Origin of the sequence: Pseudomonas synxantha (assembly GCF_900105675.1) — a bacterium.
Classification (GTDB): Bacteria; Pseudomonadota; Gammaproteobacteria; order Pseudomonadales; family Pseudomonadaceae; genus Aquipseudomonas; species Aquipseudomonas synxantha.
Map to the genome: position 1 here is coordinate 4,617,025 of NZ_LT629786.1, position 57,671 is coordinate 4,674,695.

Consider the following 57,671-nt stretch of genomic DNA (forward strand, 5'->3'; position numbering starts at 1 on the left):
GCCCGACACACCCGGGCAGCGTGCGGCAAATCGCCCCTGCACCGCCTGCAGATGTGAATTGGCAAGCCTTTCTCCCCGTAGGAAGAGTCTCTGCAGGCCACCACAAAAACCTGCACCTGTCTAGGACAAGCGTTTGCCGCAGAAATGCCGTACCCGGCGCAACACGCCGAAATGCTTGATTTGAGTAGGCACGGCCTTTGCTGTTAAATAGACGCCGTGTGGCTGCCGTTTATTTCTGCGGCACGCCACATAGGCTGATACCCGCGTACGTGCTCAACGCCTCCCATTGTTCAGAAGCGAACCGTGCCAGTCAGCTCTTCCTTGTGATCCGTCTTAACGTGAGTTAATCAAAATGTTGAAAATCGTCCACCTGCTAACGGGCGTTGCAGCTTTGCTGCTGTCCTTTATCCCGAGCCTGCAGCCTGAAAGCCTGCCCTACCTGCAACAACATGACGCTCTGTACCTGGCCTTGTTCGGCCTGCTTAACCTGACGCTCGCACCGGTAATCCCTTACTGGAACAAAGGCACGCGTCATCAACTGCAAAACCTGGTCAGTGCGCTGCTGGTGCTGACTGTTGTCGTACAAACCCTCACCCTCCTGGCGCCCATGCCTGAAGTCGGTGGCCATCCGGCTATCCTGCTCAGCCTGGTGATTGCTCTGGTCGCCATTGTTCTTCACCTGGCCATCAGCTTCTACCGTTCGTCCCCAGCGGCCGCGTCGCAAAACTACGACATGACCAACCGGGATACCGGGACCGTCAAGTGGTTCAACACCTCCAAAGGCTTCGGCTTCATTTCCCGCGATTCGGGCGACGATATCTTCGTCCACTTCCGGGCTATCCGTGGCGAAGGCCACCGCGTCCTGGTCGAAGGCCAGCGCGTGGAGTTCTCGGTGATGAACCGTGACAAGGGCCTGCAAGCTGAAGATGTCATCGCTGCCCTGCCGCGTCGCTGATCCCAGCCCTCGCAGCAAAAAAAACCGCGATCCAGCGTTGCCTGGATCGCGGTTTTTTATTGCCTGCCAGTTCAATAGTGCGGCGGCGGCGCTTCTTCTTCGGACGACTCGAACTGCCCGCCCATTTCTTCCTGGCGCTTGAGCAGGGCCGTCATCTGCAATTGCAGGCGCTCGACCGCACGCTGCTGGGTGACCAGGATGTCATTGAGGGTCTCGATGGTGTCGTCCTGGAAGGCCAGGCGGCTTTCCAGGTCGGTGACGCGATCTTGCAGGTCCATGGTTCAGTCCTGGGTAAAGATGAATTCGGCGGGCAATAGCTCACGCAAAAGAGCGCGCATCGCCGACACTTGCTCGTGGTTATAAGGCTGGGCGGGATGTTTGCCCCACACCGGAGCCGGCCAGGCGGCGTCATCGCGTTTACGCACGATCACGTGCACATGCAACTGGTTGACCACGTTGCCCAGCGCGCCGATGTTCATCTTATCGGCGGCCAGCCCTTCATTGAGCAGCTGCGCCAGGGCCGTCGTCTCTTGCCACAAGGTTTGTTGATCTGCGACATCCAGTTGAAACACTTCGCTGATATTGTCGATGCGCGGTACCAGGATAAACCAGGGGTAGTTCGAGTCATTGGACAGCAGCAGGCGACACAGCGGGAAGTCCCCAATGGCCAAGGTATCTTGTTGCAGGCGTTGATCTAGGGCGAACACGTGGACACTCCGTTCGGCAGGTCAGTTTCAGGCGCCCAGCATACCTTCGAATGCCCACGTGTTCACGACGAATGGGCACAAGCCTTGAGGCAATCGGATAAAAACTACGCACCTTTTCGAGGCAGGCGCACAGTCGAACACGCTACCTCGGGCCTCGGCGGCACGCACCAAAATGACTCGCTTGTGCCTCAAAGGGATCCGCCAAGTACCCACTGACGGGGTGGACCGGTAACGTTTTACCCCGACGAACACCTTTGTGAGTGACCGCACGGGTGTAACACCCCGGCGCCAAGCTCGAACCATAGAGTGTAAAGGCCCCGTGTTTATGCGGTTTTTACACTCTCTTCACGCTTTTCACGAAAAAATGACATTCGGCTACCATTTTGAGCACGCTTGTTGCATTCAACCTCATATCGTCGGCAACGGCACCCGTTTGGAAGCAGGTGTTTCGCGATAAAAACCAGCGGCGGTTCAATGCGCATCAAGGAAGCCTTCAAAGTTTGAAAGATGTAGGAAAAGAGCATTGAAGTTGTCAGCCCGGTTACATTCGGGCTGTGAATTTGCGACATGGATCTAGCGATTTACGACAGCCTCGTAAAGAAGCTGAAAGGAAAGATGGGTAAGTATCGTCATTAGAGTCTGCGTGATATAACTTTGCGCCGACACAAATAAAGAAAGAGCCGCCCAGATAAAAATACAGGTGGGACGGCAGTACTCTTCCTAAAACCAAAGGAGCAAATCACGATGCGCGTGATGAAGTGGAGCATGATCGCCCTGGCTGTTTCAGCAGGCACCTCGCAGTTCGCAATGGCGTCCGCCCAGGACGATTCCAAGGGCTTTGTTGAAGACAGTACGTTCACTATCAATACTCGCGCCCTGTACTTCAGCCGCGACTTCCGTAACAACCCGTCGGGCCCGGGTTCGAAGAGCCGTGCAGAAGAAACCGGCCTGGGCTTCAATGCCCTGTACGAATCGGGCTTCACCCAAGGCACCATTGGTGTCGGTGTCGACGTGATCGGCCTGATGGGCCTCAAGCTCGACAGCGGCAAGGGTCGAGCTGGCACGGGTCTGTTCCCCACCGGTTCCGACGGTCGTTCGCAGGACGATTACTCCAAGGGCGGCGGCGCGGTTAAGTTCCGCATCTCCAATACTGTGTTGAAAGTCGGTGACCAGTACACCACCGCGCCAGTGTTCGCTTCCGACGACAGCCGTCTGTTGCCGGAGCTGCCACAGGGTATCTCGATCACCAGCAACGAGATCAAGGGCCTCAAGCTTGAGGGCGGCCACTTCACCTCCAGCGTCGCGCAGGCACAGACCTACCATGACAGCCTGGGCCTGACGAAAACCGACTTTGTCGGCGGCGTCTACGCGTTCACTCCGGAATTCACCGGTAGCCTGTACTACGCGAAAACCGAAGATTACTTCCGCAAGTACTACAGCAACCTGAACTGGACCCACGCGTTGAGCGATGATCAGTCCTTCGCGCTGGACTTCAACATCTACGACACCAAGAGCGATGGCGCAGGCCTGCAACGCGCAGAGAAGGATGGCGTGACCAAGCTCGACAACCGCGCGTTCAGCTTGCAGGGTGCGTACACCATCGGCGCTCACACCTTCACCCTGGCAGCCCAGAAGGTTACCGGTGACGGCGACTACGGTTACGGCGTAGACGGCGGCGGCACGGTATTCCTGGCCAACTCCATCGCCCGTTCCGACTTCAACGCCGAAGGCGAGAAGTCCTACCAGGCGCGCTACGACATCAACATGGCGACCTTCGGCATTCCTGGCCTGAGCTTCATGACTCGCTACGTCACCGGTAGCGGCGCCAACACTGGCACGACCAGCAACGGCAAAGAGTGGGAACGCGACATCGAAGCCAAGTACGTGATTCAGAGCGGCCCGGCTAAAGACCTCAGCCTGCGTCTGCGTCAAGCGACTTACCGCTCCGGTGATGGCGTTTACTACGGTTCGCCTTCTATCGACGAGCTGCGCCTGATCGCGAACTACCCGCTGAACATCTTGTAATCGTCTGTTTAATTACAATGATGGCTTAAGGCTTCGGCCTTAAACAGAAAAGCCGCTCCATGTTTAAACAAGGAGCGGCTTTTTTATTGCAGTTTTATTTCAATCAAAAAAAACAACTAGCAAGCTAAGTAACTAGTTTGCCAAAGCTGACCTATCGGGCAAGTTCGACAGATTCACGCCAAGTTATTTCGCCACACTTTCCTGCATCACACGAATAACCCGCTGCGGAAACGGAATATCAATCCCCGCTGCTTTCAAACGATCACGCGCCAGTTCATTAAACATGAACATCACGTCCCAATAATCCGGGGTACTGGTCCAGCAGCGCAGGGAAACCGTAATGGAGCTGTCGCCCAAGGTCGAAACCACCGCCACCGGTGCAGGATCAGCCAGCACCCGTGGGTCTTTGGCCAGTTCCAGCAGCACTTCGCGAGCTTTTTGCAGGTCTGCCTCGTAATCCACACCGACGTCAAACACTACCTTGCGGGTTGGCTGGCGGTTGGTGTTGGTGATGATGCCGTTGGACAGGATGCCGTTGGGCAGGATCACCGTCTTGTTGTCGCCGGTACGCAGCACGGTGTGGAAAATCTGGATGCTGTCGACGGTGCCGGAGGTGCCTTGGGCTTCGATCCAGTCGCCAATGCGGAACGGGCGGAACAGCAGGATCAGCACGCCACCGGCGAAGTTGGCCAGGCTGCCTTGCAATGCCAGGCCGATGGCCAGGGTCGCGGCGCCGATAGCGGCGACGAACGAGGTGGTTTCCACACCGATCATCGAGGCCACGCTGACCACCAGCATGACCTTGAGCACGATGTTCGCCAGGCTGGTAATGAAGTGCTGCAGCGCAAGGTCAGCATTGCGTACCGCGAGCAAGCGGCCCACGCGATGGGTCAGTTTGTTGATCAGCCACCAGCCGATGGCCAGGGTCAGCATGGCCAGCAATACACGGCTGCCATATTCCATGATCATCGGGATCCAGGACTGGGAGGTCTTGATCAAATGATCCACTTCTGCGTTTAAATCCATGTAGCTTCTCCTGTCTTTGCGGATATGCGGCTTGATTGACTGCCTGAAAACGCAATTGAGCCCCGTAGGGCTCAATTGTAGGCGCTGAGTCTGGGGCGTGGGACGTCAAAAACCCCCACAGGTTCCCCAAAGTGCCATCAGTCGCGGAAGTTATTGAACTGCAGCGGCATGTCGAAGGTCTTGGCGCGCAGGGCCGCGATGGCCTCTTGCAGGTCGTCGCGCTTCTTGCCGGTGACACGCACCTGCTCGCCCTGGATGGCGGCCTGGACTTTCAGCTTGGCATCCTTGATATGCGCGACGATCTTCTTCGCCAGCTCCTTGTCGATGCCTTCCTTGAGCACGGCGTCCTGCTTCATCAGCTTGCCGGAGGCGTAGGCGTCCTTGACTTCAAGGCACTGCACGTCGATCTTGCGCTTGACCAGGGCCAGCTTGAGGATCTCGATCATCGCTTCCAGCTGGAAATCGGCTTCAGCGGTCAGGTTGACGGTCAGTTCCTTTTCCTTGAATTCGAAGCTGCCCTTGCCTTTCAAGTCATAGCGACGGTCCAGTTCCTTGACGGCGTTCTCGACGGCGTTGGTGACTTCGTGTTTGTCCAGTTCAGATACCACGTCGAACGAAGGCATGTGATTTCTCCAATATAAGGGGCGGGCTCAGTAAAGATGGAGCGCGCCCGAGCTAAAATGCCGAGGCATTATAGCGGTTCTTTCGCCCCGTTCACTGTGAGCGACCCTACGGAGCACAAACTGATGTCGACCCCCTGGCATATTCTCGGCGCTGGCAGCCTGGGCACCCTATGGGCCACGCGGCTGGCGCGTGCCGGCGTACCGGTCAGGCTGATCCTGCGTAATGAGGCGCGCCTGGCCAGCTATCGCGCCGGCCAGGGCCTGACCCTGGTTGAGCACGGTGTGGAACACACCTATGCGGTGATTGGCGAAACAGCCGAAAGCCCGGAGCCGATTCATCGGCTGCTGGTGGCATGCAAAGCCTACGACGCCCAACGCGCTATCGCCCAATTGCAACCTCGACTGGCACCGGATGCCGAACTGATCCTGCTGCAGAACGGTCTCGGCAGCCAGGACGCCGTGGCTGCACAAGTGCCGTCGGCCCGCTGCATCTACGCGTCCAGCACCGAAGGCGCATTTCGCGATGGCGATTGGCGGGTAGTGTTTGCCGGCCATGGCTACACCTGGCTGGGCGACGCAAACCATCCCACCCCACCGCTATGGTTGGACGACCTGCAAGCTGCGAGCATTCCTCACGAATGGGCCACCGATATCCTCACGCGGCTTTGGCGCAAGCTGGCGCTCAATTGCGCCATCAACCCGTTGACCGTGCTTTACCAATGCCGCAACGGCGGCTTGCAAGACCATCAGTGTGAGGTCGCCACGCTCTGCGCCGAACTGGCCGAACTGCTGGAGTGCTGCGGCCAGCCTGCGGCGGCACAGGACCTGCACAACGAAGTGGAGCGTGTGATCCACGCCACCGCCGCCAATTACTCGTCCATGTACCAGGATGTCGCCAACGCCCGGCGTACCGAGATCAGCTACCTGCTGGGCTACGCTTGCCAGGCCGCGGCCCGCCACCGGTTGGCATTGCCGCATCTGCAACAGCTGCAAGCGCGCCTGGTGAAGCATTTGCTCGCACGCGGATTGGCCAGCGACTGAGGCACGCGCTACCCTGCCTACCTGTCTATCACCTTGGAAAACCCTGATGCCACTGCGCCAGCGTCTTGAAAATCTACCGGTAGGGCAGAAACTGCTGGTGGCCCTGCTGGTGCTATTGACCACGGTGTTGCTGGTGGCCAACCTCACATTTATCAGCGCTGCCTACTGGATCTCCCAGGAAAGCATGGCGCCCCAGGCATTGCAGGCCATTGGTCGACTGGTGTCCAACCCATCGCTCGCCGCCGAGGCGCTCGAATCCCCGGCCAAGGCCGAGGCGCTGCTCAATGAACTGACCAGCTACTCACCACTGCGCGCCGCCGCTCTCTACGACGGTGAAGGCAACCGTCTGGCGCAGATGCAGCACGGCGACCGCCTGCACCTGCCGGACAACTATCGGCATATCGAGGCCTGGCGCCTGACCGAGTTTCGCAGCAACCAGGTCATCACCCTGCCCCGCGGCACCCAGCCTTCCGGGCATTTACTGCTGGTGGCCAGCAGTGAGCTGCCGGTGGCCTTCTATACCGGCACGCTGACCGCGAGCCTGGGCATCCTGATTTTCAGTGTGCTGTTGTGGCTGGTCATCGCCCGGCAAATCAAACGTCTGATCACGCGGCCCATCCATGAACTGGAAGAACTGTCGCGGCAGGTCACCCGTGAAGAGAACTACGCCCTGCGCGCCGGGCGTGGCAACCATGACGAGATCGGCAGCCTGGCCGAAGCCTTCAACACCATGTTGTCGCGTATCGAAGCCCGCGAGCAGCAGCTCAAGCGTGCGCGTGACGATTCCCAGGCTGCTTACGACCAGGCCCAGGGGCTGGCCGAAGAGACCCGGCATACCAACCGCAAGCTGGAACTGGAAGTCCAGGTGCGCAGCAAGATCGAGAAAAAGCTCACGGGCTTCCAGAACTACCTCAACAGCATTATCGACTCGATGCCCTCGGCGCTGATCGCCCTGGATGAACAGCTCTATGTCACCCAGTGGAACCAGGAAGCCACCGCCCTTTCCGGCACGCGCCTGGACGAAGCCCTGAACCAGCCGATCTTCCTTGCCTTCCAGCCGCTCAAACCATACCTGCCGCAAATCAAGGCCACGGTGGAGCAACACACAGTTGAACGGATCGAGCGGGTCACCTGGATCAAGGACGATGAACCCAAGCATTACGCCCTGACGTTCTACCCGTTGATGGGTGGTGCCGGGCGTGGCGTGGTGATCCGAATCGACGACATCACCCAACGCCTGTCCCTGGAAGAAATGATGGTGCAGTCGGAAAAAATGCTCTCGGTGGGCGGCCTGGCCGCCGGCATGGCCCACGAAATCAACAACCCACTGGGCGCGATCCTGCATAACGTGCAGAACATCCGTCGCCGCCTGTCTCCGGAGCTGCCCAAGAACCTGGAGTACGCCGAGCAGGTGGGCATCGAGCTGGACACGGTCAATCGTTACCTGCAAGGCCGCGAAGTCCCGCAGTTGCTCGACGGTATTCAGCAGGCCGGGGCGCGGGCGGCGAAAATCGTTACCCATATGCTCAGTTTCAGCCGCCGCAGTAACCGCCAGATGGCCCCCTGCGACTTGCCGGCCTTGATCGACCAGGCCGTGGAAATCGCCGGCAACGATTTCGACCTGACCATCGGCTTCGACTTCAAGGGCCAGGCGATCATCCGTCAGTTCGACCCGCAATTGGGCCCTGTGCCCGGCACCGCCAACGAGCTGGAACAAGTGCTGCTCAACCTGCTGAAGAACGCCGCCCAAGCCATTCACCTGCGCGAAGACGACAGCGAGCCGGGGCGTATTATCCTGCGCACCCGCCTCAACCCGCCGTGGGCAGAAATACAGGTGGAAGACAACGGCATCGGCATGAGCGAAAACGTGCGCAAGCGCACCTTCGAACCGTTCTTCACCACCAAGGAAATCGGCCAGGGCACCGGGCTTGGGCTGTCGGTGTCGTATTTCATCATCACCAACAACCACAAGGGCCAGATGGAAGTGCATTCCACCCCAGGCCAAGGCACCTGCTTTACCTTGCGCCTGCCCCTGGCCGGCAGCCAATTGTCCCCTACAGAACTCACCCAACTGGAGCACTGACCATGGGCTTTCGCCTGTCGAAAATCTACACCCGTACCGGCGACAAGGGCGAAACCGGCCTCGGTGACGGCCGCCGCGTGCCCAAGGACCACCCGCGCGTGGAAGCGATCGGCGAGGTGGATACGCTGAACAGCCAGTTGGGCCTGTTGCTGGCCAACCTGGAAGAACAAAGCGGCAAGCACCCGGCGTTAAATGATGTGATTGAAGTGCTCACGCCGTGCCAGCATCGTCTGTTCGATCTGGGCGGCGAGCTGGCGATGCCGGTGTACAAGGCACTGAACGCGGCGGAAGTGGATCGGCTGGAAGCGGCGATTGATCGCTGGAACGAAGAAGTGGGGCCGCTGGAGAACTTCATCCTGCCCGGTGGTTCGGCGCTGATCGCCCAAGCCCATGTGTGTCGCAGCCTGGCGCGCAGTGCTGAGCGGCGGTGTCAGCACCTGAATGCGTTGGAGCCGCTGGAGGGGGTCGGGTTGGCGTATATCAATCGATTGTCTGACTTGCTGTTTGTGGCGGCCAGGGTGATTGCCCGGCGCCAAGGTGTTGCCGAAGTGTTATGGCAGGCCGCTGCCAAGCCACACTGAGATCTATCGGGTGACTGGCAAGGCCCTATCGGGGGCAAGCCCCCTCCCACACTTGAATGTATTTACAATTCAAAATGTGGGAAGGGGCTTGCCCCCGATTAGGCCCGTCAGGGCACCATCAAACCTCAGGCCAGAACGCCCGAATCCCAGCCACCCCTTGCGCCCCGGCTTCCCACGCCTGCTCCCGCTGCGCAGGCCCAACCCCGCCCAGCAGGAATACCGGCTTGCTGAACCCGGTGATCAACTGCGCCGCCTGCTCCCAACCCAACGGCTGCGCATCCGGATGGGTCTGGGTCGGCTGCACCGGCGACAGGGTGACAAAGTCCACGTCCATCATCTCTGCCAGCGCCAGCTCTTCAGCATTGTGGCAAGAAGCCGCCAACCAACGGTCCTTCGGCAGCGGGCGGCCCTTGCTCGCGTATTTGCGCAATTGCGCCGAGGTCATGTGCCAGCCAGCAGCAGGGAAATCCCCCAGCCACTCGAAGGGCCCCTTGAGCATCAATTGCGCCTTGCCGGCACACAGGCCAACCGCATCCACCGCCAGATCACGGTATTTAGGGTCGTAGCCGTTGGGCGCACGCAGTTGAACCAGCTTGATACCCCCTGCAATGGCCTTCTGGATGCCGCGCAACAGCGTGGGGGTTTCCAGCTCGCCCGGGGTGATCAGGTACTCGGCGGGCAAGCGCGCAGCGGCAACAATCGGCGCATTTGCCGCCGGGAACGCATAGTTGACCAAGTCCCGTTGCGTCACCCATTCCAACGGCTGCCCTTCGGCACCATGGGGTTCGCCGGTAAAGGCCGAGACTTCCCAGACGTCCAGCAATACCTGCTTGTCCGGGTAATCATGCCGCACCTTGATCAACGGCCGCGCCGTAGTGACCTGGATACCCAGCTCTTCCTGCAGTTCTCGTGACAAGGCCGTGGCGACCGACTCATCGGCCTCCACCTTGCCGCCGGGAAACTCCCAGAGCCCGCCCTGATGCTGGGTGTCGGCACGGCGCGCCAGCAGGATCCTGCCATCGACACCGCGGATCACCGCTGCTGCTACATGCACTCGTTTCACCACCAGTTTCCTCTTGGTATCAGGTACGGTATTCCGCATTGATCTTCACGTACTCGTGGGACAGGTCGGTGGTCCAGATGGTTTCGCTGCACGCGCCGCGCCCCAATTCGATGCGGATGGTGATTTCTTCCTGCTGCATCACCGCCGAGCCCTGGGCTTCGGTGTAGGTTTCGGCGCGAGCACCGCGGCTGGCGATGCACACGTCGCCGAGGAACACGTCGATCTTGCTCACGTCCAGGTCCGGCACGCCGGCACGACCGACAGCCGCCAGGATACGGCCCCAGTTCGGATCCGAGGCAAACAGCGCGGTCTTGATCAGCGGCGAGTGCGCCACGGTGTAGCCCACGTCCAGGCATTCCTGATGGTTGCCGCCGCCATTGACTTCAACCGTCACGAACTTGGTCGCGCCCTCGCCGTCGCGCACGATGGCCTGGGCCACGTCCATGCACACTTCAAACACCGCCTGCTTCAACGCCGCGAACAGCGGGCCGCTGGCTTGCGTGATGGGTGGCAGGTCGGCCTGACCGGTAGCAATCAGCATGCAGCAGTCGTTGGTCGAGGTGTCGCCATCAATGGTGATGCGGTTGAACGACTTGTTGGCCGCGTCCAGGATCAGGCTCTGCAGCACGTCGCGGGAGACTTTGGCATCGGTGGCGATATAGCCGAGCATGGTGGCCATGTTCGGGCGGATCATGCCCGCGCCCTTGCTGATGCCGGTCACAGTGACCGTCACGCCGTCGTGCACAAACTGACGGCTTGCGCCTTTTGGCAAGGTGTCGGTGGTCATGATGCCAGTGGCCGCAGCCGCCCAGTTATCTACAGACAGGTCATCCAGCGCGGCTTGCAGGGCGCCTTCGATTTTTTCCACAGGCAGCGGTTCACCGATCACGCCGGTTGAGTACGGCAGCACTTGGCTGGCGTCCACGCCGGTCAGTTGGGCCAGCTTGGCGCAGGTGCGCGCCGCGGCCACCAGGCCAGGCTCGCCGGTGCCGGCGTTGGCATTGCCGGTGTTGGTGAGCAGGTAACGGATCGTGCCGGCCACGCGCTGCTTGGCCAGGATCACCGGCGCGGCGCAGAAGGCATTGAGGGTGAACACACCGGCGACGGTCGAGCCTTCGGCACAGCGCATCACTACCACATCCTTGCGCCCCGGGCGCTTGATGCCGGCCGAGGCGATACCGAGCTCAAAACCGGCAACCGGGTGCAATGTGGGCAAAGGACCAAGACCAACAGCCATGAATGCGCTCCTCAAAAATAGGTGATGTCTGTGCCGTCGCGATCGACGGTGGGAATTAATGGCAAAACGCCGCGACGGCTAGTGCCGGTCGCGGCGCGGGGTGTTGCAGCGTCAGGGGAAAATCTTAGTTGATTTCGCCATGGCAGTGTTTGAACTTCTTGCCCGAACCGCACCAGCACAGTTCGTTGCGGCCCAGCTTCTGATCGTTGCGCACCGGGGTTTGCGCAAGGGCCACATCGACCTCTTCGCCCAATGCCTCAGGCGCTTCCAGGCCCGGTGCTTCGTCATGCTGGAACTGCATGCGTGCAGCCAGTGCCTCGGCTTCCTGGCGCAGGCGTGCCTCTTCCTCGACCGGGTCTTCGCGACGCACCTGAACGTGGGACAGCACGCGGATCGAATCGCGCTTGATCGAATCCAGCAGCTCGGAGAACAAGGTGAACGACTCGCGCTTGTACTCCTGCTTCGGGTTCTTCTGGGCATAGCCACGCAGGTGGATGCCGTGACGCAGGTGGTCCATGGTCGACAGGTGGTCTTTCCACAGGTCGTCCAGCACGCGCAGTACGATTTGCTTCTCGAAGGTGCGCAGTGCTTCGGCACTCGCCTGCTCTTCTTTTTCGTTGTACGCGGCCAGCAGCTCGGCCATCAGTTTTTCGCGCAGGGTTTCTTCGTACAGGTGATCGTCTTCGTCCAGCCATTGCTGGACCGGCAGATCAACCCCGAAGTCGCTCTTCAGCGCGGCTTCCAGGCCGGCGACATCCCACTGCTCAGGCAGGGACTGTGGCGGGATGTGGGCGCTGACGGTGGCGTTGAGCACGTCCTGACGGAAATCGGCGATGGTCTCGCCAATATTGTCGGCGGCCAGCAACGTGTTACGCATGTGATAGATCACTTTACGCTGTTCGTTGTTGACGTCATCGAACTCGAGCAATTGCTTACGAATGTCGAAGTTACGGCCTTCGACCTTGCGCTGGGCCTTCTCGATGGCGTTGGTCACCATGCGGTGCTCGATCGCTTCACCGGACTGCATGCCCAGGGCCTTCATGAAATTCTTCACGCGGTCCGAGGCGAAGATGCGCATCAGGCTGTCTTCCAGCGACAGGTAGAAACGGCTGGAACCGGCGTCACCCTGGCGACCGGCACGGCCACGCAGCTGGTTGTCGATACGACGCGATTCGTGGCGCTCGGACGCGATTACCTGCAAGCCACCGGATTCGAGCACGGCCTGGTGGCGTTTCTGCCAGTCAGCCTTGATCTGGGCGATCTGCTCTGGGGTCGGGTTATCGAGGGAGGCCACTTCCACTTCCCAGTTACCGCCCAACAGGATGTCGGTACCACGACCGGCCATGTTGGTGGCGATGGTCAGCGCGCCTGGGCGACCGGCCTGAGCGATGATCTCGGCTTCTTTCTCGTGGAACTTGGCGTTAAGGACCTTGTGCTCGATACCTTCCTTGTTCAGCAGGTTGGACACGTGCTCGGACGTCTCGATGGTGGCGGTGCCCACCAGGATCGGACGGCCCTTGGCCATGCCATCCTTGATGTCATTGATGATTGCCGCGTATTTCTCTTCGGCGGTCAGGAACACGAGGTCGTTGTAGTCTTTACGGGCCAGCGGCTTGTTCGGCGGGATGACCACCACCGACAGACCGTAGATCTGATGGAATTCGAACGCTTCGGTGTCGGCCGTACCGGTCATGCCGGACAGTTTGTTGTACAGACGGAAGTAGTTCTGGAAAGTAGTGGACGCCAACGTCTGGCTTTCAGCCTGGATGTTGAGGTGTTCCTTGGCTTCGATGGCCTGGTGCAGGCCTTCGGACAGGCGACGCCCCGGCATGGTACGGCCGGTGTGTTCGTCGACCAGCACGACCTGGCCGTCCTGGACGATGTATTCGACGTTGCGATGGAACAGCTTGTGGGCGCGCAGGCCGGCATACACGTGGGTCAACAGGCCCAGGTTGTGCGCCGAGTACAGGCTTTCACCTTCGGCCAGCTCGCCGATCTGGGTCAGCATCTCTTCGACGAACTGGTGACCGGCTTCGTTGAGTTCGACCTGGCGGGTCTTCTCGTCGATGGTGAAGTGGCCTTCTTTGGTCACCACACCTTCGACTTCCTCGATGTGCTGCTCCAGGCGCGGGATCAACTTGTTGATCTCGGTGTACAGGCGCGAGCTGTCTTCGGCCTGGCCGGAGATGATCAGCGGGGTACGGGCTTCGTCGATGAGGATGGAGTCGACTTCGTCGATCACGGCAAAGTTGAGTTCGCGCTGGAATTTTTCTTCCATGCTGAACGCCATGTTGTCGCGCAGGTAGTCGAAACCGAATTCGTTGTTGGTGCCGTAGGTAATGTCGGCGGCATAGGCGGCGCGCTTCTCTTCCGGCGGCTGGAACGGCGTTACCACGCCGACGGTCAGGCCGAGGAATTCATACAGCGGGCGCATCCAGTTGGCGTCCCGGCGAGCCAGGTAGTCGTTCACCGTCACAACGTGCACGCCCTTGCCGGACAGCGCGTTGAGGTAGACACCCAGGGTGGCTACCAGGGTCTTGCCTTCACCGGTACGCATTTCGGCAATCATGCCTTCATGCAAGGTCATGCCGCCAATCAACTGCACGTCGAAGTGGCGCATGCCCATCACACGCTTGCCGGCTTCACGGGCGACCGCGAAGGCTTCGGGGAGCAGCTTGTCGAGGGTTTCACCTTTGGCTATGCGGGCCTTGAACTCTTCGGTCTTGGCGCGCAATTGCTCGTCCGACAGGGCAACCATCTGCTCTTCGAAGGCATTGACCAGCTGCACCGTCTTGAGCATGCGTTTGACTTCGCGCTCATTCTTGCTTCCAAAAAGTTTCTTTAACAAAGGCGCAAACATATCGGCAGGTTCTTCCACACATAGGGATGGAGGGCGCACCGTCAGTGGCCCGAGCAGCCCTCACGGCCGCATGCGAACGCGCATTCTACCCTGAATCGTGGGTGAGGAAAGTGGCGTTATTCCCCGATGCTGGCATGGGCCTGTGAGAGGGCTTGTTTAAAATAAGGGCTTTTGCTGGAACTTCAACCCATGAAGTGAAGAAGTTACCTATTGATTTCATGGGAAAAGCCCGGCAGATGCATGGCTTCGGGCCGTACCGGCGCTTTCTGTTAAGATGAGCGCTCTGTTACTTAAGGTGTCCAGACATGGCATTTCGCCCTCTTACAGCCCGCGCTCCCGGCGTGTTGCTCCGCGAAGCCAAGCCGTTGAAAGCCATCTTCGGCCAGGCGCAACGCTTGGGTCATTTGCAACGCCTGCTTGAAAGCCAACTGCAACCAGCCGCCCGTGAACACTGCCACGTGGCGTCCTGGCGAGAAGGCAACCTGCTGTTAATTGTGACCGACGGCCATTGGGCGACCCGTTTGCGCTACCAGCAAAAACGCTTGCAGCGGCAATTGATGGTATTCGATGAATTCGCCGGTTTGACGCGCATACAATTCAAGGTACAGCCGCCCGCCGTGCCGCAGCGCACGGTGGGACACACGCTGGACCTGTCGGTAAATGCGGCCGAAACCCTGCAGGCAACGGCCGAAGGGATCAGCGACCCGGGCCTGCGCGCAGCCCTGGAACGGCTGGCCGCCCACGCCCGGCCCAAGCCCTGAATCGCTATTTGCGTTTGCTGCCGCCCAACAGCGAGCCCAGCAAGCCACGCACCAACTGGCGCCCCATCTGATTGGCGGCCTGCTGCATCGCTGACTTCAACGCCTTGCCGGCGGTGGTGCCGAGGAATGCACCGGCCTTGTCGGTAAAGCTCGGTTCTTCGGTCGATGCAGTCTCGCCAGTAGGCCCAAGTTCCTTGCGCGCCATCAGCACCTCATAGGCCGACTCACGATCAACCGGCTTGTCATAGCGCCCCAGCAGCGGTGAACTGGCGACCAAGGCCGCACGTTCGGCTTCGCTGAGCGGCCCGATCCGCGATTGCGGGGGGGCAACCAACACACGCTGGACGACTTCTGGCGTGCCTTTTTCCTGCAAGGTGCCCACCAACGCCTCACCGGTGCCCAACTCTGTCAGCACCGACAAGCTATCGAACGCCGGGCTGGGCCGAAAACCATCCGCCACCGCCCGCAGGGATTTCTGTTCTTTTGCGGTAAAGGCGCGCAAGCCGTGCTGGATACGCAGGCCCAGCTGCGCCAGCACCGTATCAGGCAGGTCGCCCGGCGATTGGGTGACAAAGTACACGCCGACACCTTTGGAGCGGATCAAGCGCACCACTTGCTCCAGGCGCTCCTGCAAGGCTCTAGGCGTATCGGCGAACAACAAATGGGCCTCGTCGAAAAACAGCGCCAACAGCGGCTTTTCGGCATCGCCGCGCTCCGGCAACTGTTCGAACAACTCCGCCAGCAGCCACAACAGGAAGGTCGCGTACACCTTGGGCGCTTCATGCACCAGGCGGCTGGCGTCCAACAGGTGGATGCGCCCACGGCCATCGCTGGCGGGCTGCAGAATATCTTCGAGTTGCAGGGCCGGCTCGCCAAACAGGGCTTCAGCGCCTTGCTGCTCCAATACCGCCAGGCGCCGCAACAGCGCCTGGCTGGAACCCGTGGTCATCAACGCCGCGTCTTCGCCCAGCAGTTCCGGGTGGTAACGCAGGTGGTTAAGGAGCGCCTTGAGGTCCTTGAGGTCCAGCAGCAACAGGCCTTCGCGGTCCGCCACCTTGAAGGCCGCGTAGAGCGCCGATTGCTGGCTGTCGGTGAGTTCCAGCAGGCTGCCAAGCAATAACGGGCCCATTTCGCTGATGGTGGTACGCAGCGGATGACCGGACTGGCCATGGATATCCCACAGGGTAACGGGGTACGCCTGGGCCTTGTAGCCAAGGAATGGCATGCCGGCAATCCGCTCGGCGACTTTGCCCTGCGGATTGGCAGCGGCGCCCAGGCCGCAAAGGTCGCCCTTGATGTCGGCGGCGAACACCGTCACACCCGCATCACTGAAGGCTTCGGCCAGGCGCTGCAAGGTGACGGTCTTGCCGGTGCCCGTGGCGCCGGCGATCAACCCATGACGGTTGGCCAGGCGCATGGACTGGGCGATGGGCTGGCCGTCTGGGCCGGCACCGATAAGCAGTTGTGTGGAGTCAGGCATTTCGTCACCTATGGTTAATCTTTAGTGCCGCAAGGTCGATATAGACAGATGTAAGCCCGACAAAGACTAAAAAATGGTCAGATAATTCCGATATGGACCAACGGAGCTATCACCAGAAATACCACACCTTTTTTGACGCTGCCATTTTGCGCCTCCCGTCCAGGACGCGCCTCGGATATTAAGACCTTAGCGGACCCTACAAGCCATGAATAAAAATCTGCGCTTCAGCCACAAAATCCTGCTTGCAGCCTCCCTTATCGTCATCGCCGCCTTCGCGTTGTTCACCCTCTATAACGACTACCTGCAACGCAATGCGATTCGCGACGACCTCAATAACTACCTGCATGAAATGGGCGACGTCACCGCCGGCAATATCCAGACCTGGCTCACCGGGCGTATCGCGCTGGTGGAAAACGCAGCACAAAATATTGCCATCAACCCTGAGCCCTCCGTGGTCGCCAGCCTGCTGGAACAGAAAGCGTTGACCTCTTCATTCATGGCAACCTACGTCGGCGACAGCCAGGGCACTTTCACCATCCGCCCTGATACAAAGATGCCCGACGGCTTCGATCCGCGCGTTCGCCCCTGGTACAAGGGCGCCCAGGCCAGCAACGGCTCAACCCTGACCGAACCCTATATCGACGCGGCCACCGGTCAACTGATCATCTCGGTTGCCACTCCCAGCGCCAAGGCCGGGCAGAGCATCGGCGTGGTAGGCGGCGACCTCAGCCTGCAAACCCTGGTGGATAACATTGGTGCGCTGGACTTCGGCGGCATGGGTTATGCCTTCCTGGTCAGCGCCGATGGCAAGGTGCTGGTGCACCCGGACAAAACCCTGGTGATGAAGACCCTGGCTGACGTGTACCCAAAGGACACGCCGAAGATCAGCGGCGACTTCAGTGAAGTACAAGCCAACGGCAAAACCAACATCGTGACCTTCACCCCGATCAAGGGCCTGCCATCGGTGAACTGGTACCTGGGTGTGTCGGTGGATAAAGCCAAGTCGTTCGCCATGCTCAGTGAATTTCGCACCTCGGCCGTGATCGCCACGATCATTGCGGTGGTGATCATCATCGCCCTGCTGGGCATGTTGATCCGTGTCTTGCTGCAACCGCTGCACCTGATGACCCGCGCCATGCAAGACATCGCCGACGGCGAAGGCGACCTGACCCGCCGCCTGGTCATCCAGAACAACGACGAGTTCGGCACCCTGGGCACTGCCTTCAACCGTTTCGTCGAGCGCATCCACACCTCGATTCGCGAAGTCTCGTCAGCCACCGAGCAGGTCAATGAAGTGGCGCTGCGCGTGGTCAGCGCCTCCAACTCGTCGATGGTCAACTCCGACGAACAGGCCAACCGCACCAACAGCGTTGCCGCCGCCATCAATCAACTGGGGGCAGCTGCCCAGGAGATCGCCCGCAACGCCGCCCAAGCCTCCAACCAGGCCAGCGATGCGCGCCACTTGGCCGAAGACGGCCAGCAGGTGGTTGAACGCAATATCAAGGCGATGACGCAGCTGTCGAGCATGATCAGCGCCTCGAGCAGCAATATCGAGGCACTTAATAGCAAAACCGTGAATATCGGCCAGATTCTTGAAGTGATCACTAGCATTTCCCAGCAAACCAACCTGCTGGCGCTCAACGCGGCCATCGAAGCGGCACGCGCCGGAGAAGCCGGACGCGGCTTTGCAGTAGTGGCCGATGAAGTGCGCAACCTGGCCCACCGCACCCAGGAATCGGCGCAACAGGTGCAGAAGATGATCGAGGAACTGCAGGTCGGCGCACGAGACTCGGTGAGCACCATGAGTGAAAGCCAACGCCACAGCCTGGACAGCGTGGAAATCGCCAACCTGGCCGGCGAGCGCTTGAACAGCGTGACCCAGCGTATTGGCGAGATCGACGGCATGAACCAGTCGGTCGCCACTGCCACCGAAGAACAGACGTCTGTAGTGGAGTCGATCAATATGGACATCACCGAGATCAACACCCTCAACCAGGAAGGCGTGGAAAACCTGCAATCGACACTGCGCGCCTGCTCGGACCTGGAACGGCAAGCGTCACGCCTGAAGCAATTGGTGGGCAGCTTCCGTATCTAATAGACAGAGGGGCCTGGTGGTACTCAGTCAAAATGTGGGAGGGCGGCGCGACGATTCGACTTGCCCTCGATGGGAGTGGGTCAGCCACAGATGTGCTGACTGACCGGCCCTCACCGGGGCAGGTATCGACACAACTTCGGGTACGCCGCTGGACCCTGTGGGAGGGGGCTTGCCCCCGATGGCGGCCCTGAGGGCCGACCAGAATGTTGGATCAGACCGAGTACATATCCGTTATTTGGGCAACGGCTACTTATGGTTCCGCTTTTACAGCGGGTCACTTTTGGAAAAGAGCCCCAAAAGTAACCAAAAAGGCTCTTGCCCCACCACTCGGCACCTCGCCCAGGCTCGGTGTGCCCGTAATCCGACAGGGATTTGGGGGGCCGCCGCCACGCGCCATCCATGGCGCGGGGCGGCTAAACCGGCATCCCTGCCGGTTTACCCCCCAAATCCCTGTCGAATTCCGGCCAGCGTGGTTTGACGGGGCGCCTGAGATCAAAAGCAGATCAAGATCAAGAGCGGCTCGCTTCGCATCGTGGTTACTGACGGTCACTATGTGAGAGTTGTAGATACCCACGCTCATCAGGGGCAAGCCCCTCCCACATTCGCCAGCATTTCAAACTTGAACATGCAGCACAGCATCAATCCCAATCGAACATCTCTGCGCGTCTCAGGTCCACGTTAATGAGAGCAATGGATCGGAGGGATGTTTATCGTGCATATCGCTGACATAACCATGTTCTACGCCCCGGCGAGTGGCGGCGTACGCACTTATCTCGACGCCAAGCACCGACGCCTGGCGCTCAAGCCTGGGATTCGCCACAGCCTGCTGGTGCCTGGCGCTCACTTGAGCGAGCACGATGGGATCTTCAAGGTGCCGGCTCCTGCCCTGCCCTTTGGCAAGGGCTATCGCTTCCCCCTCCGCTTGGCGCCCTGGCGAAATGTACTGCACGATCTACAGCCCGATCTTATCGAAGTCGGCGACCCCTACCTCACCGCCTGGGCCGCGCTCGATGCCCGGCGCCAGCTGGACGTACCCGTCATCGGCTTTTACCACTCCGACCTGCCGCTGCTGGTAAGCAACCGCATGGGGCCCTGGTTTACGCCCAACGTCGAGGCCTATGTCAGCAAGCTCTACGGGAATTTCGACCGGGTACTGGCCCCCAGCAAGGTGATGGCCGACAAACTTACCGGCCTCGGGGTCAGAAATGTCTTCGTCCAACCGCTGGGGGTGGACCTGCAGACCTTCACCCCAGACGTGCGCGACCCTGGCCTGCGCGCCGAGCTGGGGATTGGCGAAGACACCCGATTGTTGATCTTCGCCGGGCGCGGTTCCAAGGAGAAAAACCTGCCGGTGCTGCTCAATTGCATGAAGCGCCTGGGCGACGGCTACCATTTGCTGCTGGTGGGTTCGGGCATGCCGGCCAACGTGCCGGATAATGTCACCGTAGTCGATGGATTCCGCCCTGCCCAGCATGTCGCCCGGCTGATGGCCAGCGCCGACGCCTTGCTGCATGGCGGCGACCAGGAAACCTTCGGCCTGGTGATCCTGGAAGCCATGGCCTGTGGCATCCCGGTCGTCGCCGTTGCGGCCGGGGCCTTCACTGAAATTATCGACGAGCGCTGTGGCCTGCTGTGTGCGCCCAACAACCCCAAGGCGATGGCTGACGCGGTGCGCGAACTGTTCGGTGCCGACAGCCGACGCCTGGGCGTCCAGGCGCGGCAGCACGTTGAGCAGCATTATGCGTGGGACACCGTAGTCGATAGCCTGCTGGGCCATTATCACGCCGTGCTGGGCACGCACAAACCGATGCTCGCCCATGGCTGAGCGTTCGGTCATGCTGGTGTTGCACGATGTAGCACCGAGCACCTGGGCTGACTATCGGCCGTTTGTCCAGGCCGTGGATGCGCTGGGCAACGTGCCCATCACCTGGCTGGTGGTGCCGGACTTCCATCACCATGACGACCTGGCCGCCCACGCCGACTTTCGCCGCTTGCTCGACAGCCGCGTGGCCAAGGGCGATGAACTGACCTTGCACGGCTACTATCATTGCGACGACCAGCCCAGGCCACGTACACCAAAAGACTGGTTCATGCGGCGCATCTATACCCATGAAGGCGAGTTTTACCAGTTGTCCCAGGCCGAAGCCTTAAAGCGGCTTACTGCCGGCATCGAGATATTCCAGCGCAATGACTGGCCGCTGCACGGGTTTGTCGCCCCCGCCTGGTTGATGAGCGACGGCACCCGCCAGGCATTGCGCCAGTTGCCGCTGAGTTACACCAGCGACCCGCAGCATCTTTATCGACTGCCTGACTTCACGCGCATCGACGCCCCAGGCCTGGTCTGGAGCGCCCGCAGCGCATGGCGCCGCGGCCTGTCCAAAGTCCTCAGCGACCAACGGGAGCAGCGCTGGCAGACCGCCCCGGTGATCCGGTTGGGGCTGCACCCGGTGGACATGCGCCACGAGTTTTCTCGTCGCTCCTGGCTACAAACCCTGCAACGCCTACTCAATGCTGGGCGCACTCCACAGACTAAGGCCGCCTGGCTGGCGACGCAGCCATGAGCCGACTGATCTGGTTATTGCTGGCCCTGCTCATCGCGCTGGTGATTCCCGTTTGGCTGGGCGGCGGCGAAACCCTGTTGCGCCTGCGGCAGTTCCCCTTGCCCCAATTGCTGGGGATGTTTGCCATGATTATCGGCTGCTGGCTGATCAACAGTCTGCGCATCCGTCTGCTGCTCGGCGAGCAGCGCGGCCAGTTGGGGCCGCTCAAAAGCCTTGGCGTGGTGATCTCCACCGAGTTCGCGATGTGCGCTACGCCTGGGGGCAGCGGAGGGCCCCTGACACTGATGGCGCTCCTGGCGCGCAATGGCATACGTCCTGCCCATGGCAGTGCGGTGTTTGCCATGGACCAGTTGAGCGACTTGCTGTTTTTTCTCTGCGCGCTGGCGGGCATTCTCTTGTATGCGCTGTTCCATAGCCTCAACCCACGAATGGAGTGGCTGCTGGGGCTCAGCGCGGTATCGATGGTCGGCGGGATCATCAGCGGCTGGCTGGTCGTGCGTTTTCATCGCCGCCTGATTCGCCTTACGGGCCTGGCGCTCAAGACCCTGAAAGTACGCGCCAGCACGCGCCGACGCTGGGCGCGCAAGTTACTGCGCTTTCTCGCGGCCTTTACCCAAACCCTGAAATTGCCTTGGCACACGCTGTTACGAGTGTTTGCGCTGACCAGCCTGCATTGGTTATTGCGCTACAGCGTGTTGTACCTGGCGCTGCGTGGCCTGGGCGGCGATGTGCAGTGGGCCTGGAGCTTCCTGATCCAGATGCTGGCATTGACGGCGGGGCAATTCAGCCTGTTGCCGGGCGGGGCCGGGGCGGCCGAACTGACCTCGGCGGCACTGTTGGCGCCCATGGTAGGCAAATCCACGGCCGCGGCGGCGATTCTGATCTGGCGGGCGGTGACCTATTACTTCTACCTGCTGGCCGGCGCACCGGTGTTTCTATTAATGGTCGGCAAACCACTGCTCAAACGTCTTTTTCGGGGGGCACGCAAGGCTCGTGCTGCTGCAACTGTTCCCACAATCGGGCAGCCCCGGGGAAATCAGTACCATCCTCGGCATCCAGCGCATCCGGGTCGTAGCGACTCAGACAGCCCTCGCCCAAGGTAGCGGGCGCCCTGGAGGTGGCTTTATCGAGGGGGTCGGTCATGTGGGTGTCCTACAAATAAAAAGGGCCTGGGGAGTTGTACCCCCAGGCCCTTTCTTATTCAACTATTCAACCCAACGGGCTGATCAGAACACCACGGTCTTGTTGCCATGCACCAACACGCGATCTTCCAGGTGATAACGCAGGCCACGGGCCAGCACCATCTTCTCGACGTCACGGCCGAAACGCACCATGTCTTCGATACTGTCGCTGTGGCTGACGCGTACCACGTCCTGTTCGATGATCGGGCCGGCATCCAGCTCTTCAGTGACGTAGTGGCAGGTCGCGCCAATCAACTTCACGCCGCGCAGGGAAGCCTGGTGATAGGGCTTGGCCCCGACAAACGACGGCAGGAAGCTGTGATGAATATTGATCACCTTGCCGGCGTATTCACGGCACAGTTCCGGCGGCAGGATCTGCATGTAGCGCGCCAGCACTACCACGTCTGCGTCGTGCTGCTTGACCAGGCGTGATACCTCGGCGAACGCAGGCTCCTTGTCCTGGGGATTGACCGGCACGTGGTAGTACGGGATGCCATGCCATTCGACCATGCTGCGCAGGTCGTCATGGTTGGAGATCACGCAGGCAATCTCGCAGTCCAGCTCATCGCTGTGCCAACGGTGCAGCAGGTCCGCCAGGCAGTGGGATTCGCGGCTGGCCATCAGCACCACACGCTTCTTCTGCTCCGTGTCGGTGATGTGCCAGGTCATCGAAAACTCTTCGGCGATCGGCGCAAACGCCTCGCGGAAGGCTTCCAGGCCAAAGGGCAGTGTATCGGCACGAATTTCGTGACGCATGAAAAACCAACCGCTGAGATCGTCCGAGTGATGGCTCGCCTCGGTGATCCAACCATTGTGGGAAGCCAGAAAGTTACTGACCTTGGCAACGATGCCAACCCGGTCCGGGCAAGCAATCACCAGCCGAAAAGTGCGCATTAGGGGGAAACTCCAGAACTTCGCAAAGGCCGCTATTCTAGCGATTGCGCAGAAAAACTGCAGTATTCCTGATGCCTTATTCGCGGTGCTGGTCCTGGCAACACCCCTTATTCGCGTAAGGTTTTTACCACCGCTGTTTGACCGTATAAGGCAAACTCGAGCAGTTAACAGGAAATTAACGCGATTATCTTTCTGCCCAGCGCCTATTAATTAACTCGTTTGCATCGCTTTGCCACAAACATTCAATGTAATTCACACAAATACCGTCTTAAATGTTTACTTGGCGAAATTGCCTGACTATTATTGGGCCACTCACCCTGCCAATCAGCGTTCTACATAAGGTAGTCCACATGTCACTGATCAACGAATACCGCGCCACCGAAGAAGCCATCAAAGAGCTGCAAGCTCGTTTGAAGAACCTGTCCCAAGACGACAAGCTGCAAACCGAGCTGGAATTCGAAGGCAAATTGCGCACCCTGATGGGTGAATACTCCAAATCCTTGCGTGACATCATCGCGCTGCTGGATCCAGAGTCGAAAGTTAAAGCACCACGCGGCGCTGTGAAAACTACCGGCACCAAGCGTGCTCGCAAGGTCAAGCAGTACAAAAACCCGCACAACGGTGAAGTGATTGAAACCAAAGGTGGCAACCACAAGACTCTGAAAGAGTGGAAAGCCAAGTGGGGCGGTGATGTGGTTGAAGGTTGGGCTACCCTGCTGGGCTAAGCCTGGTCGGACCTTCGCCCGATACGCAACACATTAAAAACGCCAGCTTGCTGGCGTTTTTTATTGTCAGGATATTCTGTAGTTATCCACCTACAGGTTCAGTCGAGCGGCTAAAGAGTCGGCATAGTCCTGCCATTGCTCGAGTACCCCACACTGAAACGATGTAGCACTAACTGCCAACTCCTCACGCGCCTGCTTAAATGCCAGCAAGGTATTCGGTGCTCCCCACTGCGGATCCGACAAGCGTTGCTGACAGAAAAGTTTCCAGCGCTGTTGCTCCTCATTGTTCAAGGTTTCAGGAAAGTTACGCGCGCGGTAGCGAAATAATAATTCCGGCAAACGATGATCATCGAACGGCCACTGCTGGCGCGCTAACTGCGCGGGCTCTGCCATGCGAACTTGTTCACATAAACGCCGGTCACGGTCGCCAATAAAGCCATCGTAGAGCTGCTGCTCCGGGTCTTGGTTCGCCGCAAAGTCTTCCTCGGCGTAAATGGCCGCCAACTTGTCACGCCAAACTGCTTGTGCGTCAGTTAGCCGCAGCGCCCGTGCCTGAAAAGTATCCATATCCAATTGCAGACGCTCGCGATCTTGCGGGCGCAGCACCTTCAACGGCGCGACCACCGGGCAGCGGTTGATATGCAACAACTTGAGAGGCACCGGCAGTTCACCTTCGGCCAACTCACCACGGCGCATGTAAAGGCGCTCGCGCAGGGTCTCGGCGTCCAGATCCAGCAACCCCTGAGGGTCGAGCCCCAGGTCGCAGACGATCAAGGCATTGCGATTGCGCGGGTGCCAGGCCAGAGGCAACACGACCCCCAGATAATGGCGCTCGGCAGAAAAACGCCCGGAGATATGCACCATTGGTTGCAGCAACCGCACCTGATCCATGACCCGCTGCTTGCTGCGCAGTTGAAACAACCATTCATACAACTTGGGCTGTTTCTCCCGGACCAACCGCGCCAGGGCAATAGTCGCACGCACATCAGATAACGCGTCGTGGGCCTGGCCGTGCTCGATACCGTTGGCTTCGGTCAACCGCTCGAGCTTGAGCGTCACGCGCCCGTCCTGCTCCGGCCAGGTAATGCCCTCGGGCCGCAATGCATAGGCCGTACGCATCACATCGATCAAGTCCCAACGGCTGTTGCCGCCTTGCCATTCCCGCGCATAAGGATCGAAAAAGTTGCGATATAGGCTGTAGCGCGTCATTTCATCGTCAAATCGCAGGGTGTTGTAGCCGGCGCCGCAGGTGCCTGGCGTGGCCAGTTCGGCGTGCACTCGGGTCATGAAGTCGGCTTCGGCAAGGCCTTTTTGCACCAGGACGCCAGGGGTAATCCCGGTGATCGCGCACGCAGCCGGATGGGGCAGGATATCGTCGCTGGGCTGGCAATAAAGGTTGATCGGCGCACCGACCTCGTTGAGGTCCAGGTCAGTGCGGATACCGGCTACCTGGAGCGGGCGATCATTACGCGGGTTGATACCGGTGGTTTCATAGTCGTACCAGAAAATCGAGGTCACGGGCTATTCCTGTGCTGAAGACCGACAAAGTCTAGGCGCTGCAAGGCGCTCGGGGCCAGCGATACCTTTACTGTATAAATATCCAGCAAAACCTTGAAGGGTTGCTTCCACCGTCGACACTGCTAGCATCCGTGTCTCTTAGTCGTAATGCAAAGGACCGCAATGGCATCAACACCCCTGGATACCCACTACCAGATCGAGACGCCGGAAGGTATCGACCTGCCCTTGCGTCCTGCCGGCCTGCCACCCCGGGCACTGGCCTTTGCCTTCGACCTGGGCGTGCGTGGGATCATCATGGGTATCCTGCTGGTGCCCCTGGCGCTGCTTGGTAACATTGGCGTCGGGCTAGGCTCGCTGCTGCTGTTTGTGGTGAGCTGGTGGTACATGGTGCTGTTCGAAGTCCTCAACCAGGGTTGCTCCCCGGGCAAACAGGTGATGGGCTTGCGGGTAGTACAGGACGACGGCACGCCCATTGGCTGGTCGGGGTCGTTGATTCGCAACCTTTTGCGCTTTGTCGACATGCTGCCCTTCGGTTACTTCCTCGGTGCGATCAGTTGCCTGCAACACCCGCATTTCAAGCGGCTTGGCGACCTGGCCGCGGGCACGCTGGTGGTCTACCGCGAACTGCCGCTGGTACGCCCGCGAATCCCTCAAGCCACCGCCCTGCGCCTGCCCTTCGCACTGCAACTGAGCGAACAGCGGGCCATTCTCGGTTTCGCCGAGCGTCAGGCCGAGCTCTCTGCCGAACGGGTGCATGAGCTGGCCGCGATCCTCGCCGAGCCCCTGCAAGTACCCCCGGCCCGCGCCGTGGAGCAACTCAACGGTGTGGCCCGTGGCTTGTTGGGGCCGACATGAAGCAGAGCCTTTTTGAAAGCCGCCACCAGCCAGAATGGCAAGCCTTCGCCGAACAGCTCAAGCAATTGGAGCAAGGCAAAGCCAAGGCCGCCGATGTCGCGGGCTTCCCTCATCAATACCGCCGCCTATGCCAGCACCTGGCCCTGGCCCAGGAGCGCGGCTACAGCAGCTACCTGGTAGACCCGCTGCAACAACTGGCGCTGCGCGGCCACCAACAACTGTACCGTCATCGCAGCCAGCTGCCGGCAAACGTGCTGGCGTTCATCCTCGCCGACTTCCCACGCCTGGTACGCCAGCAGTGGCGCTTCGTGCTGATCGCCGGCCTGCTGTTCTTTGGCAGCCTGGTGGGGATAGCGCTGCTGGTCTACCTGTTTCCCGATCTTATCTACAGCATCGTCAGCCCCCAACAAGTAGCTGAAATGCAGGGCATGTACGACCCCCAGGCCAGCCGCCTGGGCCGTGCCGCCGAGCGGGCCGCCAGCGAAGACTGGATGATGTTTGGCTACTACGTGATGCACAACATCGGCATCGCCTTCCAGACGTTTGCGGCCGGCCTGTTGTTCGGCCTGGGCAGCGTGTTCTTCCTGATTTTCAACGGTTTGGTCATCGGCGCGGTCTCCGGGCACCTTACCGAGATTGGCTATGGCCAGACCTTCTGGTCATTTGCCATTGGCCATGGCGCATTCGAGCTCACCGCCATCACCCTGGCCGGTGCCGCGGGCCTGCAATTGGGCTGGTCACTGGTCGCGCCGGGGCGGTTGGCACGCGGCGAGGCCCTACGCCTGGCGGCCCGTAAAAGTGTGCGAATGCTCTGCGGTGTCATGATGCTCCTGCTCATCGCTGCGTTTATCGAAGCCTACTGGTCCTCCACCACCAACATTGCCCCCTGGATCAAATACCTGGTGGGCGCCGCGTTCTGGCTGCTGGTGGCCGCCTACCTGATATTCGCCGGGCGGACTCATCATGCGCCTGACTGACTCCAGCGTGATGATTCGCCCGCGTACCGCCTGGGAAGCCATGGACCTGGGTGTGTTGATGGCCAGGCAACACCGCCTCTTGCTGATGGGCAGTTGGGCACTGGTAAGCCTGCCGGTATTTATGGTGCTCACTGTGCTGCTGTGGCGTTACCCGTCGCTGGCCATGTTCCTGTTCTGGTGGCTCAAGCCGGCCTTTGACCGCTTGCCGCTGTACATCCTGTCCAAGGCTCTGTTTGGCGAAACACCCAGCCTCAAACAGGCCGTTCGCCATTGGCCGCACCTGCTGAAGGGGCAACTGTTCGCCAGCCTGACCTGGCGGCGACTGAGCCTGAGTCGCAGCTTTACCCTGCCGGTCAGCCAACTTGAAGGTCTCGATGGTCATGGGCGCCAACAGCGCCTGGGGGTATTACTACAACGCAATGCCGGGGCCGCACGCTGGCTGACGATCATCGGTATACACCTGGAAATCGGCCTGTGGTTCGGTGCCATGGCCCTGTTCTATCTGTTCATCCCGCAAAACGTGGAACTGGACTGGGATTGGCAACGGATGGCCTTGGCAACGGGCTCGGACGTGCTATGGCTGGAACACCTGGGTAACGCGTTCTATGCCATGGTGCTGGTGTTCTGGGAGCCCATCTACGTCGCCTGCGGCTTCAGCCTGTACCTCAATCGGCGTACGGTCCTGGAGGCCTGGGACCTGGAGCTGATATTCCGGCGCTTGCGCCAGCGCCTGAGCAGTGTTGCGCCAGCATTGTTGCTGGTCGTGGGCCTGGCACTGCTACAGCTCAGCCCATCTGCCATGGCGCAGGAACCGCCTGGCCCCAAGTCGCTCAGTACCCAGGCCGCCAGCCAATCCATCAAGACGATGCTGGAAAAGCCACCCTTCAAGAACCCGGAAACCGTCACACGCTATCGGTTTGGCGAAGAAAAGGCGCCGGTTGGAAACCAAGGCCATGGCGATGGAAAACTACCCCGCTGGCTCCAGGCCTTGCTCGACAACCTCAACAGCGATGCCTTCAGGCACGTCGCTAAAGCCTTGGAAATACTGCTATGGAGCCTGGTGATTGGCGGGCTGGCGCTAGTGGTGTGGCGTTACCGCGAATGGTTGCGCACCTTTGTCAGTCGCAGCCGACAGCCTCGCCCGAAAACGGCCAGTGCCATGCCCACCCAGCTGTTCGGCTTGGAATTGGGCATCGACACATTGCCCGATGACCTTGCCGGCGCCGCCGAACAGCTATGGCCCACCCAGCCACGGGAAGCCCTCGGCCTGCTGTATCGCGGCCTGCTCAGCCGGCTATTGCACGAATACGACCTGCCGCTGAAAAGCGCCGACACTGAAGGCCAGGTGCTGGAGCACGTGCATCGCTTGCAGCAGCCGCAGTTACTGGCATTCAGTGACGAACTGACACGGCACTGGCAAAACCTCGCCTATGGTCATCGTCTGCCTCCCTCCTCGGCCCAGCAAAAGCTATGCAACGATTGGCGTGCACTGTTCAGCGACGGAGCGGGCCAATGAACCGCCCATTAGTGTGGGTAGCACTGCTGCTGGTTTGCCTGCTGGGCGCCGGCGGCTTGTATGCCTGGCACAAGGCAATTCCCTACGACGAAGTGGTGGATCGCGGCCCATCGCCGGTTGCACGGGCCAACCCCTATCTGGCTGCCGAGCATTTCCTGCGCGAGCAAGGCCTCACAGTGGCGCACGCCAACGGTCTTGAACGCCTCGCCGACCTGCCCGCGAAAGGCCATAGCCTGTTACTGCTGGGGGAACGCAGCAACATGACTCCACGCCAGGTCGAGCAACTGCTTGGGTGGGCCAAGGCCGGTGGCCACCTGCTGCTGGTCGCCGAGGCCTTGTGGGACGAAGAAACCGGTAAAAGCGGCGATCTGTTGCTCGATCGCCTCAATATCCGCCAAACCTTGAGCGAGACCTTCGACGAACCGCCACGGTCTCGTAAAAAGCCGGCACCGGACCTGACCAAACTCTACGTCGACAACGAAACCGCCCCTACGCATTTCAGTTTTGACACCGACTTCAACCTCATCGACCCCAAGCACCTGGCGCAATTCTCTGCCAACAGCGCGCACTCCAGCCACCTGATGCAGCTGAACCTGGGGCAAGGCCGTGTCACGGTGGTGACCGATAGCGACCTGTGGAAAACCCCTGGCATCGGCAACCACGATAACGCCTGGCTGCTCTGGTACATTAACCAGGGCACCCAGGTAACCTTGCTGTTCAACAGTGACGTGGACGATCTGTTTACCCTGTTGCTGCGTTATTTCCCCCAGGCCCTCGTCGCCCTCGCAGCACTGGTTGCCCTGACGCTGTGGCAGGCCGGCATGCGCCAAGGCCCGGTCCAGGCACCGGCGCCCAAGGCTCGTCGGCAGCTACAGGAACACTTGAAGGCCAGTGCCGATTTCCTGCTACGCCGAAGCGGCCAGGGCACCTTGCTGCAAGCCTTGCAGCTCGACCTCCTGCGCGCCGCCCGGCGACGCCACCCAGGCTTTGAACACCTCGACAGCGCAAAACAACGGCAGGTGCTGGAACACCTGACACGGCAACCTTCCCATATCATCAGCCAGGCGCTCGAGCCACTTGCGCTGAAACGACTCTCCAGTGCCGATTTCAGCCGACAGGTAGCATGCCTGCAAACCCTCAGGAATGCCTTATGAGCGACTCTCCAACGGCCACCCCCCTGACCGCCGACAACCTTCGACATGCCAGCCAGCAGGCCCAGGCCCTGCGTGTGGAATTGCGCAAGGCCGTGATAGGCCAGGACCAGGTGATTGACGACGTGCTCACCGCCTTGATAGCAGGTGGTCACGTCCTGCTCGAAGGCGTGCCAGGCCTGGGCAAGACCTTGCTGGTACGTGCCCTGGCCCGTTGCTTTGGCGGTGATTTCGCACGTATCCAGTTCACCCCGGACCTGATGCCCAGCGATGTCACCGGCCACGCGGTGTACGACCTGCAGACCGAACAGTTCAAGCTGCGCAAGGGGCCGCTGTTCACCCACCTGTTGCTGGCCGATGAAATCAACCGTGCCCCGGCCAAGACCCAGGCGGCACTGCTCGAAGCCATGCAGGAGCGCCAGGTTACCCTGGAGGGCGAGGCACTGCCCATCGGCCAGCCCTTCATGGTGCTGGCGACCCAGAACCCCATCGAGCAGGAAGGCACCTACCCGCTGCCTGAAGCCGAGTTGGACCGGTTCATGCTCAAGGTGCGCATGGACTACCCCGACGCCCGGCAGGAACTGGAGATGGTCCGCGAAGTGACCCGCTCGTCCAGGGCCGACATGTTGGATGTACAGCCGTTGCGCACCGTGCTGCAAGCCGAGGACGTGGTGCTGATGCAGGAAATTGCCAGCGCCCTGCCCCTGGATGAACAGGTACTCGACTACGCGGTGCGGCTGGCGCGGGCCACGCGCAGTTGGCCGGGGCTGACCATCGGCGCCGGCCCCAGGGCCTCCATCGCCCTGGTACGTGGCGCCCGCGCTCGAGCGCTATTGCGCGGTGGCGAGTTCGTGACACCCGATGACATCAAGGGCTGTGCGCTGGCGGTGCTGCGTCACCGGGTGCGCATTGCGCCGGAACTGGACATCGACGGCCTGGAAGTTGACCAGGTGCTCCAGCAGCTACTTGACCAGATTGCTGCACCAAGGCAATGACGCAGCCATGAAACCGACCCGTCTGTTGCTGACCTGGCTGGGTGTGCTGCTGGGCCTGAACACCCTGTTGGGCGCTTCGATGGCGCTGCAGGTCAAGGTCCCTCAAACCTTGCACTCCATCGCTTGGGGCCTGCTTCTGGCCCTGCTGCTATTGGCGACGCTGGATGCGGCACGCTTGCGCCGCCGGCCCTCGGCGCGCGTAAACAGGAAACTGCCCGGCAGCCTGGCGCTGGGCCGCTGGGAAGAAGTGCGCCTGCACCTGGAGCATGACTACCCTCAACCACTGACTGTATGCGTGTTCGATCACGTGCCCGACGGCCTGAGTGTGGATAACCTGCCCCAGCCCATTCAATTGCACCCCGGCGAACGCGCTGAGCTGGGCTATCGCGTTCGCCCCTTGCGCCGTGGGCATTTCAGCTTCAGTCGCTGCGAACTGCTGCTGCCCAGCCCATTGGGGTTGTGGTCGGCGCGAAGGTTCGTCGAAACCCATGATGCCACCCGGGTCTACCCGGATTTCGCCCGTTTATACGGCGCGCAGTTGCTGGGTGTGGATAACTGGCTGAGCCAACTGGGCGTGCGCCAACATCAGCGGCGAGGGTTGGGCCTGGAATTTCATCAACTGCGCGAGTTTCGTGAAGGTGACAGCCTGCGCCAGATCGACTGGAAGGCCACCGCTCGCCAACGCACGCCGATTGCCCGTGAATATCAGGATGAACGCGATCAGCAAATCGTGTTCATGCTCGATTGCGGCCAGCGCATGCGCAGCCAGGATGATGAACTGTCCCATTTCGACCACGCCCTCAATGCCTGCCTGCTGCTCAGTTATGTCGCCTTGCGCCAGGGCGATGCCGTAGGACTGTGCACATTCGCCAGCGACCAGTCGCGCTACCTCAAGCCGGTCAAGGGCAGTGGCCAGTTGAACAGCTTGCTCAATGCGGTCTACGACCTGGACACCACCCGTAGAACCGCTGACTACCAGGCTGCCGCCAGCCAATTACTGGCGCGTCAAAAGCGCCGGGCACTGGTGATCATCGTCACCAACCTGCGCGATGAGGACGATGAAGCGCTGATGACTGCCGTCAAACGTATTGGTCGGCAACATCGGGTACTTGTGGCGAGCCTGCGAGAGGAAGTCCTTGACCGGTTACGCCAAGCCCCCGTGCAGACCTTGCCCGAAGCCCTGGCTTACAGTGGCACGGTTGATTACCTCAACACCCGCAATCAACTCCATGATCGTTTGAGCGCCCATGGGCTTGCAGTATTGGATACGTTGCCATCAGACCTGGGCGCCACGTTGGTGACGCGTTACCTGGGGTGGAAAAAAGCCGGTACGTTCTAATATGCCTGCATTCAGACGGGGGCCTGCTGGGGATCAAAGCTGAAGTACTGCACCAGCGCGTTGATCAGTTGCCCATACGCTTGGGGTGGCTGATGCACCATGAACCCGGAATCGTAATGCTGCGGGTTGACATCTTCATGGCTCCACAAGCAGGTCGCCGTCAGATCAATCGTCTGGAATTCGCCTTGCGCCACTGGAATTTTCAAGCACAGCTGAAAATCCACATCGACCATCATGGGTAATTGGCTGATCAGCATCAGCCCATTTTCAGACACATTGCCCAGAAAGCCGATCGGCTTGTCGGTAACACGATTGAACACCTGCAAAAAATAAGGCAGTTGATGCCGTTCGATCCGTCGCTCGGTAAACATGATGAAGTCGCCATCCAATAGCCAAGAGTCTGGCCGTGCCAGTGATTCGCAACGAGCAGTCGCTCGCTCTCCCTGGATCTCGGTGTGACGACAGGTACCGTTTGTCACCAGACAGCTGCCGAATCCAGGCTCTGCATCCGTTCGAATAGAAACTTGTACAAACGAACATTCAAAGAATAGCCCAGGACTGGCGACGGGCCAGCTATAAAATGACAAATTTCATTACAAAGATGCAGGCCGTGGTTTTACGGCGCCTGCACTCGGAAAATGCCCCAGTTGCTGCAAGGTATCGAGCCGCGCACGGGCGCGATAGGCGTACTCACTTGAAGGGTATTGGCTGATGATGAACTGATAGGTTTGGGCGGCGTCGACAAACAGTTTCTGCCGTTCCAGGCACTGCCCGCGCAGCATCGACACCTCCGGCTGCACATAACGACGGGTACGGCTTTCGCGATCGACCTGGGACAACTCCAGAGTGACGCGCGCGCAATCGCCCACCCCATAGGCGCGGTAAGCGTTGTTCAAATGATGGTCCATCGACCAGCGAGTACAGCCGACAACACTGACGGCCAGGGCAGCAACGAGCAAAATTCGCATGGGGGTTCTCCTGTCTTGTGCAGTGTATCGACCCCTGGTCGAAAATCTTCAAGGATGTTTGCCCAGTCAAGCGCAGCAAAAACAAGCCAATCGTCGATAAGTAGTGCAAACGAACAATGACTACAACGAAAGAGCATAGTAGCCTTCTCCAGCGCTTGAACTCAGGAGTCTGTGCATGTCCGTCCGTCGCACCAAAATCGTCGCCACCCTTGGCCCGGCCAGCAACTCGCCGGAAGTCCTCGAACAGCTGATTCTGGCTGGTTTGGACGTCGCCCGTCTGAACTTCTCCCACGGCACCCCGGACGAGCACAAGGCTCGCGCCAAGCTGGTGCGTGACCTGGCCGCCAAGCATGGCCGCTTCGTTGCACTGCTGGGTGACCTGCAAGGCCCGAAAATCCGTATCGCCAAATTTGCCAACAAGCGAATCGAGCTGAAGATTGGTGACAAATTCACCTTCTCCACCAGCCACCCGCTGACCGAAGGCACCCAGGACGTCGTGGGTATCGACTACCCGGACCTGGTCAAGGATTGCGGTGTCGGTGACGAACTGCTGCTGGACGATGGCCGCGTGGTCATGCGCGTCGACACCGCGACCCCGACCGAGCTGCACTGCACCGTGATCATCGGCGGCCCGCTGTCCGACCACAAAGGTATCAACCGCCGCGGCGGTGGCCTGACGGCGCCAGCCCTGACTGAAAAAGACAAGGCTGACATCAAGCTCGCCGCCGAAATGGAAGTCGACTACCTCGCCGTGTCCTTCCCACGCGACGCCGCCGACATGGAATACGCCCGTAAACTGCGCGACGAAGCCGGCGGCACCGCCTGGCTGGTGGCGAAGATCGAACGCGCCGAAGCCGTGGCCGACGACGAAACCCTCGACGGCCTGATCAAGGCGTCCGACGCGGTGATGGTTGCCCGTGGCGACCTGGGTGTGGAAATTGGTGACGCCGAGCTGATCGGTATCCAGAAGAAGATCATCCTGCACGCACGCCGCCACAACAAGGCCGTGATCGTTGCGACCCAGATGATGGAGTCGATGATCCAGAACCCGATGCCGACCCGTGCCGAAGTGTCCGACGTGGCCAACGCCGTGCTCGACTACACCGACGCCGTGATGCTCTCGGCTGAAAGTGCCGCCGGCCCGTACCCGCTGGAAGCCGTGCAGGCCATGGCGCGCATCTGCGTCGGCGCTGAAAAGCATCCGACCAGCAAGACCTCCAGCCACCGCATCGGCAAGGTCTTCGAAAGCTGCGACCAGAGCATCGCCCTGGCTGCCATGTACACTGCCAACCACTTCCCGGGCGTGAAGGCGATCATCGCCCTGACCGAAAGTGGCTATACGCCGTTAATCATGTCGCGCATCCGCTCCTCGGTGCCGATCTACGCGTTTACCCCTCACCGCGAAGCCCAGGCCCGCGCGGCGTTGTTCCGTGGTGTGTACACCATCCCGTTCGACCCGGCTTCGCTGGCACCGAACGAAGTCAGCCAGAAGGCTATCGACGAGCTGGTCAAGCGCGGCGTGGTAGAGAAAGGCGACTGGGTCATCCTCACCAAGGGCGACAGCTACCACACCACCGGTGGCACCAATGGCATGAAGATCCTGCACGTGGGCGACCCGCAGGTCTGAGTGACACGCTGAAAACAAAAGCCCTGCCATGTGAATGGCGGGGCTTTTTGCATTTCAAATCAGAGTCATCTGCTGCTAGCCCCCAGCGCGGCATGGATATGTAAGCAACCATGTAGCAGCCACCGGTAACCACGATGCGCAGCGAGCCGCCCTTGATCTTGATCTGCTTTTGATCTTGATCTTAGGCGCCCCGTCAAACCACGCTGGCCGGAATTCGACAGGGATTTGGGGGGTAAACCGGCAGGGATGCCGCTTTAGCCGCCCCGCGCCATGGATGGGGAGTGGCGGCGGCCCCCCAAATCCCTGTCGGATTACGGGCACACCGAGCCTGAGCGAGGTGCCGAGTGGTGGGGCATAAGCGTTTTGCTTACTTTTGCGCTTTTCAAAAGTGAGCCGCTGTAAAAGCGGAACCATAAGTAGCCGTTGCCCAAATAACGGATATGTACTCGGTAAAAGTCCAACATTCTGGTCGGCTGTCAGGCCGCCATCGGGGGCAAGCCCCCTCCCACATTTGGATTGCAGTGCATCAGTTAGATAGCTATAAGCTGCCCGGGAGCAGATACCCATGCCCACCGCGGACAAGCCCGACTCCCACATTGGAATGCGGTCAACTGTGGGAGCCGGGCTTGCCCGCGATGGCGCCAGAACAGCCAACACCGTTTTATCGCCGGGTGATAAACCCCGACAACGCCGCAATCGCCTCCGGCGATCTCAAGCGCTGGGTAAACAACGCCCCCTCCTCCTCGATCACCTGCCGCAACTGCTCGCGATCAACGCTTTTCATCAACTGCTTGGTGACCTGCACCGCCCCCGGCGCCAGGCTTTCAAAACGTCCGGCCATTTCTCGCGCCTTGGCCAAGGCCGCCTCGCCACTGCCCAACGCCTCGGTGGCAATCCCCCACGCTGCGGCTTGTTCGCCAGTGAACCCCTCGCCCAACAACAGTAGTTCAGCCGCCTTCGCATGTCCCAGCAACCGCGGCAGGATCAGGCTCGAGCCAAACTCCGGGCACAAACCCAGGTTAACGAACGGCATGCGCAAGCGTGCATCGCGGCTGATATACACCAGGTCGCAATGCAGCAACAGCGTGGTGCCAATGCCCACCGCCGCTCCAGCCACGGCGGCGATCACCGGTTTGCGGCAGTTGAGCAGGCTTTTCATAAAGTGAAACGGTGGGCTGTCGAGATCGTTGGGTGGCTGTTCGAGAAAATCGCTGATGTCATTGCCGGCGGTAAAACACTCGCTGCTGCCCTGGAGCAGTACGGCGCGAATATCCGAGTCTGCATCGGCCTGTTCCAGCGCCTCGGCCAGTTGCGTATACATGGCACGGGTCAGGGCGTTTTTCTTGTCAGGGCGATTGAGCTGCAAGGTCAGCAACCCGCGTTCGCGTTGCTGCAGGATGGCGTCGGTCATGGCGAATCTCGCGGCAAAAGGTTTCAGCGCTCAACCACGGGGCAGGAACACATCGGCCAGCAGTTGATTGCGCGGCAGCCCGGCCAGGAACAGGCGCTTGGAAAAAGCCTCGACGCTGACAGGGTGACCGCAGAGTAAAGCCAGCGTTTGCCGCGAAACAAGCCGCAGTTGCGCCAATGCCTGGTTCAACTCTGCCGCCGTCCATAGCTCCACCGTCAGGTTCCCATGCTGCGTGGCCAGCGCCGCCAGGGGTTCGGCCAGGTAATGAGCCTCGGCATCATGGGCCAGGTGAATGACACGGATGGCACCTTGGTGATCCTGGCGCAGCGCTTCGCGCAATATGCCCCACAACGGGCCCAGGCCGGTGCCGGCGGCCAGCAGCCACAACGGCCGCGATTGCCAGTCAGGGTCATAGTGCAGCGCCCCGCCCCGCAACTCGCCCAGGCGCAGAGGCTCACCAACCTTGAAATGGCGAGCGGCATCGCTGAATTCACCGTGTTGGCGGCAATCGATATGAAACTCCAGGTATGCATCCTGCTGGGGCAAGCTCGCCAGGGAATACGGGCGCGCCACCTGCCCCGCCCACAACACCAGATGCTGCCCGGCCCGATACCGCAGGCCACGCTCCGGTAGCAGGCGCAGGCGCAGCACCGTGGAACTCAACCAATCAGCGCCCACCACCTGGCCCGCCAGGCCGTCACGCAACGGTTCAAATGCTTCGATCTGGAGGTCGCCGACGACCCGACACTGACACGCCAGGCGCCAACCCTGCTGACGTTGTGTCGGGCTCAGGGCTTCGGGCTGCTGGTCATCGACCTTGCCCTGGCAACGCACCAGGCACGCATGGCAGCTGCCGGCCCGGCAACTGTAGGGCACGGCGACTCCCGCCTGGTTCAAGGCATCCAGCAGGTTAGCGCCGGTGGGCACCGACCAATGGCGTTCGCCGACGTGCAGTTCAGGCATATGGAGGCTCAATCAATAGGTTTGCGCACAGGGAATCACGCCCGGCAGAGTTTGACCATAGTCGGGTGTATCGGCCACCGCGCCGGGTTATACTGCCGCGCCTTTTTAGCGTCGCGCCTGCACCACTTTGGCGTGCCTTGGAAAGATGGTTTCAGCCGACCGACGCAACACTGAAGCCACCTTTATTGAATGTTCCCTTATAGAGGAGCGCGACTCATGACCGTGATCAAGCAAGACGACCTGATTCAGAGCGTTGCCGACGCCCTGCAATTCATTTCCTATTACCACCCCGTTGACTTCATCCAGGCTATGCACGAAGCCTACCTGCGCGAAGAATCGCCGGCGGCCCGTGACTCCATCGCCCAGATCCTGATCAACTCGCGCATGTGCGCCACCGGCCACCGCCCGATCTGCCAGGATACCGGTATCGTCACCGTGTTCGTGCGCGTAGGCATGGATGTACGCTGGGACGGCGCCACCATGGGCCTGGACGACATGATCAACGAAGGCGTGCGTCGCGCCTACAACCTGCCGGAAAACGTCCTGCGTGCATCCATCCTCGCCGATCCGGCGGGCGCGCGGAAAAACACCAAGGACAACACCCCGGCGGTGATCCACTACTCCATCGTCCCGGGTAACACCGTGGAAGTGGACGTGGCGGCCAAGGGCGGTGGTTCCGAGAACAAGTCGAAAATGGCCATGCTCAACCCGTCCGACTCCATCGTCGACTGGGTGCTCAAGACCGTTCCGACCATGGGCGCCGGCTGGTGCCCACCGGGCATGCTCGGCATCGGCATCGGCGGCACCGCCGAGAAAGCCGCGGTGATGGCCAAGGAAGTGTTGATGGAATCCATCGACATCCACGAGCTGAAAAAGCGCGGCCCGCAGAACCGTATCGAAGAGATGCGCCTTGAGCTGTTCGAGAAGGTCAACCAACTGGGCATCGGCGCCCAGGGCCTGGGTGGCCTGACCACCGTGCTCGACGTGAAGATCATGGACTACCCGACCCACGCCGCGTCCCTGCCGGTGTGCATGATCCCCAACTGCGCCGCCACCCGTCACGCGCACTTCGTGCTCGACGGTTCGGGCCCGGCGTCGCTGGAAGCGCCATCGCTGGACGCCTACCCGGAAATCGTCTGGGAAGCCGGCCCGTCGGCCCGCCGCGTCAACCTCGACACCCTGACCCCGGAAGAAGTGCAAAGCTGGAAGCCGGGCGAAACCGTGTTGCTCAACGGCAAGATGCTCACCGGCCGCGACGCAGCGCACAAGCGCATGGTCGAGATGCTCAACAAGGGCGAGACCCTGCCGGTGGACCTCAAGGGCCGCTTTATCTACTACGTCGGCCCGGTTGATCCGGTGCGCGAAGAAGTGGTCGGCCCGGCTGGCCCAACCACCGCGACGCGGATGGACAAATTCACCCGCCAGATCCTCGAGCAGACTGGCCTGCTGGGCATGATCGGCAAATCCGAGCGCGGCCCGACCGCCATCGAAGCGATCAAGGACCACAAGGCCGTGTACCTGATGGCCGTGGGCGGCGCCGCTTACCTGGTGGCGCAAGCCATCAAGAAGTCGCGCGTGGTAGCGTTCGCCGAACTAGGCATGGAAGCCATCTACGAGTTCGACGTAAAAGACATGCCGGTCACCGTTGCAGTGGACAGTCAGGGCGAGTCGGTACACATCACCGGTCCTGCCATCTGGCAGAAAAAGATCAGTGAGAGCCTGGCGGTAGAAGTACAGTAAGTCGATGTGGGAGGGGCTTGCCCCCTCCCACACACGTTCCAGACAGCTCATGGTATGGTGCTCGCCCTTACCGTGCCTGTTCATCATCGTATGATCGTGATCCCTCGCCCCCTGCGCCTGACCTTTTACTCGTTATTGATCATCGCCGGTGCGGTGCTGGCCGCTGCCTTGGCCACACGCCATGCCGAACGCCAGGCCCTGGTGGATGACGCCGCTCGCGCCAATCAGCAACTTGCGCTGTATGCCAACTCCCTGCACACCCTGATCGAACGCTACCGCGCCCTGCCCGCCGTGCTGGCCCTGGACTCGGAAATGATCCGCGCCTTGAAGGGCCCGCTGGATAGCACCACCCAGGACGTGCTCAATCGCAAGCTCGAACGCATCAACGGCGCCGCCCAATCATCCACCCTGGAGCTGATGGACCGCAGCGGCCTGGCGGTGGCCGCCAGCAACTGGAATTTGCCCAGCAGCTATGTCGGCCACAACTACGCATTTCGCCCGTATTTCAGCCAGACCCTGAGCCAAGGCACCGGGCGTTTTTACGCGGTGGGGGTGACTACTGGCATTCCGGGTTACTTCCTTTCCAGCGCGGTGGTCGATGAGCACGAGCAGTTCCTCGGCGCCATGGTGGTCAAGCTGGAATTCCCTGAGCTTGAACGCGAATGGGCCCAGGGTAATGACTTGCTGTTGGTCAGCGATGCGCGGGGCATTGTGTTTATCGCCAACCAGCCGGGCTGGCGTTATCGCAACCTGCGACCGTTGTCCGAAACTGACCTGGCTGAACTCAAGGCCACCCGCCAATACGACAAGAAACACCTGCAGCCGCTGGAGACCAGCGTCTTGCAGCGCTTCGACGACAACAGCCATTTGATGCGCGTCAATGGCCCCGACGGTAATGCCAACTACATCTGGGAGTCCCTGCCGTTGAAAGCCGAGGGTTGGACCCTGCACCTGCTGCGCAAACCCCAGTTCCCGTTTGAGGACCAACGCAACGCCGGTCTCGCCGCCGCGGGTTCCTGGCTGGCGCTGGTATTCCTGGCGCTGTTCCTCAGCCAGCGCTGGCGCCTGGCCCGCTTGCGTCAGCGCAGCCGCGAAGAGCTGGAACAGTTGGTCGAGGAGCGCACCCAGGCGCTGCGCACCGCCCAGGACGGCCTGGTGCAGTCGGCCAAGCTGGCGGCACTGGGGCAGATGTCCGCCGCCCTCGCCCATGAAATCAACCAACCGTTGACGGCCCAACGCATGCAACTGGCAACACTGCGCCTGTTGCTCGACCACGGCCGCGTCGACGATGCCTACAAGGCACTCACGCCGCTCGATGACATGCTCACGCGCATGGCCGCGCTCACCGGGCACCTCAAGACCTTCGCCCGCAAGAGCCCCAGCGGCCTGCGTGAACGCCTGGACCTGGCCACCGTGGTCGATCAGTCCCTGCACTTGCTCGACGCGCGCCTGCGTGACGAAGCCATCGGCGTCGTGCTCAACCTGACGCGCCCGGCCTGGGTACGCGGCGACGCGATCCGCCTGGAACAGGTACTGATCAACCTGCTGCGCAACGCGCTGGACGCCATGGCCGACAAGCCGCGCAAGCGCCTGGAAATCCGCCTGCATGCCGATCAGCAGCTGTGGCAGTTGACTGTCAGCGACAGCGGCGGCGGGATTGCCGAAGAGCACCTGAACAGCGTGTTCGATCCGTTCTTCACCACCAAGCCGGTGGGCGATGGCCTCGGCTTGGGGCTGGCGGTGTCCTACGCTATCGTGCATGAATTGGGCGGGCGCCTGAGCGCCGGCAACCGTGGCGACGGCGCAGTGTTTACCCTGACCTTGCCGATTGCATTGGAGACGCCAGCGCCATGTTGAACGCCGTAATTGTGGTCGATGACGAAGCCAGCATTCGCACCGCCGTCGAGCAATGGCTGAGCCTTTCGGGGTTTGAGGTGCAATTGTTCAGTCGCGCCGAAGAATGCCTGGCGCACCTGCCCAAAGACTTTTCCGGTGTGATTTTGAGCGATGTGCGCATGCCCGGGCTCGGCGGCCTTGAGTTGCTGGCCGAGGTAAAGCGTCGCGATGCCGACCTGCCGGTGATTTTGCTCACCGGCCATGGTGACGTGCCGATGGCCGTCGAAGCCATGCGCGACGGTGCCTACGATTTCCTGGAGAAACCCTTTAGCCCCGAGGCCCTGCTCAACAGCCTGCGCCGGGCATTGGACAAGCGTGGCCTGATCCTGGAAAACCGCCGCCTGCATCAACAGGCCGATCACCGCGCACAGCTGGAATCCAGCCTGCTGGGGGTCTCCCGCAGCTTGCAGAACCTGCGCCGCCAGGTGCTGGACCTGGCGACCCTGCCGGTCAATGTGCTGATCCGTGGCGAGACGGGCAGCGGCAAGGAATTGGTTGCTCGCTGCCTGCACGACTTTGGCCCCAGGGCGAAAAAGCCGTTTGTAGCACTCAACTGTGCCGCCATCCCCGAGCAGCTGTTTGAAGCCGAGTTGTTCGGCCACGAAAGCGGCGCCTTTACCGGCGCCCAGGGCAAACGCATCGGCAAGCTGGAATACGCCCATGGCGGCACGTTGTTCCTGGATGAGATCGAAAGCATGCCCCTGGCCCAACAAGTGAAATTGCTGCGGGTGTTGCAGGAACAGAAGCTGGAGCGGCTGGGTTCCAACCAAAGCATCCATGTGGATCTGCGCATCATCGCCGCCACCAAGCCTGACCTCCTGGAAGAGGCCCGCGCCGGGCGTTTTCGTGAAGACCTGGCCTATCGCCTGAACGTCGCGCAACTGCGCCTGCCGCCGTTGCGCGAGCGCCGCGAAGATATTCCGTTGCTGTACGACCATTTCGCGCAAAGTGCTGCTGAACGTTTGGGGCGTCATGTCGAACCCTTGAGTGGGCCACAGTTGGGGCGCCTGCTCAGTCATGACTGGCCGGGGAACGTGCGTGAACTGGCCAACGTCGCCGAGCGCCAGGTGTTGGGGCTCGGCGATCCGGAACCGGACGGCATCGAGGCCGGGCAATCGTTGGCGGCGCAACAGGAAGCGTTCGAGGCACATTGCCTGAAAGCCGCATTAACTCGGCATAAAGGCGATATCAAGGCAGTGCTGGCCGAGCTGCAACTGCCGCGCCGGACCCTCAATGAAAAGATGCAGCGGCATGGGTTGGCAAGGGAGATGTTTCTCTAGCGACCTTCCGATCGCCATCAGGGCTTGCCCCAGATGGCGCCAGCAACCATAAGCGGATTTCCGCTTACCAGCCGAAAATCATCGGCAACTTTCCGCTCAAAAAAATCCTGCAACCCTTCTATTCCGGGCCTTCATCTATCTGGCACAGCTCCTGCTATAGCCCGAACCAGGCAGTGCTCAAGCACGCTCCATAAAAACAACTAGATGAAGGATCCTTCAATGGATAACTCCAATACCTTGCCTCTGGGGTCGGCGGCTGCGCCGGCAAAAGAACGCACCACTTCCAGTCGAATCAAATCGATCTTCAGCGGGTCGGTGGGCAACATGGTCGAGTGGTACGACTGGTACGTCTACGCCGCCTTCTCGCTGTACTTCGCCAAGACCTTCTTCCCCAAGGGCGACACCACCGCCCAATTGCTCAACACCGCCGCGATTTTCGCCGTGGGCTTCCTGATGCGCCCGATCGGTGGCTGGCTGATGGGCCTGTATGCCGACAAAGTCGGACGTAAAAAAGCCCTGATGGCCTCGGTCTACCTGATGTGCTTCGGCTCCCTGCTGATTGCCCTGAGCCCAAGCTATGAAGTCATTGGTATCGGCGCGCCGATCCTGCTGGTGTTTGCCCGTTTGCTGCAGGGCCTGTCGGTCGGTGGCGAATACGGCACCTCTGCCACTTACCTCAGTGAAATGGCGACCAAGGAACGCCGTGGCTTCTACTCCAGCTTCCAGTACGTGACCCTGATCTCCGGCCAGCTCATCGCGCTGGCGGTGCTGATCGTGCTGCAACAACTGCTGACCACCGAGCAGCTGTATGCCTGGGGCTGGCGTATCCCGTTCGCCATCGGTGCCTTGTGTGCAGTGGTCGCGCTCTATCTGCGTCGTGGCATGGAAGAAACCGAGTCGTTCACCAAGAAGGAAAAAGCCAAGGAAAGCGCCATGCGCACCTTGATGCGCCACCCCAAGGAACTGATGACCGTGGTTGGCCTGACCATGGGCGGCACCCTGGCGTTCTACACCTACACAACCTACATGCAGAAATACCTGGTGAACACGGTCGGCATGAGTATCTCCGACTCCACGACCATCTCGGCGGCCACGCTGTTCCTGTTCATGTGCCTGCAACCCCTGGTCGGCGGGCTGTCGGACAAGATTGGCCGGCGGCCGATCCTGATCGCCTTCGGTGTCCTCGGCACCCTGTTCACCGTGCCGATCCTCACTACCCTGCACACCATCCAGTCCTGGTGGGGTGCGTTCTTCCTGATCATGGCGGCGCTGATCATCGTCAGCGGCTACACATCGATCAACGCCGTGGTGAAAGCCGAACTGTTCCCCACCGAAATCCGCGCCCTGGGCGTGGGCCTGCCGTATGCCCTGACCGTGTCGATCTTCGGCGGTACCGCTGAATACATCGCCCTGTGGTTCAAGAGCATCGGCATGGAAACCGGCTACTACTGGTACGTGACCGCGTGTATCGCAGTGTCGCTGATGGTCTACGTGACCATGAAGGACACGCGCAAGCATTCGCGGATTACCACGGACTAAAAAATGTGGGAGGGGCAAGCCCCCTCCCATATTGGATATGATGTGGGCTTCAGAATTGAGAGCAGAACAGGTCATGTCCGACGATATCCACTTCTACGAACCCGCCAACGGCCACGGCCTGCCCCATGATCCGTTCAACGCGATTGTCGGCCCGCGGCCGATTGGCTGGATTTCGTCACACGACCGCGAAGGTCGCCTGAATCTGGCGCCCTACAGTTTCTTCAATGCGTTCAACTACATTCCGCCGATCATTGGTTTTTCCAGTGTCGGGCGCAAAGACAGCCTGAACAACATCGAACAGACCGGCGAGTTCGTATGGAACCTGGCCACCCGCCCGCTGGCCGAGCAGATGAACCAGAGCTGCGCGGCGGTCTCGCCTGAGGTGAACGAATTCGAGTTATCCGGCCTGACACCGGTGGCTTCGAAAGTCGTCGCTGTACCCCGCGTCGGCGAGAGCCCGGTGTCGTTCGAATGCAAAGTGACGCAGATCATTCAACTACAACGCGCCGACAAGGAATTGGTACCGAGCTGGCTGGTGCTGGGCGAAGTGGTGGCGGTGCACATTGCCAAGTGGTTGCTAAAGGATGGGATCTACGACACCGCTGCTGCCGAGCCAATTTTGCGGGGGGGTGGCCCGGCAGATTACTTCCAACTGGGGCCGGAAGCCCTGTTCAAAATGTACCGTCCAGGCGCCACAAAACTCTGATTGAAATGCAATAAAAATGTGGGAGGGGGCTTGCTCCCGATAGCAGTGTGTCAGCGAAAAATAAGCTGACTGACCCACCGCTATCGGGGGCAAGCCCCCTCCCACATTTGCTCATCTGCGTTGTTTAGTTCGCAGCAGGTGCCCAGCTCAGCTGGCCTTCTGCATCCACATCGACCAGGCACTCAAGTTGCAGCGTCGCCGCATCATCGGCATCGGACGCCGTCTTGAACGTCTGCCCTTCAAGGATCTTGTGAAACTGCGGGGCGCCCATGCCATCCAGTGCCTTGACGGCGACGGCGGCGCTGTAGCCACCTTCTCCCGGTACTACGGCGGAAACGGCTTCGTGGTGGGCAAATTGTCTACGTGCCATGTTGCAGGTCCTGGCCAATGGAAAGTCGGCCATTGTAACCCTCAACCGGCCAGTTGCAGGTACTCGCCGTAGGCATGGGCGGCAGATGCATCGGTGAAGGTCTGGAAGTCCATGCTGCGGATCACCATGTCGTTCAACAGCTCGGTGAGGATCATCAGGGCCGGCGAGTTGAAGTAGGCGCTCATGGCCTGCTCGCTGCTCCAGAACCCCGAGACCAGCCAGACATCGGGGTCGACCTGGGAATGCTGCAACGAGAATTGCAGGCAACCCTCGGCCTGGCGTCCTGGTTCGATCAAACTGCTCAAGCGTGCACCGAGTTCGGTGCTGCACCCGCTACGGGCGCGGATAAAGGCCATATGGCTCGCGGGAATGGGGGTGGACATGTTCGACTCTCCCGTTGAGAAGTGATGCTCGGCAAGCACTGTGGGGGCGTGTTGCCACAGGATCAAAGATAACGGCGCGGGTGTGGACGCGGTTAGTCGATTCCTGCCGGCTTATTGCACAATCCTGCGAAAAGCGTAGATAAGACGTTTGCCCCACAGGATTTATTCCACGCGCCTGCCCAGTGTTTCAGGGAGATGACAGGCCTGGCGCTTGCCTGATTCACGACAGATCGCAGGATCAGGCAAGGATCAGGCAGAATCGACGTAACACTATTTAAAAAGCCGCCGCTAAGCTGAGCCCATCAAAGTAGCGTGTAGAGGACGCCCCATGCCGTCGCCCGATCCGAAGTCCACTCCCCTCGATGCCGAGATGGAAAAGCAACGCGCCGAGTTGGCCAGTATCGTGCACCGCCATACCTGGGAAGACGGCTCCTACGGCACCGCGATTACCTCGCTGTACCTGAACCGCCACAACACACCGCGGGATTTCATGCCGGTGCTGGTGGAACCTGCGCTGTGCATCCTGGCCAGCGGCAGCAAGGAAGTGCGCCTGGCCGACGAAATCTTCGCCTACGACCCGCTCAACTACCTGGTGTTCTCGGTGGCGATGCCGGTGGCCGGGCGGATTATCGATGCCACCGCCGAGAACCCCAACCTCTCCGTGCGTATCAACATCGACCCAACGCAACTGACGGCCCTGATCGCAGAGGCCGGGCCCATGGGCGTGCCCTCGCGCCCGTCGACCCGCGGAATGTACGTCGACCGCATCGACCACCAATTGCTCGACGCCGTGCTGCGCCTGACCCGGCTGCTGGATACGCCCAAAGATATCGCCATGCTCGCGCCGTTGATCAATAGGGAAATCCTCTACCGTTTGCTACGGGGCCCGCAGGGTTATCGCCTGTATGAAATCGCCGTGGCCAACAGCCAGAGCCATCGGGTCAGCCAGGCGATCAAATGGCTGAACGGCAACTATGAACAACCGCTGCGCATCGACGACCTGGCCAAGGAAGTGAACCTGAGCGTCTCGACCTTGCACCATCGTTTCAAGGCGATCACCGCCATGAGCCCGCTGCAGTACCAGAAACAACTGCGTTTGCAGGAGGCGCGGCGACTGATGATTGCCGAAGGGCTGGAAGCCTCGGCGGCGGGCTATCGGGTAGGGTATGAAAGCCCGTCGCAATTCAGTCGGGAATACAGCCGGTTGTTTGGCGCGCCGCCGCTGCGCGACCTGGCCCGGTTGCGCCAAAGTATTTGAATGGATGGAGATCAAAATGTGGGAGGGGGCTTGCTCCCGATGGCGGCGTGTCAGCCAAGGATTCATTCCCTGACACTCCGCTATCGGGAGCAAGCCCCCTCCCACATTTAATCAGCGTGTGTTCAGTCAAGTCCGCGGGGCAGTTGCAGGGTGACGCGAAGGCCGCCTTCGCGCAGGTTTTGCAAACTCACTTCCCCTCCATGACTATGGGCAATATTGCGCGCAATCCCCAATCCCAACCCATACCCCTGCTGCTGGCCGGCCAGGCGAAAGTGCGGTTCGAAGACTTGCTCCAGGCGCTGCTCCGGCACACCTGGCCCTTCATCATCCACATGCAGGATGAACTGCGCGCCATCGTCCTCGATATGCAAATGCGCGTTCTGCCCATACTTCAAGGCGTTGTCGATCAGGTTGCCGATGCATCGCTTGAGCGCCAGCGGCTTGCCCGGGTAGGTCGTCAGGGCCGCGCCATCCAGGGACACGCGACCGTTGCCGTTGGGTGCCAGGTACGGCTCCACCAGGCATTCGAGTACATGGTTGAGGTCCACCGGCTGGATGTTTTCGTGAATGTCGGTGTCTTTCACGCATTGCAGCGCGCCCTTGACCAGCAACTCCAATTCATCCAAATCGCGGCCGAACTTGGCTTGCAGGTTTTCGTCTTCAAGCAACTCTACCCGCAGCCGCAGGCGAGTAATTGGTGTGCGCAAATCGTGGGAAATCGCGCTGAACAACTGGCTGCGTTCGGTCAGGTAACGGCTGATGCGTTCGCGCATCGCATTAAAGGCACGGCCTACCTCCACCACTTCGCTGCCGCCGCCTTCGGCCACCGGTTCCACATCGGCGCCCAGGGACATGTCACGCGCCGCCCGCGCCAGACGCTTGAGCGGCCGGCTTTGCCAGTGCACCAGCAGGCCGATGAACAGCAGCAGCAAGCCGCTGGTCAGCACGATAAACCACACCTGCTGGGACGGCAGGCTCTGCTCCTCGAGGCTGGTATAGGGCTCGGGCAACAGTGAGGCGATGTACAGCCATTCTCCGGGGGCAAGCTGGATCTGGGTGACCAGTACCGGCGGGTTCACCGGTTCCAGGGTCAAGGCGTAATGCGCCCAGGAACGCGGCAGCTCGTCGAGCTTCAAGCCGGCATTGAAGATACGCAGGTCCTCGGCGCTGACGAACTCCACCGAGATAAGCACGTTGGCGCCCAGAGTCTGGCGCAACACGTCATCGACCGCTTCCAGCACCGCCTGCTTGCGCGGGGTTTGCGGCAGCAAGGCCATATCCAGCGGGCGATCATTGAGGGTCACGACAAAACGCGTGCCGCCCATGCTGCGCAACTGGTCGAGCACCAAGGGCCGATAGGCCACCGGCAGCGAACGGAAATAACTTACGCTGGCGGTCATCGAATGCGCCAGGCTACGGGCGCTGGTGACCAGGCCCTCAAGTTGGGTGGCGCGCAACTGCGAGACCCAGATCACGCTGGACAATGCCTGGGCGAACAGCACCACCAGCAAGGTCAGCAGCAGCATGCGCCCCAGTAGGGAGCGCGGTACCGGAAAGCGGCGACGGCGTTCGGCCGGGTGTTCAGTGGGCATTGCCGGCAACCACGCTGGCTGCCAGCTGGTAACCGCTGCCGCGCACGGTGCGGATCAGCCGCGGGGGTTTTTCAGTATCACGCAGGCGCTGGCGCAGGCGGCTGACAGCCATGTCGACGATACGGTCCAGGGGCATCAGGTCACGGCCACGAGTGGCGTTGCCGATGGTGTCGCGGTCGAGGATCTGTTGCGGGTGATCGAGAAACAATTTGAGCAAGGCAAAGTCGGCACCGGAGAGGATCACCTCTTCACCATCAACGTGGAAAAGCCGATGGCTGATCATATCCAGACGCCACTCGTCGAACACCAGCACGTCGCTACTGCTGCCGCGTTCCTGGCCAAACTGGCAACGGCGCAGCAGCGCCTTGATGCGCGCCTGCAATTCTCGGGGGCTGAATGGCTTGCCGATATAGTCATCGGCGCCCAGCTCCAGACCGATCACCCGGTCGGCTTCGTCGGAACTGGCGGTGAGCATGATGATCGGCACCTGCGCCTGGCGAGGGTGCTGGCGGATCCAGCGACAAAGGCTGAAACCGTCTTCGTCCGGCAGCATTACATCGAGAATGACCAGGTCGCACGGCGCCTCGTTCATCGCCTGGCGGAACCCCGCGCCATCCGGCACGCCACGCACCTGGAAGCCGGCGCGACTGAGGTAGGTTTGCAGCAATTCGCGGATTTCCTGGTCGTCGTCGACGAGGAGAATGGATTTACTGATTACGCTCACGGGGTCCTCCTTGTTGTTATGGGGGTGCTCTTCAGGGCCTCATCGGGGGCAAGCCCCCTTCCACACAAGTGGGAGGGGGCTTGCCCCCGATGAGGCCATCACTGCCTACGCAAAAGCCTGTTCAAGCGCCACACCCGCCCCGGTCAACCCGGAATACGGCGCGGTCACCAACCACACCGGAATGCCCTTGAAGTAGTCGCTCATGCAACCTTTATCCGCAAAGCTCTTGGCGAAACCGCTGGCGATAAAGAAGTCGGCAAACCTCGGTATTACCCCACCCACGATGTAAACACCACCGCGCCCACCCGTGGTCAGTACGTTATTGCCCGCCACCCGGCCCAGCCAGATGCTGAACTGGTCCAGCACTTCCATCGCCACCGGGTCACCGGCCAGCCCCGCTGCGGTAATAGCCTCGGGACTGTCCAGCACCGGAGTATGCCCGTCGACCGCACAGATGGCGCGGTACAGACGCGGCAACCCACCGCCGCTCAACGCGGTTTCGGCGCTGACATGGCCAATCTCGTTGTAAATGTGCTGCCACAGCTGGGTTTCCCGCGGGCTGCTCAGGGGCAGGTCGACATGTCCGCCCTCCCCCGGCAGCGCCGCGAAGCGGCCAGCGCCCAAATCCAGCAACGTCCCCACACCGAGGCCGGTGCCCGGGCCGATCACTACGGCCGGGCGCAACGGTTCCGGCGTGCCTTGGCAGACCACGCGGAATTCATCGGGCTTGAGGCGCGTCATGCCCAGGGCCATGGCGGAAAAATCGTTGACCAGCAGCAGTTCTTGCACCTGCAGCGCTTGGCAAAACGCAGTCTTGCTCAGGCGCCAATGATTGTTGGTGAATTTAAATTCATCACCGCTCACCGGCCCGGCTACCGAGAGGCACACCGCGCCGATATCGCCGACTTGCAGGCCCTCTTCCTTGAGGTAGACCTTGATGGCCTCCTCAGGGCTCGAGTGATCTGCGGTGGCATGCACGCGGATCGAATGCAGCTCCTGGTCCCGCCACAACGCAAAGCGGGCGTTGGTACCGCCGATGTCACCGACCAGCGCAAGTTTCACTTAAGCGTCTCCAAGGCACAGGTAAAGGCGCTGGCGCCCTGCTCTGCGGAGCTTGCGGCCAAGCGCATGAATGCAAACAGCTCACGACCGGCGCCCACGTTATTGCCCAACAGGCCCGTGGCAGGCGTGCGCGCTGCAAAGGTTGCGGCGTCTACCTTAAGCTCCAAGGTGCCGGTTACGCCATCCACGCGGATGATATCGCCATCCTGCACTCGCGCCAGTGGCCCGCCGCTCTGGGCTTCGGGGTTGACGTGAATCGCGGCGGGGATCTTACCCGAGGCGCCGGACATACGCCCGTCTGTCACCAGCGCAACTTTGAAACCACGGTCCTGCAACACACCGAGGAACGGCGTCATCTTGTGCAATTCAGGCATGCCGTTGGAGCGCGGGCCCTGGAAGCGCATCACTGCAACGAAGTCTTTTTCCAGCAGGCCGGCCTTGAAAGCGTCCGCCAGGTCCTGTTGGTCCTGGAACACCACCGCCGGCGCTTCGACAACCTGATGCTCCGGCGCCACCGCCGAGACTTTCATGACGCCACGGCCAAGGTTGCCTTCCATCACGCGCAGGCCGCCTTCGGGCGAGAACGCACGGGCCACCGGGCGCAGGATGGTTTCGTCGAGGCTTTCGATGGGGCCGTCGCGCCAGACCAGCTCGCCGTCCACCAGGAACGGTTCCTGGATGTATCGGCTCAAGCCCTTGCCGGCCACGGTGTTGACGTCTTCGTGGAGCAGGCCGGCTTCGAGCAGTTCGCGGATCAGGAACGACATGCCGCCCGCCGCCTGGAAGTGGTTGATGTCGGCCTTGCCATTTGGATACACGTGGGACAGGGTCGGCACCACCTCGGAAAGGTCGGCCATGTCCTGCCAGGTCAGGATGATGCCCGCCGACATGGCGATGGCCGGCATGTGCAGGGTGTGGTTGGTGGAACCGCCCGTGGCGTTGAGGGCGACGATGGAGTTGACGATGGACTTCTCGTCGACAATCTCGCCGATCGGCGTGAAGTTGCCATTGGCCTTGGTCAAGCGGGTGACCTGGTGCGCGGCCTCGCGGGTCAACGCATCACGCAGCGGCGTGTACGGGTTGACGAACGACGCGCCCGGCAAGTGCAGGCCCATCACTTCCATCAGCAACTGGTTGGTGTTGGCGGTGCCGTAGAAGGTGCAGGTACCGGGGCTGTGGTAGGACTTCATCTCCGATTCCAGCAGCTCCTCGCGACTGGCCTTGCCTTCGGCGTAGCGCTGGCGCACATCGGCCTTCTGCTTGTTGGAGATGCCCGACGGCATCGGCCCGCCGGGCACGAAGATCATCGGCAGGTGGCCGTAGCGCAGCGCGCCCATCATCAAGCCGGGGACGATCTTGTCGCAGATCCCCAGCATCAGCGCGGCGTCGAACATGTTGTGGGACAGCGCTACCGCCGTGGACATGGCGATGACTTCACGGCTGAGCAGGCTCAGCTCCATCCCCGGCTCACCCTGGGTCACGCCGTCGCACATGGCGGGCGTGCCGCCGGCGAACTGGCCAACCGAGCCCACTTCACGTAGGGCTTTCTTTATTTGTTCAGGGAAATGTTCATAAGGCTGGTGCGCCGAGAGCATGTCGTTATACGAAGAAACAATTGCCACGTTGGCGGCATTCATCATGCGCAGGCTGTTTTTGTCTTCGGTGCCGCAACCGGCCACGCCGTGGGCGAAGTTGGCGCATTGCAGCTTGCCGCGCATCGGACCGTCGCTGGCGGCGCCGCGAATGAGCGCAAGGTAGGCCTCGCGGGTGGCGCGGCTGCGGGCGATAAGCCGTTCGGTGACCTCAAGGACGCGGGGATGCATGTATAGAACTCCAGGCTAACGGATGTGGCGACCTGAGTGTCTATGCTGATCAAACGCCCACGGCTCATGGGATGGCAGGGGGTCGTTTGGATCATCGGACCAGTTGATTCAGGTCACTCGTTGTAGATTGAACAAAATATTGCCACTAAAAAGGCTTGTTTTCTATTTTTATGCGAATAATCTTGTAATTCTTACAACAAATCGACGACAGGCACTTTCCAATGACTCTACGTATCGCAATCAATGGTTTTGGCCGTATCGGCCGTAATGTCCTGCGCGCACTGTATACCCAAGGCTACCGCCAGGATTTGCAGATCGTCGCCATCAATGATCTGGGCGACAGCTCGATCAATGCCCACCTGCTCAAGTACGACACCGTGCATGGCACTTTCGATGCAGAGGTCGCCCACGATCAGGAAAGCCTGACCGTCAATGGTGACCGGATTGCCGTCAGTGCCATTCGCAACCCCGCCGACCTGCCGTGGGCTGCACACAAGATTGACGTAGTGTTCGAATGCACCGGTCTGTTCACCGACCGTGACAAGGCTGCCGCCCATATTACCGCCGGCGCACGCAAGGTGATCATCTCGGCACCGGCCAAGGGCGCGGATGCCACTGTGGTTTACGGGGTAAACCATGACATTTTGCGTCAATCCCACCAGATCATCTCCAACGCCTCGTGCACCACCAACTGCCTGGCGCCGGTGGCCCAGGTTCTGCACCGCGAACTGGGCATCGAAAGCGGCCTGATGACCACCATTCACGCCTATACCAACGACCAGAACCTTACCGACGTCTACCACACCGACCCGTACCGCGCGCGTTCGGCCACCCAGAACATGATCCCGAGCAAGACCGGCGCCGCCGAAGCGGTGGGCCTGGTGCTGCCGGAACTGGCGGGCAAGCTGACCGGCATGGCGGTGCGTGTACCGGTGATCAACGTGTCCCTGGTGGACCTCACCGTGCAATTGAAGAAAGAAGCCACTGCCGATGAGGTCAATGCCCTGCTGAAACAGGCCAGCCAACATTCGAAGATCCTCGGCTACAACACCCTGCCGCTGGTTTCCAGTGACTTCAACCATAACCCACTGTCGTCGATCTTCGACGCCAACCACACCAAGGTCAGCGGCAAGCTGCTCAAGGTGCTGGCGTGGTACGACAACGAGTGGGGCTTCTCTAACCGCATGCTGGATAACTGCCTGGCGCTCTGCAACGCCGAGTAACTCCACCTGTGGGAGGGAGCAAGCCCCCCTCCCACAGTTACATTTTGTCCAGAGTAGGTTCAGGGAAATAGCCACTTGCCATTTCAGTTGATGATAAGCATTATCATTCACTGCAAATCGGTCTGGTATCACTGTGAGCCAATCTCGCTTCAACCACGTCTTTCTCACCCAACGGGTGATTCTGCTCCGCACTCTGCAGCGCATGGTCAATAACCACAGCACTGCCGAAGACCTGTTGCAGGAAACCTACCTGCGCGTGACTCGGGCCCTGAGCGAGCGGCCAATCGACCACCTCGAACCTTTTGTCTACCAGACAGCGCGCAACCTGGCGCTGGACCACTTGCGTTCACGCCGGATCCAGGCCCGCACGTTGCAGGAAGATGTGCCACTGGACGTGCTGCAAAGCGTGGCCGCCCCGGTCAGTACGCCCGAAGAGGCCACCCAGGCCGAGCAACTGCTGGAACATTTGAGCGTCAGCCTCGGCCAGTTGAGCGCCCGCCAGCAACGAATTTTCATCCTCAGCCGCCTGCACGGTTGCAGCTATCAGGAAATTGCCGATCAGTTGAACGTGTCCTTGAGCACCGTGCAAAAGGAACTGAAATTGATCATGGCCATCTGTGTAGGTGTGGCCGAACGGTTGGATCAGCCTTAAGCTTCACCCGACAGAGCTATCGATCCAGGCTGTAGGAAAAATGAATAGAACGTGGCGAAGACCCGAGGAACACCGTGACGGACCGGAATAAACTGCCCCCTCATGAGCTGGCTCATGAGGTGTTGCAAGACGCGGCCATGGACCAAGCCCTCGATTGGCTGATCGCCTTGCAGTGCCCGCAACCCGGGCAGCAGGCCGCGTTCGACGCTTGGCTGGCCGCAGACCCGGCCCACGTTCACGCCTTCAGCAAGGCCCAGGCCGCCTGGAGTGGTGCGCCAGTACACAGTGCCGCCGTGGCTCTCGCTGCGCCGCGCAAGCCAAGGGGTTGGCGCCGGGTCAAACCGCATTGGAAACCCCTCGCTACCGCCGCCGTGCTGCTGATCGGCCTGTTCAGTTTCAGCAACCTGCCGGTGCGCCTGCAGGCTGACCACCTCACCGTGGTCGGCGAGCGCCAGCGCCTGCAACTGGACGATGGCTCCAAGGTGCTGCTGAACACCAACTCGGCGTTTTCCAGCAGCATCAAGGACCACCAGCGCATTGCCCGCCTGTATCAGGGCGAAGCGTTTTTCGAAGTAGCCCCCACCCGTGGCCTGCCCCTGGAAATCGACGCCGGCCCCGTACGCGCCAGCGTGCGCGACACGGCGTTCGCCGTGCGCTACCTCAATGGCGAAGCCCAGGTACAGGTGCAGCGTGGCGATGTCGACTTGAGCAACACCTTCGACGATGCCCGCGTGCGCCTGAGTGCCGGGCAAAGCATCCGTATCGGCCCCAAGGGGTTCGGGCAGCCGGCCATGCTGGATGCCAGCAAAGACCTGGCCTGGGTCCAGGGCAGACTGGTGTTCGAAAACTGCCCGCTGAGCGAAGTGCTGGCCGAGCTGCGGCGCTATTACCCTGGTTGGATCGTCAACAACAACGAGCAACTGGCCAGTGTCGCCGTCACCGGCAACTATCGCCTCGACCAGCCCCTGGACGTGGTGCGCTCCCTCGCCCACATCACCTCGGCCAAGCTGTCGGAATACCCGGCGTTGGTGATCTTGAACTAAATGAGAATTATTTTTACTCGATAGTACGCGGTGGTACGTCTCGTTTTAGCCAATGCAACTGATTCCTATTTGGTTCGGTTCGCAACTATAAGATACGTATTCCCGGAGCGTTCTCGATGTCCTCTCGTTTCAACCGCCGGTGTTCTTCGCCCGTCTTGTCCTTGCTGGCCGCCGCGATCCTGCTGGCTGGCGCGCCCGTCATGGCCGCCACCGCCGCCGAGCCGACCCCGCGCAGCCATGCAAATTACAATTTCAGCATCGAGCAACAGCCGCTCGTGTCGGCACTCAATGCCTTTACTGCGGTAACCGGCTGGCAAGTCGGCCTGCCGGCCGAGCTGGGCCAGGGTGTGTCGTCCCCTGGCGTACGCGGCCCGCTGCCGCCAGAAAAAGCCTTGGACCGGCTGTTGGTGGGGACCAACCTGAGCTATCGCAAACTGGGCGATAACAACATCGTGCTGGAGAAACGGGCCGCAGGCGGCGCCCTGAACCTGCAACAGGTGACCATCAGCGCCACCCGTAACGAACAGGATGTGAACAGCGTACCGAGCACCGTCAGCGTGCACGACCGCGAGGAACTGGACCGCCAGAACGTCAACAACATCCGTGAACTGGTGCGCTACGAACCCGGCGTCTCGGTCGGCGGCGCCGGTACCCGTTCAGGTAACGCAGGCTACAACATCCGCGGCATCGACGGCGATCGCGTCCTTACCCAGGTGGATGGCGTCGAAGTGCCCGACAACTTCTTCAATGGCCCCTACGCCAAGACCCGCCGCAACTACGTCGACCCGGAAATCGTCAAGCGCGTGGAGATCCTGCGCGGCCCGGCCTCGGCCCTGTACGGCAGCAGCGCCATCGGCGGCGCGGTGAGTTATTTCACCCTCGACCCGGACGACATCATCAAGCCAGGCAAAGACGTCGGCGCCCGCCTGAAGACCGGCTACAGCTCCGCCGATGAAAGCTGGCTGACCTCCGGCACCTTCGCCGGGCGTATACAGGACTTTGACGGCTTGCTGCATCTGAGCCAGCGCAACGGCCATGAAACCGAATCCTACGACGGCAACAACGCCACCGGCCTGGCCCGTACCGGCGCCAACCCGGAAGATGCGCGCACCACCAACGTACTGGCCAAGCTGGGCTGGAACTACGGGGATGACAATCGCCTGGGCCTGACCTACGAGAAGTTCAAGGATGACCGCGACGTCAACCTGAAGAACGCCGTAGGCGGCCCATTCATCGGCGGCCGGGGCATGAACCTCTACCGCGCCCGCTCGGGCAACGACACCATTACCCGCGAGCGCTTCGGCCTGGAAAACAGCTTCGCCCTTGATTCACCGATTGCCGACCGCATCAAGACCAGCCTCAACTACCAGATCGCCAAGACCGACCAGACCACCGCCGAAATCTACCAGGCTGGCCGTCGTGTCCTGCGCACCCGCGATACCCTTTACGAAGAAAAACAGTGGGTCTTCGACGCCCAGCTGGACAAGGCTTTCAGCCTCGGTGAGACCGATCACCAGGTGACCTACGGCACCACCCTCAAGCAGCAAAAAGTCACCGGCTCCCGCGAAGGCTCGGCCTCGTGCCTGGCCGTTGGCGCCGGCTGCACGGCCATCGGCGCGCCGAGCCCCTCAGCCGGTGACAGTGTGAAAAAGGCCAGTGACTTCCCCGATCCGACCATCAACACCTACTCGCTATTCGCCCAGGACCAGATCACTTGGGACAAATGGACCTTCCTGCCCGCCGTGCGTTATGACTACACCCGGCTCAAGCCCAAGCTGACCCAGGAATTCCTCAACACCGTCAACCCGACCGGCGCCTATGCCGTCGACGGCAAGGACAAGACCTGGAACCGCGTAACACCCAAGTTCGGCCTGACCTACGCCTTGACCGATAACTACACCTGGTTCGGCCAATATGCCGAGGGCTTCCGTACCCCATCGGCCAAGGCCCTGTACGGGCGTTTTGAGAATCTCGATCTGGGTTACACCGTCGCCCCTAACCCCGACCTCAAGCCGGAAACCAGCAAAGGCATCGAAACCGGGATTCGCGGCAAGTTTGACCAAGGCTCCTTTGACATCGCGGTGTTCTACAACAAGTACCGCGACTTTATCGACGAAGACAACGCCGTGGTCGGCGGCACTGTGGAACAGTTCCAGGCCGTGAACATCAAGCGCGCTACCATCAAGGGCGCGGAAGCCAAGGGCCGCCTGAACCTGGATGCCTTCGGTGCGCCGAAAGGTCTGTATACCCAAGGTTCGATTGCCTACACCTACGGTCGCAACGACGACAATGGCGAACCGCTCAACAGCGTCAACCCACTCAAAGGCGTGTTCGGCCTGGGCTACGACCAGGACAACTATGGTGGCCTGCTGAGCTGGACCCTGGTGAAGAAACAGGGCCGCGTCGACAGCACCACCTTCCACGCGCCCGACGGCAACACCGACGGTCCGTTCAAGACCCCGGGCTTCGGCATCCTCGACCTGACCGCCTATTACAAGGTCAGCAACGGCGTGACCATCAACGGCGGCCTCTACAACCTGACCGACAAGAAGTACTGGAACTGGGATGACGTGCGTAGCTACGACAGCGTCGGCGAAGCCGCGGTAACCGGCCCGGCCAACCTCGACCGCCTGACCCAGCCCGGTCGCAACTTTGCGATCAACCTGATCTGGGACATCTGACCCACCCGCCTCACCTCGCCGGAATCCACAGCGGCGGGGTGAGGTTTTTTTACTGTGCCGCGTCTTCTTGTTCGTCTAGTTGATAACAGCTCTCTTTAAGGGCACCCAGGCGCTTACCTTCTCAAGGACTTTTTACATGACCGCTTCTCCTACCGCAGAACGCCCGAGCCTGCGCTCCCAGCGCCTGAACCAGATCACCAATGAACCGCATACCAAGCTGGATGCGTTGGTGAAGGCTCATGCGCCGTTCGAAACCCAAGCCAACTTCGCCCGCTTCGTAGTGGCCCAGTACCTGTTCCAGTCAGAACTGGTAGCGCTGTACAACGATGCCGAACTGATCAAGATCGTCCCGGACCTGGCCGCACGCTGCCGCGCCGAAGCCGCCAAGCTCGACCTGGCGGACCTGGACACTGAAATCCCGGCTCCGGTGGCCGGTGCAGTAAAGAATCCGAGTAAAGCCGAAGCCCTGGGCTGGCTGTTC

At 60.7% G+C, this 57,671-nt stretch carries 49 protein-coding genes and 1 pseudogene (1 of these 50 running past the window's edge); 30 read left to right on the forward strand and 20 right to left on the reverse strand.

Going from position 1 to position 57,671, the window contains the following annotated elements; genetic code table 11:
• Positions 1-352 precede the first annotated feature (352 nt).
• Entirely contained in the window at positions 353-955 is a 603-nt protein-coding gene (locus tag BLU48_RS32520) for a cold-shock protein (RefSeq protein ID WP_010566142.1), read from the forward strand.
• 71 nt (positions 956-1,026) lie between these two features.
• On the opposite strand, the gene BLU48_RS21425 is transcribed toward BLU48_RS32520, so the two are convergent.
• Both BLU48_RS21425 and BLU48_RS21430 read right to left on the reverse strand, forming a co-directional pair.
• Positions 1,027-1,233, reverse strand: a complete 207-nt coding sequence (locus tag BLU48_RS21425; RefSeq protein WP_017847119.1) for a SlyX family protein — start codon at positions 1,231-1,233, stop codon at positions 1,027-1,029.
• 3 nt (positions 1,234-1,236) lie between these two features.
• The gene (locus tag BLU48_RS21430) at positions 1,237-1,662 is read right to left on the reverse strand and encodes an HIT domain-containing protein (RefSeq protein ID WP_057021617.1); all 426 of its coding nucleotides are present in this window, start codon (positions 1,660-1,662) and stop codon (positions 1,237-1,239) included.
• A 744-nt stretch (positions 1,663-2,406) separates the two neighbouring features.
• Here BLU48_RS21430 and BLU48_RS21435 point away from each other — a divergent pair.
• On the forward strand, positions 2,407-3,687 hold the full coding sequence (locus BLU48_RS21435) for an OprD family porin (protein WP_057021618.1): 1,281 nt from the start codon (positions 2,407-2,409) through the stop codon (positions 3,685-3,687).
• A 183-nt stretch (positions 3,688-3,870) separates the two neighbouring features.
• Here the strand turns inward: BLU48_RS21435 and BLU48_RS21440 are convergent, their stop codons facing one another.
• On the reverse strand, positions 3,871-4,713 hold the full coding sequence (locus BLU48_RS21440; protein ID WP_057021619.1) for a mechanosensitive ion channel family protein: 843 nt from the start codon (positions 4,711-4,713) through the stop codon (positions 3,871-3,873).
• A 137-nt stretch (positions 4,714-4,850) separates the two neighbouring features.
• The gene (locus BLU48_RS21445; RefSeq protein ID WP_057021620.1) at positions 4,851-5,336 is read right to left on the reverse strand and encodes a YajQ family cyclic di-GMP-binding protein; all 486 of its coding nucleotides are present in this window, start codon (positions 5,334-5,336) and stop codon (positions 4,851-4,853) included.
• Between the two features lie 123 nt (positions 5,337-5,459).
• Between BLU48_RS21445 and BLU48_RS21450 the strand changes: the two genes are divergently transcribed.
• From BLU48_RS21450 to BLU48_RS21460, 3 genes are read left to right on the forward strand one after another with little or no spacing between them, the layout of a single operon-like run.
• Positions 5,460-6,377, forward strand: coding sequence for a putative 2-dehydropantoate 2-reductase (locus BLU48_RS21450; protein WP_057021621.1), 918 nt, complete (start codon positions 5,460-5,462; stop codon positions 6,375-6,377).
• A 46-nt stretch (positions 6,378-6,423) separates the two neighbouring features.
• A complete protein-coding gene (locus BLU48_RS21455) occupies positions 6,424-8,460 on the forward strand; it encodes a sensor histidine kinase (RefSeq protein WP_057021622.1) in 2,037 nt (678 codons plus the stop codon).
• A gap of 2 nt (positions 8,461-8,462) precedes the next feature.
• Entirely contained in the window at positions 8,463-9,041 is a 579-nt protein-coding gene (locus BLU48_RS21460; RefSeq protein ID WP_046069325.1) for a cob(I)yrinic acid a,c-diamide adenosyltransferase, read from the forward strand.
• A gap of 118 nt (positions 9,042-9,159) precedes the next feature.
• Here the strand turns inward: BLU48_RS21460 and BLU48_RS21465 are convergent, their stop codons facing one another.
• The 3 genes from BLU48_RS21465 to secA form a co-directional block, all read right to left on the reverse strand.
• Entirely contained in the window at positions 9,160-10,104 is a 945-nt protein-coding gene (locus tag BLU48_RS21465) for a Nudix family hydrolase (protein ID WP_057021791.1), read from the reverse strand.
• Between the two features lie 19 nt (positions 10,105-10,123).
• Positions 10,124-11,341: a bifunctional glutamate N-acetyltransferase/amino-acid acetyltransferase ArgJ gene (argJ, locus tag BLU48_RS21470; RefSeq protein ID WP_056847615.1), complete on the reverse strand. Its 1,218-nt coding sequence runs from the start codon at positions 11,339-11,341 to the stop codon at positions 10,124-10,126.
• A gap of 124 nt (positions 11,342-11,465) precedes the next feature.
• The gene (secA, locus tag BLU48_RS21475; RefSeq protein ID WP_056847614.1) at positions 11,466-14,201 is read right to left on the reverse strand and encodes a preprotein translocase subunit SecA; all 2,736 of its coding nucleotides are present in this window, start codon (positions 14,199-14,201) and stop codon (positions 11,466-11,468) included.
• A 305-nt stretch (positions 14,202-14,506) separates the two neighbouring features.
• Between secA and BLU48_RS21480 the strand changes: the two genes are divergently transcribed.
• Positions 14,507-14,962 carry a DUF721 domain-containing protein gene (locus tag BLU48_RS21480; protein WP_057013736.1) on the forward strand — a complete coding sequence of 152 codons (456 nt, stop codon included), beginning with the start codon at positions 14,507-14,509 and terminating at the stop codon, positions 14,960-14,962.
• 4 nt (positions 14,963-14,966) lie between these two features.
• Here BLU48_RS21480 and BLU48_RS21485 read toward each other — a convergent pair whose 3' ends face one another.
• Positions 14,967-16,442: a helicase HerA-like domain-containing protein gene (locus BLU48_RS21485; protein ID WP_057021623.1), complete on the reverse strand. Its 1,476-nt coding sequence runs from the start codon at positions 16,440-16,442 to the stop codon at positions 14,967-14,969.
• A 349-nt stretch (positions 16,443-16,791) separates the two neighbouring features.
• On the opposite strand from BLU48_RS21485, the pseudogene BLU48_RS32730 reads away from it, so the two are divergent.
• The 5 genes and pseudogenes from BLU48_RS32730 to BLU48_RS21505 form a co-directional block, all read left to right on the forward strand.
• Positions 16,792-17,631, forward strand: a pseudogene (locus tag BLU48_RS32730) (HAMP domain-containing protein); the annotation flags it as partial.
• 141 nt (positions 17,632-17,772) lie between these two features.
• The gene (locus tag BLU48_RS32735) at positions 17,773-18,537 is read left to right on the forward strand and encodes a methyl-accepting chemotaxis protein (RefSeq protein WP_370881239.1); all 765 of its coding nucleotides are present in this window, start codon (positions 17,773-17,775) and stop codon (positions 18,535-18,537) included.
• 703 nt (positions 18,538-19,240) lie between these two features.
• Positions 19,241-20,362: a glycosyltransferase family 4 protein gene (locus BLU48_RS21495; protein WP_057021625.1), complete on the forward strand. Its 1,122-nt coding sequence runs from the start codon at positions 19,241-19,243 to the stop codon at positions 20,360-20,362.
• On the forward strand, positions 20,355-21,098 hold the full coding sequence (locus BLU48_RS21500) for a DUF2334 domain-containing protein (RefSeq protein ID WP_057021626.1): 744 nt from the start codon (positions 20,355-20,357) through the stop codon (positions 21,096-21,098). Before BLU48_RS21495 ends, BLU48_RS21500 begins: the two co-directional genes overlap by 8 nt.
• Positions 21,095-22,201, forward strand: coding sequence for a lysylphosphatidylglycerol synthase transmembrane domain-containing protein (locus BLU48_RS21505; RefSeq protein WP_057021627.1), 1,107 nt, complete (start codon positions 21,095-21,097; stop codon positions 22,199-22,201). Before BLU48_RS21500 ends, BLU48_RS21505 begins: the two co-directional genes overlap by 4 nt.
• Positions 22,202-22,324: 123 nt before the next feature.
• Here BLU48_RS21505 and purU read toward each other — a convergent pair whose 3' ends face one another.
• A complete protein-coding gene (purU, locus tag BLU48_RS21510) occupies positions 22,325-23,173 on the reverse strand; it encodes a formyltetrahydrofolate deformylase (protein ID WP_019821236.1) in 849 nt (282 codons plus the stop codon).
• Between the two features lie 350 nt (positions 23,174-23,523).
• Between purU and mvaT the strand changes: the two genes are divergently transcribed.
• Positions 23,524-23,898, forward strand: a complete 375-nt coding sequence (gene mvaT, locus BLU48_RS21515) for a histone-like nucleoid-structuring protein MvaT (RefSeq protein ID WP_005790963.1) — start codon at positions 23,524-23,526, stop codon at positions 23,896-23,898.
• A 90-nt stretch (positions 23,899-23,988) separates the two neighbouring features.
• On the opposite strand, the gene sbcB is transcribed toward mvaT, so the two are convergent.
• A complete protein-coding gene (gene sbcB / locus BLU48_RS21520; RefSeq protein ID WP_057021628.1) occupies positions 23,989-25,416 on the reverse strand; it encodes an exodeoxyribonuclease I in 1,428 nt (475 codons plus the stop codon).
• A gap of 162 nt (positions 25,417-25,578) precedes the next feature.
• Here sbcB and BLU48_RS21525 point away from each other — a divergent pair, with 162 nt between their 5' ends.
• The 6 genes from BLU48_RS21525 to BLU48_RS21550 are packed head-to-tail and all read left to right on the forward strand — an operon-like array spanning position 25,579 to position 32,249.
• Complete coding sequence (locus tag BLU48_RS21525; protein WP_057021629.1) at positions 25,579-26,271, forward strand: RDD family protein; 693 nt, start codon at positions 25,579-25,581, stop codon at positions 26,269-26,271.
• Positions 26,268-27,248, forward strand: a complete 981-nt coding sequence (locus tag BLU48_RS21530) for a stage II sporulation protein M (RefSeq protein ID WP_057021630.1) — start codon at positions 26,268-26,270, stop codon at positions 27,246-27,248. The genes BLU48_RS21525 and BLU48_RS21530 overlap by 4 nt, the downstream gene beginning before the upstream one ends.
• On the forward strand, positions 27,235-28,764 hold the full coding sequence (locus BLU48_RS21535) for a DUF4129 domain-containing protein (protein WP_057021631.1): 1,530 nt from the start codon (positions 27,235-27,237) through the stop codon (positions 28,762-28,764). Before BLU48_RS21530 ends, BLU48_RS21535 begins: the two co-directional genes overlap by 14 nt.
• Positions 28,761-29,918, forward strand: a complete 1,158-nt coding sequence (locus BLU48_RS21540) for a DUF4350 domain-containing protein (protein WP_057021632.1) — start codon at positions 28,761-28,763, stop codon at positions 29,916-29,918. The genes BLU48_RS21535 and BLU48_RS21540 overlap by 4 nt, the downstream gene beginning before the upstream one ends.
• Positions 29,915-30,910 carry an AAA family ATPase gene (locus BLU48_RS21545; protein WP_057021633.1) on the forward strand — a complete coding sequence of 332 codons (996 nt, stop codon included), beginning with the start codon at positions 29,915-29,917 and terminating at the stop codon, positions 30,908-30,910. The genes BLU48_RS21540 and BLU48_RS21545 overlap by 4 nt, the downstream gene beginning before the upstream one ends.
• A 7-nt stretch (positions 30,911-30,917) precedes the next feature.
• Entirely contained in the window at positions 30,918-32,249 is a 1,332-nt protein-coding gene (locus BLU48_RS21550; protein WP_057021634.1) for a DUF58 domain-containing protein, read from the forward strand.
• Between the two features lie 11 nt (positions 32,250-32,260).
• On the opposite strand, the gene BLU48_RS21555 is transcribed toward BLU48_RS21550, so the two are convergent.
• Complete coding sequence (locus BLU48_RS21555) at positions 32,261-32,620, reverse strand: PilZ domain-containing protein (RefSeq protein ID WP_057021635.1); 360 nt, start codon at positions 32,618-32,620, stop codon at positions 32,261-32,263.
• 222 nt (positions 32,621-32,842) lie between these two features.
• Positions 32,843-33,217, reverse strand: a complete 375-nt coding sequence (locus tag BLU48_RS21560) for a tetratricopeptide repeat protein (RefSeq protein ID WP_043050040.1) — start codon at positions 33,215-33,217, stop codon at positions 32,843-32,845.
• A 175-nt stretch (positions 33,218-33,392) separates the two neighbouring features.
• Here BLU48_RS21560 and pyk point away from each other — a divergent pair, with 175 nt between their 5' ends.
• Positions 33,393-34,844 (forward strand): pyruvate kinase, encoded by a 1,452-nt coding sequence (gene pyk / locus BLU48_RS21565; RefSeq protein ID WP_043050041.1) that lies wholly within the window; start codon positions 33,393-33,395, stop codon positions 34,842-34,844.
• Positions 34,845-35,505: 661 nt separating this feature from the next.
• Here the strand turns inward: pyk and BLU48_RS21570 are convergent.
• Entirely contained in the window at positions 35,506-36,255 is a 750-nt protein-coding gene (locus tag BLU48_RS21570) for an enoyl-CoA hydratase-related protein (RefSeq protein ID WP_057021636.1), read from the reverse strand.
• 30 nt (positions 36,256-36,285) lie between these two features.
• Complete coding sequence (locus BLU48_RS21575; RefSeq protein WP_057021637.1) at positions 36,286-37,218, reverse strand: iron-sulfur-binding ferredoxin reductase; 933 nt, start codon at positions 37,216-37,218, stop codon at positions 36,286-36,288.
• 216 nt (positions 37,219-37,434) lie between these two features.
• On the opposite strand from BLU48_RS21575, the gene BLU48_RS21580 reads away from it, so the two are divergent.
• From BLU48_RS21580 to BLU48_RS21600, 5 genes are all read left to right on the forward strand, one after another.
• A complete protein-coding gene (locus BLU48_RS21580; RefSeq protein WP_046069363.1) occupies positions 37,435-38,958 on the forward strand; it encodes a fumarate hydratase in 1,524 nt (507 codons plus the stop codon).
• A 90-nt stretch (positions 38,959-39,048) separates the two neighbouring features.
• Complete coding sequence (locus tag BLU48_RS21585) at positions 39,049-40,815, forward strand: ATP-binding protein (protein ID WP_057021638.1); 1,767 nt, start codon at positions 39,049-39,051, stop codon at positions 40,813-40,815.
• Complete coding sequence (locus tag BLU48_RS21590) at positions 40,809-42,134, forward strand: sigma-54-dependent transcriptional regulator (RefSeq protein WP_057021639.1); 1,326 nt, start codon at positions 40,809-40,811, stop codon at positions 42,132-42,134. The genes BLU48_RS21585 and BLU48_RS21590 overlap by 7 nt, the downstream gene beginning before the upstream one ends.
• A gap of 219 nt (positions 42,135-42,353) precedes the next feature.
• Positions 42,354-43,673 (forward strand): MFS transporter, encoded by a 1,320-nt coding sequence (locus BLU48_RS21595; RefSeq protein WP_046069366.1) that lies wholly within the window; start codon positions 42,354-42,356, stop codon positions 43,671-43,673.
• A gap of 73 nt (positions 43,674-43,746) precedes the next feature.
• Positions 43,747-44,379 (forward strand): flavin reductase family protein, encoded by a 633-nt coding sequence (locus BLU48_RS21600; RefSeq protein WP_057021640.1) that lies wholly within the window; start codon positions 43,747-43,749, stop codon positions 44,377-44,379.
• 124 nt (positions 44,380-44,503) lie between these two features.
• On the opposite strand, the gene BLU48_RS21605 is transcribed toward BLU48_RS21600, so the two are convergent.
• Together BLU48_RS21605 and BLU48_RS21610 are read right to left on the reverse strand one after the other, a co-directional pair.
• The gene (locus tag BLU48_RS21605; protein WP_057021792.1) at positions 44,504-44,749 is read right to left on the reverse strand and encodes a hypothetical protein; all 246 of its coding nucleotides are present in this window, start codon (positions 44,747-44,749) and stop codon (positions 44,504-44,506) included.
• 41 nt (positions 44,750-44,790) lie between these two features.
• The gene (locus BLU48_RS21610; RefSeq protein ID WP_043050050.1) at positions 44,791-45,132 is read right to left on the reverse strand and encodes an antibiotic biosynthesis monooxygenase family protein; all 342 of its coding nucleotides are present in this window, start codon (positions 45,130-45,132) and stop codon (positions 44,791-44,793) included.
• 328 nt (positions 45,133-45,460) lie between these two features.
• Between BLU48_RS21610 and BLU48_RS21615 the strand changes: the two genes are divergently transcribed.
• On the forward strand, positions 45,461-46,390 hold the full coding sequence (locus BLU48_RS21615; RefSeq protein ID WP_057013244.1) for an AraC family transcriptional regulator: 930 nt from the start codon (positions 45,461-45,463) through the stop codon (positions 46,388-46,390).
• A gap of 122 nt (positions 46,391-46,512) precedes the next feature.
• Here BLU48_RS21615 and BLU48_RS21620 read toward each other — a convergent pair whose 3' ends face one another.
• The 4 genes from BLU48_RS21620 to edd all read right to left on the reverse strand — a co-directional run bounded on the left by BLU48_RS21620 (position 46,513) and on the right by edd (position 51,591).
• Positions 46,513-47,982 carry an ATP-binding protein gene (locus BLU48_RS21620; protein ID WP_057021641.1) on the reverse strand — a complete coding sequence of 490 codons (1,470 nt, stop codon included), beginning with the start codon at positions 47,980-47,982 and terminating at the stop codon, positions 46,513-46,515.
• Positions 47,972-48,706 carry a response regulator gene (locus BLU48_RS21625; RefSeq protein ID WP_046069370.1) on the reverse strand — a complete coding sequence of 245 codons (735 nt, stop codon included), beginning with the start codon at positions 48,704-48,706 and terminating at the stop codon, positions 47,972-47,974. Before BLU48_RS21625 ends, BLU48_RS21620 begins: the two co-directional genes overlap by 11 nt.
• 105 nt (positions 48,707-48,811) lie before the next feature.
• Positions 48,812-49,768: a glucokinase gene (locus BLU48_RS21630; protein ID WP_057021642.1), complete on the reverse strand. Its 957-nt coding sequence runs from the start codon at positions 49,766-49,768 to the stop codon at positions 48,812-48,814.
• Positions 49,765-51,591 carry a phosphogluconate dehydratase gene (gene edd, locus BLU48_RS21635; protein ID WP_057021643.1) on the reverse strand — a complete coding sequence of 609 codons (1,827 nt, stop codon included), beginning with the start codon at positions 51,589-51,591 and terminating at the stop codon, positions 49,765-49,767. The genes BLU48_RS21630 and edd overlap by 4 nt, the downstream gene beginning before the upstream one ends.
• Positions 51,592-51,812: 221 nt before the next feature.
• Between edd and gap the strand changes: the two genes are divergently transcribed.
• The 5 genes from gap to BLU48_RS21660 all read left to right on the forward strand — a co-directional run.
• Entirely contained in the window at positions 51,813-52,814 is a 1,002-nt protein-coding gene (gap, locus tag BLU48_RS21640; protein ID WP_005791003.1) for a type I glyceraldehyde-3-phosphate dehydrogenase, read from the forward strand.
• Positions 52,815-52,947: 133 nt separating this feature from the next.
• Entirely contained in the window at positions 52,948-53,466 is a 519-nt protein-coding gene (locus BLU48_RS21645; protein ID WP_043051108.1) for an RNA polymerase sigma factor, read from the forward strand.
• Between the two features lie 74 nt (positions 53,467-53,540).
• Positions 53,541-54,509: a FecR family protein gene (locus tag BLU48_RS21650; RefSeq protein WP_057021644.1), complete on the forward strand. Its 969-nt coding sequence runs from the start codon at positions 53,541-53,543 to the stop codon at positions 54,507-54,509.
• Between the two features lie 116 nt (positions 54,510-54,625).
• Positions 54,626-57,190: a TonB-dependent receptor gene (locus tag BLU48_RS21655; protein ID WP_057021645.1), complete on the forward strand. Its 2,565-nt coding sequence runs from the start codon at positions 54,626-54,628 to the stop codon at positions 57,188-57,190.
• Between the two features lie 136 nt (positions 57,191-57,326).
• Positions 57,327-57,671, forward strand: the 5' portion of a protein-coding gene (locus BLU48_RS21660; protein WP_046069376.1) for a biliverdin-producing heme oxygenase. 264 nt of this gene lie beyond the right edge of the window; the window shows 345 of its 609 coding nt (coding positions 1-345); it begins with the start codon at positions 57,327-57,329; its stop codon lies off the right edge, out of view.

Excerpts from the sequence above, each read along its gene's own strand:
- BLU48_RS21485 (WP_057021623.1), bottom strand. The coding sequence starts at position 16,442 with ATGCCTGACTCCACACAACTGCTTATCGGTGCCGGCCCAGACGGCCAG.
- BLU48_RS21500 (WP_057021626.1), top strand. The coding sequence starts at position 20,355 with ATGGCTGAGCGTTCGGTCATGCTGGTGTTGCACGATGTAGCACCGAGC.
- BLU48_RS21425 (WP_017847119.1), bottom strand. The coding sequence starts at position 1,233 with ATGGACCTGCAAGATCGCGTCACCGACCTGGAAAGCCGCCTGGCCTTC.
- BLU48_RS21460 (WP_046069325.1), top strand. The coding sequence starts at position 8,463 with ATGGGCTTTCGCCTGTCGAAAATCTACACCCGTACCGGCGACAAGGGC.
- BLU48_RS21540 (WP_057021632.1), top strand. The coding sequence starts at position 28,761 with ATGAACCGCCCATTAGTGTGGGTAGCACTGCTGCTGGTTTGCCTGCTG.
- BLU48_RS21590 (WP_057021639.1), top strand. The coding sequence starts at position 40,809 with ATGTTGAACGCCGTAATTGTGGTCGATGACGAAGCCAGCATTCGCACC.
- BLU48_RS21610 (WP_043050050.1), bottom strand. The coding sequence starts at position 45,132 with ATGTCCACCCCCATTCCCGCGAGCCATATGGCCTTTATCCGCGCCCGT.
- BLU48_RS21495 (WP_057021625.1), top strand. The coding sequence starts at position 19,241 with ATGTTTATCGTGCATATCGCTGACATAACCATGTTCTACGCCCCGGCG.
- secA (WP_056847614.1), bottom strand. The coding sequence starts at position 14,201 with ATGTTTGCGCCTTTGTTAAAGAAACTTTTTGGAAGCAAGAATGAGCGC.
- BLU48_RS21440 (WP_057021619.1), bottom strand. The coding sequence starts at position 4,713 with ATGGATTTAAACGCAGAAGTGGATCATTTGATCAAGACCTCCCAGTCC.
- BLU48_RS21570 (WP_057021636.1), bottom strand. The coding sequence starts at position 36,255 with ATGACCGACGCCATCCTGCAGCAACGCGAACGCGGGTTGCTGACCTTG.
- gap (WP_005791003.1), top strand. The coding sequence starts at position 51,813 with ATGACTCTACGTATCGCAATCAATGGTTTTGGCCGTATCGGCCGTAAT.
- BLU48_RS21445 (WP_057021620.1), bottom strand. The coding sequence starts at position 5,336 with ATGCCTTCGTTCGACGTGGTATCTGAACTGGACAAACACGAAGTCACC.
- BLU48_RS21480 (WP_057013736.1), top strand. The coding sequence starts at position 14,507 with ATGGCATTTCGCCCTCTTACAGCCCGCGCTCCCGGCGTGTTGCTCCGC.
- BLU48_RS21620 (WP_057021641.1), bottom strand. The coding sequence starts at position 47,982 with ATGCCCACTGAACACCCGGCCGAACGCCGTCGCCGCTTTCCGGTACCG.
- purU (WP_019821236.1), bottom strand. The coding sequence starts at position 23,173 with ATGCGCACTTTTCGGCTGGTGATTGCTTGCCCGGACCGGGTTGGCATC.
- BLU48_RS32520 (WP_010566142.1), top strand. The coding sequence starts at position 353 with ATGTTGAAAATCGTCCACCTGCTAACGGGCGTTGCAGCTTTGCTGCTG.
- pyk (WP_043050041.1), top strand. The coding sequence starts at position 33,393 with ATGTCCGTCCGTCGCACCAAAATCGTCGCCACCCTTGGCCCGGCCAGC.
- BLU48_RS21505 (WP_057021627.1), top strand. The coding sequence starts at position 21,095 with ATGAGCCGACTGATCTGGTTATTGCTGGCCCTGCTCATCGCGCTGGTG.
- BLU48_RS21530 (WP_057021630.1), top strand. The coding sequence starts at position 26,268 with ATGAAGCAGAGCCTTTTTGAAAGCCGCCACCAGCCAGAATGGCAAGCC.
- BLU48_RS21615 (WP_057013244.1), top strand. The coding sequence starts at position 45,461 with ATGCCGTCGCCCGATCCGAAGTCCACTCCCCTCGATGCCGAGATGGAA.
- BLU48_RS21655 (WP_057021645.1), top strand. The coding sequence starts at position 54,626 with ATGTCCTCTCGTTTCAACCGCCGGTGTTCTTCGCCCGTCTTGTCCTTG.
- BLU48_RS21450 (WP_057021621.1), top strand. The coding sequence starts at position 5,460 with ATGTCGACCCCCTGGCATATTCTCGGCGCTGGCAGCCTGGGCACCCTA.
- BLU48_RS21595 (WP_046069366.1), top strand. The coding sequence starts at position 42,354 with ATGGATAACTCCAATACCTTGCCTCTGGGGTCGGCGGCTGCGCCGGCA.
- edd (WP_057021643.1), bottom strand. The coding sequence starts at position 51,591 with ATGCATCCCCGCGTCCTTGAGGTCACCGAACGGCTTATCGCCCGCAGC.
- BLU48_RS21605 (WP_057021792.1), bottom strand. The coding sequence starts at position 44,749 with ATGGCACGTAGACAATTTGCCCACCACGAAGCCGTTTCCGCCGTAGTA.
- BLU48_RS21535 (WP_057021631.1), top strand. The coding sequence starts at position 27,235 with ATGCGCCTGACTGACTCCAGCGTGATGATTCGCCCGCGTACCGCCTGG.
- BLU48_RS21580 (WP_046069363.1), top strand. The coding sequence starts at position 37,435 with ATGACCGTGATCAAGCAAGACGACCTGATTCAGAGCGTTGCCGACGCC.
- BLU48_RS21435 (WP_057021618.1), top strand. The coding sequence starts at position 2,407 with ATGCGCGTGATGAAGTGGAGCATGATCGCCCTGGCTGTTTCAGCAGGC.
- BLU48_RS21585 (WP_057021638.1), top strand. The coding sequence starts at position 39,049 with ATGATCGTGATCCCTCGCCCCCTGCGCCTGACCTTTTACTCGTTATTG.
- BLU48_RS21545 (WP_057021633.1), top strand. The coding sequence starts at position 29,915 with ATGAGCGACTCTCCAACGGCCACCCCCCTGACCGCCGACAACCTTCGA.
- BLU48_RS21555 (WP_057021635.1), bottom strand. The coding sequence starts at position 32,620 with ATGTTTACCGAGCGACGGATCGAACGGCATCAACTGCCTTATTTTTTG.
- argJ (WP_056847615.1), bottom strand. The coding sequence starts at position 11,341 with ATGGCTGTTGGTCTTGGTCCTTTGCCCACATTGCACCCGGTTGCCGGT.
- BLU48_RS21455 (WP_057021622.1), top strand. The coding sequence starts at position 6,424 with ATGCCACTGCGCCAGCGTCTTGAAAATCTACCGGTAGGGCAGAAACTG.
- BLU48_RS32735 (WP_370881239.1), top strand. The coding sequence starts at position 17,773 with ATGGTCAACTCCGACGAACAGGCCAACCGCACCAACAGCGTTGCCGCC.
- BLU48_RS21550 (WP_057021634.1), top strand. The coding sequence starts at position 30,918 with ATGAAACCGACCCGTCTGTTGCTGACCTGGCTGGGTGTGCTGCTGGGC.
- BLU48_RS21600 (WP_057021640.1), top strand. The coding sequence starts at position 43,747 with ATGTCCGACGATATCCACTTCTACGAACCCGCCAACGGCCACGGCCTG.
- BLU48_RS21525 (WP_057021629.1), top strand. The coding sequence starts at position 25,579 with ATGGCATCAACACCCCTGGATACCCACTACCAGATCGAGACGCCGGAA.
- mvaT (WP_005790963.1), top strand. The coding sequence starts at position 23,524 with ATGTCACTGATCAACGAATACCGCGCCACCGAAGAAGCCATCAAAGAG.
- BLU48_RS21560 (WP_043050040.1), bottom strand. The coding sequence starts at position 33,217 with ATGCGAATTTTGCTCGTTGCTGCCCTGGCCGTCAGTGTTGTCGGCTGT.
- BLU48_RS21575 (WP_057021637.1), bottom strand. The coding sequence starts at position 37,218 with ATGCCTGAACTGCACGTCGGCGAACGCCATTGGTCGGTGCCCACCGGC.